At 40.3% G+C, this 42812-nt stretch carries 39 protein-coding genes and 1 pseudogene; 17 read left to right on the forward strand and 23 right to left on the reverse strand.

Going from position 1 to position 42812, the window contains the following annotated elements:
* Window positions 1–230, forward strand: a pseudogene (locus BW142_RS19655) (elongation factor Tu); the annotation flags it as partial.
* A 379-nt stretch (window positions 231–609) separates the two neighbouring features.
* On the opposite strand, the gene BW142_RS19660 reads toward BW142_RS19655, so the two are convergent.
* From BW142_RS19660 to BW142_RS19680, 6 genes are all read right to left on the reverse strand, one after another.
* The gene (locus BW142_RS19660) at window positions 610–1806 is read right to left on the reverse strand and encodes a dipeptidase (RefSeq protein ID WP_076926068.1); all 1197 of its coding nucleotides are present in this window, start codon (window positions 1804–1806) and stop codon (window positions 610–612) included.
* A 64-nt stretch (window positions 1807–1870) separates the two neighbouring features.
* The gene (locus BW142_RS19665) at window positions 1871–2125 is read right to left on the reverse strand and encodes a YheU family protein (RefSeq protein ID WP_007378894.1); all 255 of its coding nucleotides are present in this window, start codon (window positions 2123–2125) and stop codon (window positions 1871–1873) included.
* Window positions 2122–3114 carry a hydrolase gene (locus tag BW142_RS19670; RefSeq protein ID WP_024595257.1) on the reverse strand — a complete coding sequence of 331 codons (993 nt, stop codon included), beginning with the start codon at window positions 3112–3114 and terminating at the stop codon, window positions 2122–2124. The genes BW142_RS19665 and BW142_RS19670 overlap by 4 nt, the downstream gene beginning before the upstream one ends.
* Before the next feature lie 112 nt (window positions 3115–3226).
* Entirely contained in the window at window positions 3227–3373 is a 147-nt protein-coding gene (locus BW142_RS20770) for a hypothetical protein (protein ID WP_004335931.1), read from the reverse strand.
* 617 nt (window positions 3374–3990) lie between these two features.
* The gene (locus BW142_RS19675; RefSeq protein ID WP_076926048.1) at window positions 3991–4413 is read right to left on the reverse strand and encodes a TIGR02444 family protein; all 423 of its coding nucleotides are present in this window, start codon (window positions 4411–4413) and stop codon (window positions 3991–3993) included.
* The gene (locus tag BW142_RS19680; RefSeq protein ID WP_076926049.1) at window positions 4397–6319 is read right to left on the reverse strand and encodes an ATP-binding cassette domain-containing protein; all 1923 of its coding nucleotides are present in this window, start codon (window positions 6317–6319) and stop codon (window positions 4397–4399) included. Before BW142_RS19680 ends, BW142_RS19675 begins: the two co-directional genes overlap by 17 nt.
* A gap of 132 nt (window positions 6320–6451) precedes the next feature.
* Here BW142_RS19680 and BW142_RS19685 point away from each other — a divergent pair, with 132 nt between their 5' ends.
* The gene (locus tag BW142_RS19685; protein WP_007378899.1) at window positions 6452–6655 is read left to right on the forward strand and encodes a YheV family putative zinc ribbon protein; all 204 of its coding nucleotides are present in this window, start codon (window positions 6452–6454) and stop codon (window positions 6653–6655) included.
* Window positions 6656–6687: 32 nt separating this feature from the next.
* Here BW142_RS19685 and BW142_RS19690 read toward each other — a convergent pair whose 3' ends face one another.
* The gene (locus BW142_RS19690; RefSeq protein WP_007378900.1) at window positions 6688–6903 is read right to left on the reverse strand and encodes a SlyX family protein; all 216 of its coding nucleotides are present in this window, start codon (window positions 6901–6903) and stop codon (window positions 6688–6690) included.
* Complete coding sequence (locus tag BW142_RS19695; protein WP_076926050.1) at window positions 6890–7888, reverse strand: hypothetical protein; 999 nt, start codon at window positions 7886–7888, stop codon at window positions 6890–6892. The genes BW142_RS19690 and BW142_RS19695 overlap by 14 nt, the downstream gene beginning before the upstream one ends.
* Window positions 7889–8103: 215 nt before the next feature.
* Here BW142_RS19695 and fkpA point away from each other — a divergent pair, with 215 nt between their 5' ends.
* Window positions 8104–8850, forward strand: coding sequence for an FKBP-type peptidyl-prolyl cis-trans isomerase (fkpA, locus tag BW142_RS19700; protein ID WP_024595253.1), 747 nt, complete (start codon window positions 8104–8106; stop codon window positions 8848–8850).
* Window positions 8851–8915: 65 nt separating this feature from the next.
* Here fkpA and BW142_RS19705 read toward each other — a convergent pair whose 3' ends face one another.
* Window positions 8916–9386 (reverse strand): Rsd/AlgQ family anti-sigma factor, encoded by a 471-nt coding sequence (locus tag BW142_RS19705; RefSeq protein ID WP_007582240.1) that lies wholly within the window; start codon window positions 9384–9386, stop codon window positions 8916–8918.
* Between the two features lie 530 nt (window positions 9387–9916).
* Here BW142_RS19705 and hemE point away from each other — a divergent pair.
* The gene (gene hemE / locus BW142_RS19710; protein ID WP_076926051.1) at window positions 9917–10981 is read left to right on the forward strand and encodes a uroporphyrinogen decarboxylase; all 1065 of its coding nucleotides are present in this window, start codon (window positions 9917–9919) and stop codon (window positions 10979–10981) included.
* A 98-nt stretch (window positions 10982–11079) separates the two neighbouring features.
* On the opposite strand, the gene sthA is transcribed toward hemE, so the two are convergent.
* Both sthA and BW142_RS19720 read right to left on the reverse strand, forming a co-directional pair.
* Window positions 11080–12510, reverse strand: a complete 1431-nt coding sequence (gene sthA, locus BW142_RS19715) for a Si-specific NAD(P)(+) transhydrogenase (protein WP_024600008.1) — start codon at window positions 12508–12510, stop codon at window positions 11080–11082.
* Window positions 12511–12523: 13 nt separating this feature from the next.
* Window positions 12524–13657 (reverse strand): fatty acid desaturase, encoded by a 1134-nt coding sequence (locus BW142_RS19720; protein WP_024589509.1) that lies wholly within the window; start codon window positions 13655–13657, stop codon window positions 12524–12526.
* 126 nt (window positions 13658–13783) lie between these two features.
* Here BW142_RS19720 and fabR point away from each other — a divergent pair, with 126 nt between their 5' ends.
* The 5 genes from fabR to leuD all read left to right on the forward strand — a co-directional run bounded on the left by fabR (window position 13784) and on the right by leuD (window position 19500).
* Window positions 13784–14407 (forward strand): HTH-type transcriptional repressor FabR, encoded by a 624-nt coding sequence (fabR, locus tag BW142_RS19725; RefSeq protein WP_010555448.1) that lies wholly within the window; start codon window positions 13784–13786, stop codon window positions 14405–14407.
* Window positions 14408–14813: 406 nt separating this feature from the next.
* Window positions 14814–16367, forward strand: a complete 1554-nt coding sequence (gene leuA / locus BW142_RS19730) for a 2-isopropylmalate synthase (protein ID WP_008171909.1) — start codon at window positions 14814–14816, stop codon at window positions 16365–16367.
* A complete protein-coding gene (gene leuB, locus BW142_RS19735) occupies window positions 16364–17440 on the forward strand; it encodes a 3-isopropylmalate dehydrogenase (RefSeq protein WP_024600010.1) in 1077 nt (358 codons plus the stop codon). Before leuA ends, leuB begins: the two co-directional genes overlap by 4 nt.
* 60 nt (window positions 17441–17500) lie before the next feature.
* Window positions 17501–18901 carry a 3-isopropylmalate dehydratase large subunit gene (gene leuC / locus BW142_RS19740; protein ID WP_076926052.1) on the forward strand — a complete coding sequence of 467 codons (1401 nt, stop codon included), beginning with the start codon at window positions 17501–17503 and terminating at the stop codon, window positions 18899–18901.
* Entirely contained in the window at window positions 18901–19500 is a 600-nt protein-coding gene (leuD, locus tag BW142_RS19745) for a 3-isopropylmalate dehydratase small subunit (protein WP_076926053.1), read from the forward strand. The genes leuC and leuD overlap by 1 nt, the downstream gene beginning before the upstream one ends.
* Window positions 19501–19532: 32 nt before the next feature.
* Here the strand turns inward: leuD and BW142_RS19750 are convergent, their stop codons facing one another.
* The 3 genes from BW142_RS19750 to BW142_RS19760 form a co-directional block, all read right to left on the reverse strand.
* Window positions 19533–19994 carry a hypothetical protein gene (locus tag BW142_RS19750; protein ID WP_076926054.1) on the reverse strand — a complete coding sequence of 154 codons (462 nt, stop codon included), beginning with the start codon at window positions 19992–19994 and terminating at the stop codon, window positions 19533–19535.
* A 193-nt stretch (window positions 19995–20187) separates the two neighbouring features.
* On the reverse strand, window positions 20188–21687 hold the full coding sequence (locus tag BW142_RS19755; protein ID WP_076926055.1) for a DUF3360 family protein: 1500 nt from the start codon (window positions 21685–21687) through the stop codon (window positions 20188–20190).
* Between the two features lie 420 nt (window positions 21688–22107).
* On the reverse strand, window positions 22108–23733 hold the full coding sequence (locus BW142_RS19760; protein WP_076926056.1) for an endonuclease: 1626 nt from the start codon (window positions 23731–23733) through the stop codon (window positions 22108–22110).
* A gap of 303 nt (window positions 23734–24036) precedes the next feature.
* Between BW142_RS19760 and BW142_RS19765 the strand changes: the two genes are divergently transcribed.
* The 4 genes from BW142_RS19765 to BW142_RS19780 all read left to right on the forward strand — a co-directional run bounded on the left by BW142_RS19765 (window position 24037) and on the right by BW142_RS19780 (window position 29085).
* Window positions 24037–25851 carry an assimilatory sulfite reductase (NADPH) flavoprotein subunit gene (locus BW142_RS19765; RefSeq protein WP_076926057.1) on the forward strand — a complete coding sequence of 605 codons (1815 nt, stop codon included), beginning with the start codon at window positions 24037–24039 and terminating at the stop codon, window positions 25849–25851.
* A 61-nt stretch (window positions 25852–25912) separates the two neighbouring features.
* Window positions 25913–27610, forward strand: a complete 1698-nt coding sequence (gene cysI, locus BW142_RS19770; RefSeq protein ID WP_076926058.1) for an assimilatory sulfite reductase (NADPH) hemoprotein subunit — start codon at window positions 25913–25915, stop codon at window positions 27608–27610.
* A gap of 43 nt (window positions 27611–27653) precedes the next feature.
* On the forward strand, window positions 27654–28394 hold the full coding sequence (locus BW142_RS19775) for a phosphoadenylyl-sulfate reductase (RefSeq protein WP_076926059.1): 741 nt from the start codon (window positions 27654–27656) through the stop codon (window positions 28392–28394).
* 142 nt (window positions 28395–28536) lie between these two features.
* Window positions 28537–29085, forward strand: a complete 549-nt coding sequence (locus tag BW142_RS19780) for a DUF4124 domain-containing protein (protein ID WP_076926060.1) — start codon at window positions 28537–28539, stop codon at window positions 29083–29085.
* Here BW142_RS19780 and BW142_RS19785 read toward each other — a convergent pair whose 3' ends face one another.
* From BW142_RS19785 to BW142_RS19800, 4 genes are all read right to left on the reverse strand, one after another.
* The gene (locus BW142_RS19785; protein WP_076926061.1) at window positions 29086–29340 is read right to left on the reverse strand and encodes a hypothetical protein; all 255 of its coding nucleotides are present in this window, start codon (window positions 29338–29340) and stop codon (window positions 29086–29088) included.
* A 137-nt stretch (window positions 29341–29477) separates the two neighbouring features.
* Complete coding sequence (gene acnA / locus BW142_RS19790; RefSeq protein WP_076926062.1) at window positions 29478–32222, reverse strand: aconitate hydratase AcnA; 2745 nt, start codon at window positions 32220–32222, stop codon at window positions 29478–29480.
* A 205-nt stretch (window positions 32223–32427) separates the two neighbouring features.
* Window positions 32428–32856, reverse strand: coding sequence for a hypothetical protein (locus tag BW142_RS19795; RefSeq protein ID WP_024596965.1), 429 nt, complete (start codon window positions 32854–32856; stop codon window positions 32428–32430).
* A gap of 101 nt (window positions 32857–32957) precedes the next feature.
* Entirely contained in the window at window positions 32958–33341 is a 384-nt protein-coding gene (locus BW142_RS19800; RefSeq protein WP_076926063.1) for an RNA-binding S4 domain-containing protein, read from the reverse strand.
* Between the two features lie 256 nt (window positions 33342–33597).
* Between BW142_RS19800 and BW142_RS19805 the strand changes: the two genes are divergently transcribed.
* Together BW142_RS19805 and BW142_RS19810 are read left to right on the forward strand one after the other, a co-directional pair.
* Window positions 33598–33885 (forward strand): hypothetical protein, encoded by a 288-nt coding sequence (locus BW142_RS19805; protein ID WP_024596967.1) that lies wholly within the window; start codon window positions 33598–33600, stop codon window positions 33883–33885.
* Between the two features lie 55 nt (window positions 33886–33940).
* Complete coding sequence (locus BW142_RS19810; protein WP_076926064.1) at window positions 33941–34606, forward strand: hypothetical protein; 666 nt, start codon at window positions 33941–33943, stop codon at window positions 34604–34606.
* Between the two features lie 9 nt (window positions 34607–34615).
* Here BW142_RS19810 and BW142_RS19815 read toward each other — a convergent pair whose 3' ends face one another.
* From BW142_RS19815 to glnA, 5 genes are all read right to left on the reverse strand, one after another.
* Complete coding sequence (locus BW142_RS19815; protein WP_010554789.1) at window positions 34616–35074, reverse strand: cyclic nucleotide-binding domain-containing protein; 459 nt, start codon at window positions 35072–35074, stop codon at window positions 34616–34618.
* Between the two features lie 29 nt (window positions 35075–35103).
* On the reverse strand, window positions 35104–36489 hold the full coding sequence (gene ntrC / locus BW142_RS19820; RefSeq protein ID WP_024596969.1) for a nitrogen regulation protein NR(I): 1386 nt from the start codon (window positions 36487–36489) through the stop codon (window positions 35104–35106).
* A gap of 14 nt (window positions 36490–36503) precedes the next feature.
* Window positions 36504–37574 carry a nitrogen regulation protein NR(II) gene (gene glnL / locus BW142_RS19825; RefSeq protein WP_076926065.1) on the reverse strand — a complete coding sequence of 357 codons (1071 nt, stop codon included), beginning with the start codon at window positions 37572–37574 and terminating at the stop codon, window positions 36504–36506.
* 82 nt (window positions 37575–37656) lie between these two features.
* Window positions 37657–38178, reverse strand: coding sequence for a DUF4124 domain-containing protein (locus BW142_RS19830; RefSeq protein ID WP_143475966.1), 522 nt, complete (start codon window positions 38176–38178; stop codon window positions 37657–37659).
* A 113-nt stretch (window positions 38179–38291) separates the two neighbouring features.
* Window positions 38292–39698: a glutamate--ammonia ligase gene (glnA, locus tag BW142_RS19835; RefSeq protein WP_010554792.1), complete on the reverse strand. Its 1407-nt coding sequence runs from the start codon at window positions 39696–39698 to the stop codon at window positions 38292–38294.
* 507 nt (window positions 39699–40205) lie between these two features.
* Here glnA and typA point away from each other — a divergent pair.
* A complete protein-coding gene (gene typA, locus BW142_RS19840; RefSeq protein WP_024596972.1) occupies window positions 40206–42029 on the forward strand; it encodes a translational GTPase TypA in 1824 nt (607 codons plus the stop codon).
* 214 nt (window positions 42030–42243) lie between these two features.
* Window positions 42244–42561, forward strand: coding sequence for a hypothetical protein (locus tag BW142_RS19845; RefSeq protein WP_076926067.1), 318 nt, complete (start codon window positions 42244–42246; stop codon window positions 42559–42561).
* The last annotated feature ends 251 nt before the right edge of the window (window positions 42562–42812 follow it).

The raw sequence follows: 42812 nt of genomic DNA on the forward strand, positions 1-42812 counted from the left end.
GTCATACTCCATTCTTCAAAGGTTACCGTCCACAGTTCTACTTCCGTACAACTGACGTAACGGGTGACGTACAGTTACCAGAAGGCGTAGAAATGGTAATGCCTGGTGATAACATCAAGATGACAGTTACTCTAATCGCACCAATCGCGATGGATGAAGGTCTTCGTTTTGCTATCCGTGAAGGTGGTCGTACTGTAGGTGCTGGTGTTGTAGCAACTATCGTAGCGTAATTATTAGCCTAGCTAATTGTTACCAAAAAGCCCGAGCTTAGTCTCGGGTTTTTTAATGTCTAAAATAAAGTGTCATATGAAGGTGGCGCTCTTACTTTAGGCGTAGGTGCGTTGTAGTAACGTTCAAAGCGTAATAATTAACGTTAAAGTTAATTATTATAAAAAGCTCACTTAGGTGGCCTTTTTTAATGCCTATAGAAAAGTGATTAGCTTTGAGTTATAACTTTCTTGTCGTAGCTTGGGTTGAGTTTTACGAATCTCGAGGGAAACGGTTACTGAAAATAACTGAGCTCTTAAATATAAAAAAGCACGGCTAGGCCGCGCTTATATTGAGTTAGCTTTTGGTATTTTAGCCAATTACTAATATATGATAAAAGCTTTAATGCTTTTTAGCATATTCTTCAGCTTGTTTTAAAACTCTCAATAAATTACCGCTTAAAATCTTTTTAATATCTTTGTCGCTGTAATCTCTGTCCATTAAACCTTGAACAAGATTAGGGTAGCTAGATACATCTTTTAAGCCGATAGGTAATGAATCACCAACTCCATCATAATCAGAGCCAATACCTACATAATCAATACCAATTAGCTCAACTACGTGATCAATATGATCAAGCACCTGTTCAAGGCTTGCAAATGGGTATGGATTTTTAGCACGGTACGCAGCATCAAAATCGTTGCTTAACTTAGTGCCTTCTTTTTTAGCAGACTCTTTTGTGCTTTTTAATTGCTTGCCCCAACTGCCTGCTTTAGCAGTAACAAAGCTTGAGCCAAAGTTGATTTGAATAACGCCGCCATTTTCTTTAAGTGCCAATAGCATATCGTCATTCATATTACGCTCAAAGCCTGGTGTGTATTTACGAAGTGATGAATGTGAGGCAATTACCGGCGTTTTAGATAGATCCATAACCTGATAAAACGCATCATCAGAGATGTGTGATACATCGATTAACATACCAATATTATTCATTTCAGTGACAAGCTTTTTACCAAATGGGCTTAAGCCTTTCCATTTACGGCGTATATCGTAAGACGAGTCCGAAATATGGTTGCTTTGCGAGTGCGCTAGCGTGATGTAGCGAATGCCACGCTCGTAAAAATGCTGAAGATTCTTCATATCCCCTTCGATTGGAGAGCCATTTTCCATACCCATTGCGATAGAGAGCTTACCTTGTTTAAATTGCTCCTCTATATCACTGCTTGAGCTAGCAATAGCAAACTTATCGGGCGCGCGCTGGGCTATGGCTTCCATACTATCAATCATTTGATTGGCTAGCTGATAGCTTTTACCTTTACCTTCAAACTCCAAATGCGCAGGAATATAAATCGACATAAACGGTGCGTTTAAACCGCCTTTTACAGCGCGAGGGTAGTCGAAATCGCCATCAGTTGTCGCTTTAGTTACATCAACCCAGTTTTTATGAATTCGGTAAGGTACGTCGATATGGGTATCAATTAAAATAGTGTCTTTAGCGAGCTTAATTGCCTTTTCAGATGCTGTTATTGTTTGTTCTGCTTGGGCTTGGCTAGTTAATGCTAGTGATATGGCTACCACTAGAGTGCTGAGTTTTATCATGTTTTGGCTCTTTGGGTAAAAAGCCATTGTGTACGTTCAACTCAAAAGTTACAAGTACTACGCCTTAATCAAACGACTGTGCTTGATGCTCTTCACTTTGCAGCGCTTTAAATTCGCCCTTCGAAATAATAGTTACAGACTCATGAAGCTCTGAAAAAAACACCATGGCTTCGCCATTTTTAAGCTGTAGCTTAACTTGGTTAACTTTAGATTCGATGCTTGCTTCTACTTCGCCATAATCGGTGCCTTCACGTAAAACATAGCTTTCTATTAGGTTGTAAAGGGTGTCTTTATCGAGTTGTTCAAAAGGAATAATCATAATTGCTCTTTGTTTGCATTGCCTAAAACATGTTGCCCAAAATAGCATGGCACGGCTTTCTCTAACCAAAATATAGGCTTAAATGGGTTTTTACCGCTAATAAAACCAACGTGTCCGCCCTTGTCAGAGATGCGCAGCGTAACATGCTCACTTACATCTTGCCTACTCGGTACGGCTTTAATTGAGAGCATCGGGTCGTCTTTGGCATGAATAATAAGTGTGGGTATAGCGATATCTTTTAAGTACGGCATAGCACTGGCTTTACGATAGTAATCGTGGGCATTTTCAAAGCCATGTAACGGTGCTGTAAGTTGGTTATCGAACTCTAATAAATCATCAATATTCATTAATTGATCGGTAGTTATAGGAATTTGCTGCTTAATTTGCGGTAATTTACGTTGCATCGACTTTTTCATGCGATCGAGCAAATACTTTTGATAAATTTTACCTAAGCTTTTACGAATAACATCACTTGATGATGATAAGTCATAAGGCGCCGATACCACTGCAGCTGCATTGAGTGGGCAGTTTGTATTCTCTTCGCCTAAGTACTTAGCAAGCACATTACCACCAAGCGAAAAGCCCACGGCAACCATCGCTCTATCTGGGTATTGTTGCTTAAGATGATTTATAAAAAAGGCTAAATCGGCGGTGTCACCACTGTGATAAGCACGTGGAAGGCGGTTTACTTCAGTTGAGCAGTTTCTAAAGTGCATAAGCACAACTGCATAACCTTGTTTTTTTAACGCCTTCATCATGCCTTTGGCATAAAAGCTATTTATATTGCCTTCAAGGCCATGCAAAACAACGGCAAGTGGTGCGGTTTCGTTATGTGGAAGTGACCATGCGAGCTCAATAAAGTCACCATCAGGTGTATCAAGTTGCTCAAGTTCGTAGCGAGTGTGGTGAAATGGGCGGAAAAAACGCGGCATTATGGTTTGAACGTGACGATTGGTCATCCACCATGCTGGTTTGAACTGAGAGATCATGTTTGTACTACGCACTTTGTATTAAACGAAAAGCTAGTGTACCAAATTTTTCGCTTCAGAAAATAAAAAGCGCCTAACTAGTAAACTAATAAGGCGCTTTAGTGCGTCGTGCTTAATTTTGTTCGGGAATTTCTGCATCATGTATTTTTTTCAAAAAGAAAAAAGCAAAAAAGATACACAAAGAAACAACGATGGTTAAAAACCCAAAAGACATAAATAAAACTGGATCTGTAAAAAAGTCTCTAAAAAATACGTTCATGAGTTGTTCCCCTCGTTGTTGATGGGTTAATCATAGGCGGTGTTTGCAGGTCGCAACGTGATCGAGATCAAGTTATTTACATAAGCAGATGTAGGAGCGAAGCTAAGTTGATTTAGATCATGCTTTAAGGGCTACTAAGTTATTACCACTGAGAGCTAAGAGAGTTTTTTGCTTGAAATAGTGAGCTGATCTTAATTCATTTTTTTCACTTTATCTAAAAGCGTAGCGCTTTAAACTTTTTTGAGTAAGCCACTTAAAGATTTTTTTGCACAAAGAGAAAAGAATGAGAAGTAAATGAGGGTAGAGCAACAAACTGCTCAATATTTATATCTAAGTAATCTAGTTTGTTTTCCTCTAAAAGCGAAGCGCCTCTTAACCTCTTTGTGAGTAAATTACTTAAAGGTCTTTGCGCAAAAAGAAGAAAAAGAGAAGAAGATTAGGACAGGGTAATAAACTCCTCAGCTAAACAAACCGCTCAATATTTATATCTAAGTAATTTAGTTTATTTTCCTCTAAAAGCGAAGCGCATCTTAAGCTCTTTGTGAATAAATCACTTAAAGGTTTTTTGCACAAAGAAAAGAGAATGAGCAGTGGAAGAGGGCACAAAAAGTAGCAGCCTAAGTGGCTTTCACATATAGCTCAATATTGTTTGGCTCTGTATGTTTGACTAATTCAAACTCATTTACTGCTTCAATCAACATATGTTGCTGTTGTTTTTCAAGCTTCAGCTCAGCGCTTAGCAACTCTTCGCGTATTGTGGCGTAATTACTTATTGTATTCTGATTAGCTTTTAAATAGCTGCGTGCGGCGCGCAGAGGCTGTAATGCGTGAGTATCAAACTCACTAGTTACATTTATTAACTCATTTAACTGTTGGGCATTAACACTTAAATTTAATGAATCTAAATAAAGCAGTAATAAGCATAAATTAACATTTTTTCCTTGCTGGTTTTGTAGTGCCAGCAAGGTTTTTTGTTGCTCAGGCTTTGCGTACAAGGTGTACGCAAACTGCCAAAAATGGTCGCTATTGAGCAAGTTCATTGGCGAATGCCTGCTCTTTTTCTTCCATTTCTTCAAGTGCCATTAGTAGCTCTTCTTCAATGTCGTTAAGTTTAGGCGTAAGCGTTGCTTGCTTAGCTAATAACTCTTTAAGCTTGGCTTTGTTGTCATCGTTGTAGAGTTCGTTGTCGCCAAGGGCTACTTCAACTTCGCTAAGCTCTGCAGTAAATTTATCGAGTTGCTTTTCCAGCTTTTCAATTTGCTTTTTAAGTGGCTGAGTGGCTTTTCTAAATTCCGCCTCTAAGCGCTTTTGCTCCTTACGGTTAACACCTGGGTTTACTTTAGGCTCGTCGTTTTGCTGCGCTTTAACCGCTTCTTTATTGGCATTCAGTAACCACTGATAATACGCATCTAAGTCGTAACCAAATTGCGTTACTTTGCCATCATCTACTAAGTAAAACTCGTCGGCAGTGTTTTTAAGCATATGGCGATCATGCGATACGGTAACCATAGCGCCTTCAAAGCCTTGTAGTGCCATAACCAGTGCATGGCGCATTTCTAAATCAAGGTGGTTAGTTGGCTCATCGAGTAGTAATAAGTTTGGTTTTTGATATACCAACATAGCAAGTACTAAACGTGCTTTTTCGCCGCCCGAAAATGGGGCTACAGGCTCAAGGGCTTTATCGCCAATAAAGGCAAAACCACCTAAAAAGTCTCGTAGTGATTGCTCAGTGGCTTTTGGGTCTAGTCGTTGTATGTGCGTTATTGCACTGGCTTTTAAATCAAGAGATTCCAGCTGATGCTGCGCAAAGTAACCAATATTTAATCCGTGATGCTGAATAACTTCGCCCGCTTGCGGCTCTAAATCACCAGAAAGCAGTTTAATTAATGTTGATTTACCCGCGCCATTTCGACCAAGTAAAGCAATTCGGCTACCTGGTACAAGGTTTAGCTCTATATTATTTAAAATAGTGACGTCACCATAACCCGCTTTGGCTTTATCTATTGTCATTAGTGGGTTTGGTAATGCTTTTGGCTCTGCAAACTCAAAGTTAAATGGCGAGTCGGCATGTGCTGGCGCTAGTTTTTCCATGCGTTCCAGTGCTTTTACACGGCTTTGTGCTTGTTTAGCTTTACTGGCTTTTGCTTTAAAACGCGTTATAAACTGCTCAAGGTGCGCAATTTGATCTTGTTGCTTATCAAACATTGCTTGTTGTTGTAGTAAGCGCTCAGCTTTTTGGCGTTCAAACTGCGAGTAGTTACCTTTGTACACGTTGATAAGTTGCTTATCTACATGCCAAATTTGATCAACCACCGCATCTAAAAACTCACGGTCATGCGATATAAGTACAAGGGTGCCAGTGTAAGCACGTAAAAAACGCTCAAGCCAATAAACAGCATCTAAATCAAGGTGGTTTGTTGGCTCATCGAGTAATAGTAAATCGGCGTCGCGTATCAATGCTTGGGCAAGGTTTAAACGCATGCGCCAACCACCCGAAAAAGAGCTTACAGGGTTTTCTATAAGGTTATTGGCAAAGCCTAAGCCGTGTAATAGCTCACCGGCGGTTGATTCAATGCTGTAGCCTTTAATGTTTTCAAGCTGAATATGTACTTTGGCTTGTGTGTCGCCATCGTTGTTTTGCTCGGCCTCACGCAGTGCTATACGCATTGCGTAGTATTCTGGGTGGCCTTGAAGTACATAATCAATTGCGCTTATTTCAAGGGCGGGGGTTTCTTGTTTTACTGAGGCAATAGACCAATCTTTGGGAATACTGCAATTACCAGCATCGAGTTGCAATTCAGATTTTAGTAAACCAAATAACGTTGATTTTCCACAGCCATTAGCGCCAACAAGGCCTACTTTATGTTCTGGAAATAACGTAGCTGATGCATTTTTTAATAAGGCTTTACCGCCACGAAGTAGTTCTATTTCTGAAATTTGGATCATGAATGCGTTACTTTGCTGTGCCCTTGTTAAGTTGGCGCTATCATAACATAGAACTTAATGCTCTTATCAAGCGTATCAACAAGTGAAGTTATACGATAAAATAGCAGTAGTTCAAACCACAGGAAAAATGTTGTGAGACAAAAGAAGCGTTTTATTGCTGGTGCATCGTGCCCTGACTGCAAAGCCATGGATACTATGATGCTATACAGAGAACATGATGTTGAAAAAGTAGAGTGTGTTGAGTGTGGTCATAAAATGGCGCAACCAGATAACGCTGTTCAGGCGTCTACTCGCCAATTTGAACAAGTAATTGGTGTATTTAAACCGGGCGACTAACCCGGTTTTTTATTGCCTAATTTTTACCGGTTTTAGTAATGCGGTGGAGGCGGCTCAGGTGCTTCAGACATCATAGATGATGATGACTGCGACTCTTTAATTTTTTCTGCTAGCAGCTCAGTTTGGCGTTTCATTTTTGCTAACAGTTGCTGGTGCACTTTTATTTCATCATTTAAGACTTCAATTGTTTCGTCTTGAAAAGCCACTTTGGCTTCAAGTTCCATTAAGCGATGTTCAATTGTGTTCATTATTCTCTCGTATAATAAATCGCTCTGCGATACCGCTGGAGCTTTCGGTTAACAACGACTTACCGTTATCTGTAAATGTCACATCTAGCACCACCGCCGATTTAGGCTTGCTGCCTTCGCGCGGGGTAACCTGCCAAGTTTGAATTTTTTCACCGCTTGGTATTTGCCACAAATCTACGCGTTTATTTGGCGAGCCTGTTGCAAGCAAAGTGCCTTGTTCGTTAAAACGCACAGCAGTAAAAATTTTCTGACGCGCAATATACTTCAGTTTACTCACAAGATCACCTGTAGTCAGCTTCCATACATTTGCTTGTGCCATACTATCGGCCGTAAACGCATAGCGACCTTGTGGATCGAGCGTTACTTGGGTAACACGCGTTGGGTGATTAAAACGATGAATTACTTGCCCTGTACGTGTATCCCAAAAGTAAGCAACATAATCGTTAGAGCCACTCAAAGCAAAGCGTCCGTTAGGTGATAGGTCAACGGTGTTAACTTTATCTTGATGACCTAAAAACTCAATGCGACGTCCGGTTTCTAGGTTTACAAATACGACAACGCCGTCGCTACGGCCGTATAAAACACTACGGCCTTGATTGCTAATAGCAATATCGCGAATACTGGCTTTTTGTATTTTGTAATAACCTTTATTTTTGCCTGTGGCTATATCCCACACAGCAAACGTGGTTTTTTCGGCGGTAACAGCCACGCTGTTATCAAAAGCAATAGCAACGGCGTATACCAAACTGTCTTGATCTTGCTGCTGAAACCATTGGTATTTTAGTACCTGCTGTTGATTATCCCATAGGGCGACCCCATGGTTGATAGAGGAGATCAAACTGTATTTACCATCGTTTGACAGTGTAGATGAAAACGCACCTTGTGCAGCATGTTCGTAACTTGCTACAGCGTGTTGTTTTTTATCGGTACAGGCGATGGCTAAAAAACAGCTAAATACGATTAAAAAAGTACGAAATATCGACATATTACAGGTATTTCCCCTTAACTCTTAGTGACTGAGAGGTTAGACTAGGACGCGTTAAATGCCTAGGTTGTTTGTCTAATCACTGGATATGTTTTTAGTTTAGCTAACAATGTGGAATTTAGTCATTAAACAAGCAGCCTATCATGTGGGCCGTTAATCTTTAACTAGTAATAATACATTAAAATGACAACTGCAAAGTGTGTCGGAGATTTAAAATGAAAAAGACGATTAGATTGTCATTGATTGCAGCGTCAGTTTTAGCGCTTACAGCTTGTAATCAAGAAGCAAAAAAAGAACAAGCTGAAGTTAAATTAGACACTGTTGAACAGCAACAAGCATACGGTATTGGTGCATCTGTAGGTAACTTTTTAAATAAAGACCTAGCAGACAAAACAGAAATTGGTATTGAACTAGACCAAGCACTTTTAATCCGTGGTTTTGAAGATGCACTTGCTGGCAATGCAAAGCTTGACGAAGAAAAAATTCGTGAAGTATTAACTGAATTAGATACATCAGTACGTACTAAGCAAGAAGAAAAAGCAAAAGTAGAGTCTGAAAAAAGCAAAGAAGCGGGTGTTAAATACCTAGCTGACAACGCTAAAAAAGAAGGCGTTACAGTAACTGAGTCTGGCCTGCAGTACGAAGTACTTAGCGAAGGCGATGGCGAAAAGCCAGTAGCAACTGATGTAGTTAAAGTACACTACAAAGGTACTTTATTAGACGGTACTGAGTTTGATAGCTCATATGCACGTAACGAACCGACAACTTTCCCTCTTAACCGCGTAATTGCGGGTTGGACTGAAGGTTTACAACTTATGTCAGTGGGTTCTAAGTACAAGTTCACTATTCCTTCAGAACTTGCTTACGGCGACCGTGACTTAGGTAAGATTCCAGCTAATTCAACACTTGTATTTGAAGTTGAATTACTTGAAATTCAAAATGAAGAAGCACCAGCACAATAATAAGCTTATTGTGTAAATGCAAAAAGGGACCTTAGGTCCCTTTTTTAATGTGCGTAAATAACATATTAGTTTGCGTGATTAGAAAACAAGTTATCAATAAGCTCATCTTCAAGTGCAAAGCGTGCTTCTAATGCTTCGCCAATAACAGATAAGTCATCATCAAAGCCCTTTAACAAGTCTTCTTTGTCTACTTCAGCGTATTTATCATTAAAATCAAGCGCTATGTCGGTTGTACTAGAAATACGCGGGTAAATAGAGTTTGCTAACTCTTGGCTTTGTAAGCCCTTTTTTTCACATGCTTTTGCTATATCGTCATACACTTCAAAATGGCCTGCAGATAGGTAATCCATTAAAAGTTGGCAAAATGATTCAATTAGCTTTGGCTCTGGTAATGCCTGATCTTGTTTTTCGTACGGCGTAAAGCCTGCAATTTTGCAATAAAGTACAATAAGGTCTTGGCGTTCGTTTAGCCATTTATCAATTACTGTGTGGCTACCACCCCATTTCTGTTGAGCTTTTTCTACACGCGTCAGCATAATTATTCTCCTAGGCTGGGTTGGTTTTTAATTAAAAATATAATAACTCACTGTACATCAAGATATATTTAATTTGAGCGTATATCAACAAGTAAAGTAACCCAGTTGTGAGTTGTATCTTTTTATATTAATTAAGATGGGGGAGTTTTATTGCAGGCAAGAAAAAACCACCAGTTACGGTGGTCTAATTTCTTTCAGTGACTTGTTATAACAAGCTTTCTTATTTTTATGAGATGATTTTTATTGTTATTATTTTAAAACTTTTATTTTTATTGTTTTAAGATTTTTATTGTTGTTTTTGTTAACGCGGGACAAACAATAACAAGGTTTTTAGTATGTTGCAAACATATTAATAAAAAGTTTTAAATGTTATTCTTTTTTGCTTATTTTATAGTCAAAATGGATTAAAACACTCCATTATATTGATCTGCCTCTAGCTAAAGCTGTTTTCGTCCCTAAGCAATAGAGGGTCGGGGAATATGGTGGTACAATCTTGCACAATTTATACAAGTCTTAGGATCATTTACGCCATGAGCGAATTAAAAAACGACCGTTATTTACGTGCACTTGCAAAACAACCTGTTGATGTAACTCCGGTATGGATGATGCGCCAAGCAGGACGCTATTTACCAGAGTACCGTGCAACACGTGCACAAGCGGGCGATTTTATGAGCCTGTGCCGTAATGCAGAACTTGCATGTGAAGTAACACTGCAACCATTACGTCGCTACCCGTTAGATGCCGCTATATTATTTAGTGATATTTTAACGATTCCAGATGCGATGGGTTTAGGTCTTTACTTTGAAACTGGCGAAGGCCCTAAGTTTGAACGTCCTATTTCATCACTTGCTGATGTTAAAAAAATTCCAAAGTTAGACCCTACAGACGAGCTTGGCTACGTTATGAACGCAGTAAGCACTATTCGTCGTGAACTTAAGGGTGAAGTACCACTTATTGGTTTTTCTGGTTCACCTTGGACACTAGCAACTTATATGGTTGAAGGCGGTAGCAGCAAAGTATTTGGTAAAATCAAAAAAATGGCGTTTGCAGAGCCGCAAACACTTCATTTATTACTAGATAAGTTAGCAGATTCAGTTATCGATTACTTAAATGCTCAAATTAAAGCTGGCGCGCAATCGCTAATGGTATTTGACTCATGGGGTGGTGTATTAAGCCCGCGCGATTACAATGAGTTTTCACTACAATATATGCATAAAATTGTAGATGGCTTAATTCGTGAATACGATGGTCGTAAAGTACCGGTTACTTTGTTTACTAAAAATGGTGGTCAATGGATTGAAGCTATTGCAGCAACAGGTTGTGATGCAATTGGTCTTGATTGGACTATTAATATTAGCGACGCTAAGCGCCGTGTTGGTGATAAAGTGGCTCTACAAGGTAATATGGACCCATCTATGTTACACGGTACATCAGAGCGTATTCGTCAAGAAGTAGGCACTATTTTAGAAGATTTTGGTACGGGCAATGGCCACGTGTTTAACTTAGGCCACGGTATTACACCAGATGTAGACCCTGAAAATGCTGGCGTATTCATTAATGCAGTACATGAGCTAAGTGCTAAGTACCATAAGTAATAATGGTTTAAAAACTGTTTAAAAGTAAAAAGCCCGCTAATTAACGGGCTTTTTGTTATCTATTTATAAAGGGCTTTAAAAAAACCTTACTTAATAACCTACTTAAATAAGCGATTTAAACCATTTAATGCCGCAACACGGTAGGCTTCAGCCATGGTCGGGTAGTTAAATGTGGTATTTACAAAGTAGTCGATATTATTGCCACCATTTTTTTGTTCCATAATGGCTTGGCCAATGTGAACAATTTCAGATGCACGCTCGCCAAAACAATGTACGCCAAGTACTTCTTTGGTTTCAGTGTGGAATAATATTTTTAAACTACCTACTTCAGTACCAGCAATTTGCGCGCGAGCCAAATGCTTAAACTGAGCACGGCCAACTTCATACGGTACTTTAGCGGCTGTAAGTTCTTGCTCTGTTTTACCTACTGAGCTCATTTCTGGAATGGTATAAATACCGGCCGGAATATCAACAATCAGGCGGTCGTCACAGTTACCACATGCAATTGCATCAGCAGCTATACGACCTTGGTCAAACGCAGCACTAGCAAGGCTTGGGTAGCCAATTACATCACCTACAGCGTAAACGTTATCAACTTCTGTTTGATATGTTTCGTTAACTTTTAATTGGCCACGGCTATCGGCTTTTAAACCAATGGCTTCAAGGTTTAATGTATCTGTATTACCAGTACGGCCATTAGCAAATAAAATACAGTCAGCTTTTACGCGTTTGCCTGATTTTAAATGCATAATAACGCAGTCGTCACGGGTCTCTATTCGGTCAAACTCTTCGTTATGACGAATAACAATACCGCTGTTCCAAAAGTGATAGCTAAGCGCGTCAGATATTTCAGCATCCATAAAAGCAAGTAGTCGGTCGCGTGTATTAACCAAATCAACTTTAGCGCCTAAACCTTTAAATATAGAAGCATACTCACAACCAATTACACCAGCGCCGTATATAAGTACGCGGTGAGGGTCGTGTTTAAGGCCTAGTATTGTATCACTTTCGTAAATACGAGAATGCGTAAAATCGACTTCTGGTGGGCGATAAGGGCGTGAACCCGTTGCTATAACAATCGTTTTAGCCGTTAGTCGCTCGGTTGAGCCGTCATTTCTTTTTACTTCAATCGTGTGCTTATCTACAAAGCTCGCATCACCTTGAAACATATGAATGCGGTTACGGTCGTAAAAGCTACTACGTAAATTAGATTGCTTAGAAATAACCGAACTGGCGTGACGTAAAATATCAGGAAAAGTTAAGCGGCTAGGGCGCTCACCAATATTAAATAACGGGTTTGCTTTGTATTCAATATAGCGGCTAACAGAATGGCGAAGCGCTTTTGAAGGAATTGTTCCCCAATGTACACAACCGCCACCAACAGCTTCTTGGCGTTCAATAACCGCTACTTTTTTGTCGTTTTTTGAAAGGTTCATGGCGGTGCCTTCACCGCCAGGACCCGTGCCAATAATTATTGCATCATATTGGTATGTCACGGGTACTTTTTTTTGTTCTGGTTGTTTGGCCACAGCCACTCCTAAATTAATTAAAAGAGGCTTTTAATAACCTCGCATTAAGTGCTAGCCATGCCTGTTTTTGATTTTCCCAGGCGGCTTCCAACTCATGGTATTGTGCCATTAATGCTGAGCGTTCACACTGCTTTGCCATGTTATTTTTTTTAACTTCTAACACTTGTTTTTGTAGTGAACAATAATTTTGCAGTTTTTTCAGCAGTAAATCGTACTCTTGTTGTAATAATGTAATCTTATCTTGTGCTAAAGGCAATTTTGCAAGACGCGTTTGCGTTTTGCTCATTAGCGTTTCGGCCTTTGCTTTTTCGATACGTTCAACAGGTGTACGCTTCAATTTATTAGCTAAACCAACAGCTGCTAAAGAGCGAATCATCCATTTTGTTGGATCGTAATGAAACCATTTAATACCGTTACGGTAGTCGCTTGCAAAAATATGGTGGAAGTTGTGATACCCCTCACCGTATGTAAATAACGCTAAAAAGCCGTTATCACGTGCCGTATTTTTTTCGGTGTATGGGCGAGAGCCCCAAATATGTGCAACCGAATTTATAAAAAAGGTAAAGTGTTGGCTTAGTACTAAGCGTAGTAAACCTGCAAGGATTAACATACCCCACACATCACCAACCAATAAACCAAGTGCTAGAGGCAAACCTACGTTCATAGCAATAGCTAGTTTTAAGTAGTGCTTATGTTGCCACATAACGACTTTATTTCGTTGTAAATCACGACAATTACTATAGTCGTTGTAGCTATCGCCTTGGTAGTCACGTAACATCCAGCCGATATGGCTATACCAAAAACCATTGGTAGCCGCGTAAGGGTCTTTTATTGGGTCGTCAACTTGACCGTGATGTATACGGTGATCGCTACTCCAATGCAAAGCACTGTTTTGTAGTGCAAAAGCGCCGCCTAGCGCAAAAATAAATTCAACTGCAGGGTGTGCGTTATAGGTCTTATGTGCCCATAATCGATGGTAGCCGGCAGTAATTGATAAGCCCGCATAAAACATGCAGCCTACAAAAGCAATCCAATGCGCGCTGGTAAATCCGTAGCTAATAGCGTACCAAGGTACAAGTGTGGCAGCCGCCAAAAAGGTTAGGCTAAAAAATAGGACGTTTGTCCAAATAATCGGTGGTTTATTCATAATTCTCAATCTCAGCGTACAACTGTAAGCTAAAATAGTATTTCAAACTCTCGTCGTCAAGTATTAGACTGTACAATTGAGCTAATATCACTAAATATTCATATAAAATAATTCAGGGAGCTGTTGATGTCGGGTGTTAGAGCGCAACAGAAACAAAAAACACGACAGGCGTTAATTCAAGCGGCATTTAATCAGCTGAGTGCTGATCATAGTTTTTCGAATTTAAGTTTACGCGAAGTAGCACGAGAAGCCGGTATTGCCCCAACTTCTTTTTATCGTCATTTTAAAGACATGGATGAGCTAGGTTTAACCATGGTAGACGAAGCCGGTTTAACCCTTCGTCAACTAATGCGTCAAGCACGCAGACGAATAGCAAATGATGGCGGCAGTGTTATAAATACCTCAGTGGTTACTTTTATGGAGTTTATTGATAACTCAAGCAACCAATTTAGGTTGTTGCTGCGAGAACGCTCTGGGACTTCTAAAGCATTTAGAGCCGCTGTAGCGCGCGAGGTAAAACATTTTATTTTAGAGCTGGCTCATTATTTAGAAAGTGAAACTAAGTGTAATGCCATGCATGCCTATATTCAGGCGGAATCTATGGTAACGCTCGTATTTAATGCGGGTGCAGAAGCGCTCGATATAGAAGGATTGCAACGCGACGAATTGATTGAGCGCGTTATTTGGCAGCTGCGCTATATTACTCGTGGAGCCGGGCATTACGTAAGAGAAACGAATAAAGAAGCATAGCTTAAAAAAATTGTAAAAAGTTAATATAAGCACGGTATATTGCAGTGCTTATTAATTTAAGCGTCGCTAGTTACGTATTTGTTGTTTTAATTCCCAATATAGACCTATGTTGAATTAAAAAACCTAATTGAATCATTTTTAAATCTATTGTGTAGAATATTTATGCTTGCTTGGTGCGGCTATGAATGTTAAAAATAGGCTTCACTGAACACACACATAAGAAAACAAGATGCATATTATTCGTTTAATTACACTAAAACTTAACCTCTTACTGCTATGGCAAGTAAGCGGGGATTAGTGTGTTTGCATCGAGTTGAACACTAAAAAACCCCGCAATTGCGGGGTTTTTTTTATCTCGCGGCTGGGATTAATTGAAATTTGGGTAACATAGGAATGAGGGGCAGTTATGCAAGAGCAAGATAAAGTATGGATTTTTGATACCACCTTACGTGATGGCGAACAGGCACTTAAAGCAAGCCTTACTGAAGATGATAAAATTCAATTAGCACATACAATTAGCCGCTTGAATGTGGATGTGATGGAAGTGGGTTTTCCAGTTTCGAGCCCCGCTGATTTTCGCTCGGTGCAACGTATTGCAACCGAAGTAAAAGGTCCAATTATTTGTGGTTTAGCACGCTCAGTTGCTAAAGACATTGAAGCCTGTGGCGAAGCACTTCGCACAGCACAGCAAAGCCGTATTCATACTTTTATTGCTACAAGCCCTTTACACCTTGAACATAAATTACGTATGAGCCTAGATGATGCAACGGCCATGGCGGTTAAATCAATTAAATTGGCACGTAACTATACTGATGATGTTGAGTTTTCGTGTGAAGATGCTGGTCGTACGCCACATTGGGATCTATGTAAAATTGTTGAGCAGGCCATTAATGCCGGGGCTTCAACTATTAACTTGCCAGACACCGTTGGTTTTGTAACGCCAGACGAATATGCCGCGATGATCCGCCATTTAATGAATAACGTGCCAAATATTGATAAAGCGCGCTTAAGTGTGCATTGCCATAACGATTTAGGTTTAGCAGTAGCAAACTCGGTAGCCGCAGTGCAAGCCGGGGCGCGCCAAATTGAGTGTACTATTAATGGCATTGGTGAGCGGGCTGGTAACTGCTCGCTTGAAGAAGTGGCGATGATTATGAAAATGCGCCACGACCACTTAAAAGTATACACCGATATTAAAAGTGAAGAAATTTACCGCGCATCTCGTCAAGTGGCTAAAATTTGTAATATGCCAGTACAACCAAATAAAGCGATTGTTGGCGAAAACGCCTTTGCGCATAGTTCTGGCATTCACCAAGACGGTGTATTAAAAGCGCAAAATACTTATGAGATTATGTCGCCAGAAAGCGTTGGTGTGCCAAGCAACCAATTAAATATGACTTCGCGTTCGGGTCGTCATGTTATTGAGCATCGCTTAGAAGAGTTAGGCTATCAAAAATCTGATTACGATATGGATGGCTTATATAAAAGCTTTATCGAATTGGCTGACCAAAAAGGCACAGTATACGATTACGACCTTGAGGCGATGATTTACTTTAATCAAATTAACGACAAAGATGAAAAATACCAATTAGAATTTGTTAACTCAGCCTCTAACTCACAATCGGTAGCAAGCTCTACGATTGGAATGCGAATTGATGGCGAAGCTAAACAAGAAGCCGCGACAGGTAATGGCCCAGTTGAAGCTTCCTTTGCAGCTATTGAGCGCTTAACCGGTATGAGCGTTGAAATGATTGAATATAACTTAGAAGCAACAGGCCAAGGTGCAAGTTCATTAGGCCAAGTAAACATTATTGCTAAATACGATGGTCGCCCTTACCACGGTGCGGGCATTGCAGCGGATGTGGTTGAAGCGTCGGTACGCGCCATGATCCGTGTTTATAACTTAATTTATCGTGCACAAAAAGTGTCTGATTTAAAACAACAAAGGAAAGCAGGATGAGTAAAACAAACTACAGCGTTGCAGTATTAGCTGGCGACGGTATTGGCCCAGAAGTAATGGCGGCAGCAGAGCAAGTACTTGATGCTGTGAGCAATAAGTTTGGTTTTACATTAAACCGTCAGCATCATGCTATTGGTGGCGCAGCCATTGATGAATTTGGTGAAGCCTTACCACCAAAAACACTAAGTGCTTGTGAAAGTGCCGATGCCATTTTATTTGGCTCAGTTGGTGGCCCTAAGTGGGAAAACTTACCACCAAACGAGCAGCCTGAGCGCGCATCGTTATTGCCGCTTCGTAAGCACTTTGGTTTGTTTTGTAATTTACGCCCTGCACAGTTATTACCTGCATTAAGTGCAGCGTCACCACTTCGCGCTGATATTAGCGAAAAAGGTTTTGATATTTTATGTGTGCGTGAGCTAACCGGCGGCATTTATTTTGGTGAAAAAGGCCGCAGTGGTGAAGGCGCTGAAGAGTTTGCATTTGATACGCAAACTTACTCACGAAAAGAAATTGAGCGTATTGCACGCTTTGCTTTTGAAGCAGCAAAACTACGTAGTAACCATGTTACCTCTGTTGATAAAGCCAATGTATTAGCATCAAGCGTATTATGGCGCGAAGTAGTAACCGAAGTTAGTAAAGACTACCCAGAAGTAAGCTTAGATTACATTTACGTAGATAACGCCGCTATGCAATTAGTTAAACAGCCTAGCCAGTTTGACGTACTACTTTGCGATAACTTATTTGGCGATATTTTGTCAGATGAGTGCGCCATGATCACAGGCTCAATGGGCTTATTACCATCGGCAAGCTTGAATCAATCGGGTTTTGGATTGTATGAGCCAGCAGGCGGTTCAGCACCAGATATTGCAGGTAAAGGCGTTGCAAACCCAATAGCACAAATTTTAAGTGCCGCATTAATGCTACGTTACTCGCTAGGGCAAGACGAAGCTGCGCGGACCATTGAAAAAGCTGTAGCAGAAGCCGTAGAAGCAGGCGTTGGCACTCCAGATATATATCCAAATGCAGGTTACAGCACAAGCGATGTGGCAGCAGCTATCGTTTCTCGCATTTAATAACATATTAAAGTTGCAGCACCGTTATGCTGCAACTCAAACAGATTAGGGAATTAGCAAGTGGCCCAAACGTTATACGAAAAAATTTGGCAAGCACATACCGTTGCCAGCATAAACGAGCAAACCGACTTACTTTATATTGACCGCCATTTAGTGCACGAGGTGACTTCTCCGCAGGCTTTTGCAGGTCTACGTGAAAAAAACCGTACTGTACGTTGCCCAGAAAAAACCTTTGCAACGATGGATCATAACGTATCGACTAAAAGCCGATCACTTGATGCCGCAAGCGAAGTATCTAAAAACCAATTAATGGCGCTTGATAAAAACTGTAAAGAGTTTGGTATTGTACTTTACGATTTAAACTCAATTAATCAAGGCATTGTGCACGTAATGGGCCCAGAGCAAGGTATTACTTTGCCAGGCACAACCATTGTATGTGGCGATAGCCATACCTCTACACATGGTGCGTTTGGCGCATTAGCGCATGGTATTGGTACGTCTGAAGTTGAGCACGTATTAGCAACGCAAACGCTACAGCAAAAAAAGGCGAAATCGTTAAAAATTCAAATAAACGGTGTATTGCGTCCAACGGTTACGGCTAAAGATTTAATTATGGCGGTAATTGGCAAGTTAGGTACCGCTGGTGGCACAGGTTATGTAGCAGAGTTTTGTGGTGCAGGCATTGAAGCGCTTTCAATGGAAGCCCGTATGACGCTATGTAATATGAGCATAGAAATGGGTGCAAAAGCGGGTTTAATTGCATCTGACCAAATTACTTATGATTACTTAAAAGGTCGTCCGTTTGCACCAAAAGGCGCTGATTTTGATGCAGCCGTTGAATATTGGGAAACCTTAAAAACAGATAAAGGCGCACACTTTGATTTAGTTGTTGAGCTAAATGCTGACGACATTCAACCGCAAATTACCTGGGGCACAAGCCCAGAGCAAGTAATTGGTGTTGATGAGTGCATACCTGATCCAGATAAAGAGCCAGATTTAATTAAAGCCGATGCTATTCGAAGTGCGCTTAAATACATGGACTTAAAAGCGGGCGATAAATTATCAAGCGCGAAAGTAGACACGGTATTTATTGGCTCATGTACAAATAGCCGCATTGAAGACTTACGCGCTGCTGCAAAAATTGTTGAAGGCAAACATGTTGTTGCTGGTATTGAAGCATTAATTGTACCGGGCTCGGGCTTAGTTAAAAAACAAGCGGAAGACGAAGGCTTAGCTGATATTTTTAAAGCCGCTGGCTTTGAATGGCGCGAACCGGGTTGCTCAATGTGCTTAGCAATGAACGATGACCGCCTAGAAGCAGGCAAGCGCTGTGCATCTACTTCTAACCGTAATTTTGAAGGTCGTCAAGGTCGTGGCGGACGTACACATTTAGTTAGCCCTGCAATGGCGGCAGCCGCTGCAATACATGGTCACTTTGTTGATATTAGAGGAGAAGCATAATGAGCGTATTTTTTAGTGGCTTAATGGCTCCACTTGATAAAAACAATGTAGATACTGACCAAATCATTCCTAAGCAGTTTTTAACATCAACTAGCCGCGAAGGTTTTGATGCTGCTTTGTTTTACGATTGGCGCTACCTAGATAACGACGAACCAAACCCTGACTTTATTTTAAACCGCCCGTGTTACCAAGGTGCGCAAATTTTATTAACGCGCGATAACTTTGGTTGTGGCTCATCTCGCGAGCACGCGCCATGGGCGCTTAAGCAATATGGTTTTGAAGTGATTTTGGCTGAAAGCTTTGCAGATATTTTCTTTAATAACTGTGGCAACAACCAAATGTTAGCCATAGCGTTACCTGCCGACACGCTTGAGCAATTGTTTGTACTTAGCGAGCAGCACGACGATATTAACATTGAAATCGATCTTGAAAATCAAACACTAACAAGCAGTAAGTTTTTACCAATTAGTTTTGATATTAGTAAAGAAGTAAAAGAGCGTTTGTTAAGTGGCTTAGACTTTATTGGGGTAACCGAAACGCTAAACCCACAAATTGATGCATTTGAAAAACAACTAGCAGCTGAGCGCCCTTGGCAGTAATTGCTTAAAAGTAATTAAATAATAAAACGCGGCTAAGTTCGCGTTTTTTTATGAGGGAGTTTCACAGCAGATATCACTGGTTGTATGTACTCATGGCCGTCATCACACCTAGAAATTTCAATTGTTCTACCATTTATATCTAAAGCTTCATTACGAAAATAAAGGGGCTTACCACAAATTTTTTTATATAGAGGCTTTTTAAAATTGCATATTTTACTTGTTCCTCTAGACGCCTGAGCTCCTTTTTTTGTGAAATAGTTAGTTGTGATTGTTCCAATAACATAGCCACCAACAACGGTGCCAACTTGATAAAGGGTTGTTATTTCTTCTGGACTTAATGATAAGGAAGCTCCTTTATAGGGACCTCGCTTAAAGCGTCCTATACCATTTTTTATAATTATATTATTTCTACTAACACTAATTGTAACTAGGCGTTTATTACCTTCAACTCCTGTATTTTTAATATAATTATTTTGATTGTTTAATTTATTCATCCGACCTACTTTCATCCTTAAAAATTTTAGATATACATTACACTATTAATAATGGCGAGTAATCTAGTAGCCAAAGTAATGATCAGTAAAAAAGAGTTTGATCAAAGTTCCTTTAGAGCACTCATTACACGTAAAAAAGCACGGCAATTGCCGTGCTTTTTTGTAGGTAAATATTAGATGTGGTAGCTAAAGGTTAATGTCTAAAGTCAGCCATTAACGCAGGTATACCAGGTAACATGCCTACAATTGCCATTACAGTGGTGAGTAACACAAACATAATAAGTGGGATTACCCAGCGGCTCATTTTAGATAGCTCAGCGCTGCGTTCTTTACAGCCAATAAGCCCTAAATTATCAAGCAGCATAGTAAGCGACCAACCAAAAGCCGGATTAACCAAGGTCGAAGCAAATACCACAATAGCGGCTGATTGCGTTGTTTTGCCTTCGCGTGTCATTTCCATACCAGCTTCAAGTAGCGGAATAAACACACCGACAATAAGCGCAACACAAAGCACAGGTTGCCAAATGGCTAAATCCATAGGGTAACCCCATAAACCAGCAATAATACAAAATACGGCTGTTAAAATGGCGCCCGCCGGAATAGGGCGTTTAGCAATAGCGGCAGGTACAATGTAGGTTCCCCACGATGAGGTAAAGTTAGCACCACCGGCAAGTGAGCCAAATGTTTGTCTAACCGATGCGCTTAGCATGGTATCGTCGATATTCATTTGTACTTTTTCAGTACGTTGCGGATAGCTTATTTTTTGAAATACTTGATGACCTAAAAAATCAGGTGACCACATAGCAACAGCGAGCACTGCAAACGGGAGTACAACAACAAAGCTTTCAAGCGTTGGCAGGCCAAGCATCCAACCTGTGTTTTCGCCCCACCAGTATGCTGGGTTCATATTTGGTAAACCCGGTGCAGTATGAAACTCAAACGGTGCACCTAAAGCAAAAGCAACCACGCCACCAATAAGGCAGCTTAACGGCACGGCTAACCAACGCTTTTTAAAGTGCTCCAATAGCGCATACAATAAAATGGTGGCTAAAATAACAATAAACGCAATGTGCGCCATATCAATGGCTTCCGCCCAAGCAAACAGCTTTTTAACTTGCGAAATAGTACCAATAAAGCCTAAATAAATGAGCAACCCGCCACACACACCTTTACTGGTTAGGCGCGCGAGCATACTTCCTCCTTTGGTTATGGCCAAAATAAAACCAAAGGCACCAATGAGTAAGCCAAACGCCATAGGGTGGCCGCCAGCAGCAACAACAATAGGGATTAGTGGAATAAGTGGGCCATGAGTACCAGCTAAGTTGGCCGTGGGTAAAATAAAGCCTGAAAATAAAATGATAAAAATAGAAACAATGAGTAATTCATAACGTACATTTTCTAAAACAAACGCATCACTTAAACCAAGAGGCGCTGCAAATGTAGCTGCAATAGCACCCACCATAACGACTTTACCAATTGTGCCCGCCATTGCTGGTATGGTGTCTTCAAATTCAAATCGGTAATCTCTAAACGGTAAATTAGGACGCCAGCGCTTAGGCTGCATAATTTGTAATTCGTGTTCGAGATACTCGTCGCGAGTATTAAAGTCAGAGCTGGGTTTATGAAGCTGCTCGTAGCTTTGAGCAACCTTGTGCGTGTTTGATGGTGCATCACCGGGTGGTGTAGTTTGCATGCGTTCTCCTGCAACATTGTTGCTTAATCAAATAAATACGGCTTTTGTTAAAGCAAATGAATATTGAACATGCAGGGTAGATCAGCTTTTAGGCTGCTATGTATAGGCAAAAGGTCGTGCATGGTTGTTTTTAATACAGTTAATCTGACAATCAGCTTTACGTTAAAAATTATAAAACTACACAAAATGATTTAAAGTTATTATAAATCAATGGTTTGATTTTTATTTCAAGGAGTTTGATTACCGTTTATAACGGAAAATAGTGTTAATGGCAGGTTATTATCCTTTAGTCTTAGTGGTTGTTAAATGAGTGTTTTTATTGAAAATACGTTACGTGGTGAGGTAATCTCCCAAAAATATTACACACTAAAAGTTAAGAGCCTTTGCAATTGCAAAGGCTTATGTTTTAACAGCTAACTTTTACCAAATCATTTCTACAAATTCAGGGTGGTCGATATACGGGTTACGATTACCTTGAAACTCAAACGCTGCTTGGTTGCGGTCAAGTTCCATTTGGCTTACAGGATCGCTGTTATGCCAGTTAAGCAGCATGGCTACAACCCAGCTTTCAAACACTTTGTTGCTTGAACCATTAAGCACTGCATTACTTGAGGTCGTTTTAGTTTGCCAAGTGCCTATTACATTTTCGTAGCGCGTTGCCATGTAAAAATAAGCGCGAGCAAAGTCACCTTTAAATTCGTCAATTGGCTCAAACACAGTACCAGAGTAATTTAATGAACTTGCGGCAGAACCTAATTTACTTCCGTTAGTTGATGTAAATGAAGCGCTTGCTACTTCACCAAATGGGAAATTACTACGTTTTGAGTTTACATAACCGTCGGTTGCGTAAATATGATGCACATCTGAGTTCATTGGCTCAATAGTGCCGCCAAACCAGCTTTTAGGGAATGAATGCTCACGGTTGTAACAGCCGCCTTCTCCACTATAGTTACCACATTGATCGCTCACAGCAGTATAATTGTAGCTATCTGAACCGTTTGGTTTTTCGCTATACATATCTAAAATGCTGTTATCGTTTTCAAAGTATTGATCACGTGCTGATGAGTCGTAAAAATTCCAAATAGCCGAGTAACCCTGTGCATTATGATCTTTAATAATATTATAAAGCTCAGTTTTTAGTGTATAACCCGATAACCCTTGAGCAGTAACATAGTAGCCAGTGGGGGTTGGATTAGTCCCGCCGCCATCACCAGAGCCACCGCCTAAAGTAAATGCTGTGCTGTCGGTGTTACTAAAACTTGCACCACTTGCAAGTGTGGTAGAGCCTTGCTTAAGTGCATAACTGCCACTACCTGTTGAACAACACATGCCATCGCCGTAGCTGTCGCTAATAACTAGTGCGTATGTACCATCAGTTAGGCATATTTGTTCATCATATTGTGTGTTTGATGCGTAACCACTGCCGTTAGCGATTGCGCTACCTTGATTGTTATTTACGGCCCAGCTAGTTTCGCTGCCGTAATTATCGGTATTAAGCGTTAGGGTAAGGCTATTGTCGGTACAACTTGTTGATGCGCTGCCATCAGCGTTTGGTAAAAAGTTATCTACGTATACGGTTTCGCTGCCATCAAATCCACTTACATCGTAAAACCTAAGTCCAACACTAATTGTTTTATCACTGCTTGCTGTATAGCTATGGCTAACTGTTTGCCATTGGTTAGTTTGTGCCTGATTTGAATAGCCTTGGTAGCCGTCTACATATAAGCGCGCCTTAATTTTACCTTCGGTATGGTATACATCAGCCGAAAAGTTATAGGTTTTACCTGCTTCTACAGTAACTTGTTGTAATAAATCGGTGTTACTTTGCGACCCTGTAGTTACATTTACAGCAGCAGAGCTACTGCCACTTTTAACTGTGCTGGTGGATCGTGAAAGGCTAATTCCGCCATCTATTGTTGTCCATGCATCAGGTGTATTACCTGACCATTGCTCAAAGCCGCCATTAGTTACATTGGCCATTACAGGTAATGAGCCCAGTAACAAAGCGGTACTAATTAATTTGTTTTTATATTTCCCGTGTAACATGATTGTTCCTATTTTTACTTTGAAAGTAAAATATACCCTACATTAGTTTGGTTACAAAATTGTTAATTTAAAATGCAGTAAAAGGCAATAATTACTCTTTAAACTGTTTTTGAAGGTATTTTTATAAATTAATAACTAAATGGAATATCAAAGCAGATTCTATTCTTTTTTTATCTATGCATAGCCCGTTATCCTGCATACTTAGAAAACCTCAACAGATACACTCTGGATGAGGTAAAACTCATTTTTAACAATACACAAAGTGTGTTGTGTTTAATTTTCAGGGTTATGGGGAATCGATTCATGTTGTTAGGTCAACTAAATGCTGCGGCAAGCCCGCTATCGCAAGATCAAGTACAAAAGCTGCAAGGTTTAGTGGCTGAGCTTAATCCAATTCAACAAGCATGGGTAAGTGGTTACTTAGCCGCTAATGCTAACTCAGCTGCATTAGGTGCTCCTACTGCTGGCGTACCGGCTGCAGGAGATGCTGCAGCGCTAACTATTTTATATGGTTCGCAAACGGGTAACGCAAAAGGCGTAGCAAGCAAAATGAAAGAGCAGGCTGAGTCGCGCGGCTTAGCGGTTAAATTGGTTAGCATGTCAGATTACAAACCAACAGCCCTGAAAAAAGAAAAGTTTTTAACCATCGTTGTATCTACTTACGGTGAAGGTGAGCCACCAGAAGACGCAGAAACACTCTATGAATTTTTAGCAACTAAAAAAGCACCAAAACTAGACGATGTAAAAATAGCCGTTATTGGTTTAGGTGATTCTAGCTATGAGTTTTTCTGCCAAACAGCAAAAGACTTTGAAGAGCGTTTAAATAAACTAGGTGCACAGACCATATATCAACGTGCTGATTTAGATGTAGATTATGAAGAAGAAGCTGCAACATGGATTGCGGGCGCAATTGACGCATTCGAACCTGATTTAAAAGCGCAACAAGAGGCCGCTGGTGGTCAAGTTGTATCAATGCCATTTGGCGCACCAACTTCTGCAGCAAGCCAATATACAAAACAAAATCCATTTGAAGCAGAGCTATTAACTGTTCAAAAAATTACCGGTCGCGACTCAACTAAAGATGTACGCCATGTTGAAATTTCGCTTGAAGGTTCTGACATTACTTACACGCCAGGTGATTCATTAGGTGTGTACTTTTTAAATGACGATGTATTAGTTGATGAAGTACTTACACTTACTCAAATAGATGCAACAAGCATTGTAAAAGTAGGTGATGAAGAGCTAAGCGTACGCGATGCACTTATTGAAAAACTAGAGCTGACTCAGTCATACCCTGGTTTTGTAGAAAAATATGCAACTGCTACGGGCACGCCAGAGCTACTTAAACTAGTTGAAGATAAAACTGCAATGCGCGCATACATTGAGCCTCGTCAAATATATGATGTGATTCGCCAAAATCCAGCAAAAATTGATGCGCAAACATTAGTAGATTGCCTACGTAAACTACAAGCTCGTTTGTACTCAATTGCATCTAGCCAAGCTGAGGTTGAAGACGAAGTACACTTAACACTAGGTCTAGTGCAGTTTGATGCATTTGATAGCGAGCATTTAGGTGGCTGTACTGGTTACTTAACTCGTCGTGCAGAAGAAGGTTGTAAAGTTAAAGTATTTAGCGAACACAACGACAATTTCCGCCTACCAACTAACGATGATACACCGGTGATTATGGTTGGTCCTGGTACGGGTATAGCGCCGTTCCGTGCATTTTTACAAGAGCGTGATTCGCGTGAAGCACAAGGCAAAAACTGGTTGTTCTTTGGTAACCCACATTTCACTCAAGACTTTTTATACCAAGTAGAAATACAGGGTTATTTAAAATCGGGTTTACTTAACAAAGTAGATGTAGCATTTAGCCGCGACCAAGCCGAAAAAGTATACGTACAAGACAAATTACGCAGTAACAGTAAAGACGTGTTTGAATGGTTAGAAGCTGGCGCTCACTTTTATATTTGTGGCGATGCAAATCGTATGGCAAAAGATGTACACAACGCCTTGCTTGATATCGTTAAAGAAAACACAGGTAAGAGTAACGAAGACGCAGAGCAATACTTAAAAGATTTGCGTAGCGCAAACCGCTATCAGAAAGACGTGTATTAATCACGTTTCTTATTTTATTTAACAGCTAACAGCCGTCACTGTAACAAATTTAGGATTTAAAATGAGCGAACAAGATAAAAACGTAAAACTTTCTGATAACGAACGTTTGAAAAGAGAAAGTAACTTTTTACGTGGCACCATAGAAAAAGATTTAAAAGATGAAATTACTGGTGGTTTTACTGCTGACAACTTTCAGCTAATTCGTTTTCATGGCATGTACCAACAAGATGACCGCGATATACGTGGTGAGCGTGCTAAGCAAAAGCTAGAGCCGCTACATAATGTAATGTTACGTGCACGTATGCCTGGCGGTATTATTAAGCCAGAGCAGTGGCTAGCAATCGATAAGTTTGCAGATGACAAAACAAGCTACGGCAGTATTCGTTTAACAACGCGTCAAACGTTTCAGTTTCATGGTGTATTAAAGCCTAATATTAAAGGCATGCACCAAATGCTTGATAGCGTAGGTATAGACTCTATTGCTACAGCGGGTGACGTTAACCGTAATGTGCTTTGTACTACTAACCCAGTTGAGTCTGAGTTACATCAAGAAGCTTACGACTGGGCTGCAAAAATTTCTGAGCATTTATTACCAAAAACGAAAGCGTATGCCGAAATTTGGTTAAATGGCGAAAAAGCAGAAACCACAGAAGAGCCAATTTTAGGGTCTAATTACTTACCGCGTAAATTTAAAACAACGGTAACTATTCCACCTAACAACGAAGTTGATGTGCATGCGAATGACTTAAACTTTGTGGCAATTGCTGATAACGGCAAGCTTGTTGGTTTTAACGTATTAGTGGGCGGTGGCCTTGCCATGACGCACGGTGATACCGCAACTTATCCGCGTAAGGCTGATGACTTTGGCTTTATTACGCTAGAAGATACCTTAAAAATTGCAGAGCATGTTGTATCTGTGCAGCGCGATTGGGGTAATCGTTCAAACCGTAAAAATGCAAAAACTAAATACACACTAGACCGTGTAGGTGTTGATGTATTTAAAGCAGAAGTAGAAAAACGCTCAGGCGTTACGTTTGCACCAAGCCGTCCGTTTGAGTTTACTCATCGAGGGGATCGCATTGGTTGGGTTGAAGGCATTGATGGTAAGCATCACTTAACGCTATTTATTCAAAGTGGTCGTATTTTAGACTACCCAGGCAAACCGCTTAAAACAGGGTGTCGTAAAATCGCTGAAGTTCACCAAGGTGACATGCGTATGACGGCAAACCAAAACTTAATTATTGCTGGCGTACCTGCAGATCAAAAAGCCGTGATTGAAGAGATTGCACGTAGCCATGGCTTAATTGATGACAAAGATTCGCAGCAACGTAAAAACTCTATGGCGTGTGTTTCACTGCCAACGTGCCCACTTGCAATGGCCGAAGCAGAGCGTTACTTACCAAGCCTAGTTGAAAAAACTGAAGCATTACTTGCTAAGCACGGTATACCAGATGACAGCATTATTATGCGCGTTGTTGGTTGCCCGAACGGCTGTGGCCGCGCAATGCTAGCCGAAGCTGGTTTAGTGGGTAAAGGCCCAGGTAAGTACAACGTTTACTTAGGTGGTAATTTAGAGGGGACACGTATTCCTAAATTGTACCTTGAGAACGTAGGCGAAGACGTTTACCTAGAAGCATTCGATAAGCTAATTGGCCAATGGGCAAGCGAGCGCAATGATGGTGAGTGTTTTGGTGACTTTGTTATACGCAAAGGCATTGTTGCTGAAGTAAAAGTATCAGTAACCGATTTTCACGCTTAATTAAATACCAGCGCTTTGGCGCTGGTGAGGTTTGGAATTTACCATGAGTGAATTTAAAAACATTTTACAGCTAGATAAACAAAGCCAGACGGCTATGTTAGCTGATGCTAATGGTTTACTAGCGAATATGAGCGCAGAACAGCGTGTTGCATGGGCGCTTGATAACTTGCCTAATACGGCTTTTTTATCATCTAGCTTTGGTATTCAAGCGGCAGTAATGCTGCATTTAATGACCTCACAACGTCCAGATATTCCCGTTGTATTAACCGATACAGGTTACTTATTTCCAGAAACTTATCAGTTTATTGAGCAAATGAGTGAGCGTTTATCACTTAACTTAAAGGTGTATAGAGCGCCGCTTAGCCCAGCATGGCAAGAGGCTAAATTTGGTAAACTATGGGAGCAAGGCGAAGGCGGCATTAAGCAATATAATCAGCTTAATAAAGTAGAGCCGATGACCCGTGCGTTAAAAGAAATAGAAGCAGGCACGTGGTTTAGTGGTCTGCGCCGCGATCAATCATCTACACGTGCTGATAAACAGTTTGTAGAAATTAGCCGTGGTACCGTTAAAGTGTACCCAATTATTGAATGGTCTAACCGCGACGTGTATCAGTATCTTACTAAGCACGATTTACCTTACCACCCATTATGGGAGCAAGGTTATGTGTCGATGGGTGACGTACATACAACACGTAAGTTAGAACCAGGAATGACTGAGGAAGAAACCCGCTTTTTTGGTTTAAACCGAGAATGTGGACTACACATGGATGGTGACGGTATTTAACGCCACTACGGTGTAGTTAAATTGCAAATAAAAACGCAGCTTCGGCTGCGTTTTTATTTTTTATTAGGGTACAAAAAATTGCCTAATTAAGTATTTTTTATTAGACTCAAGGCATTAAAGGATTAATTAAAGCAGGAACGCTATGAAATACTTTACCTACTTAGCTATATCAATCATGGCTATTGCAGTCATCTCTTTGTTTTATTTAAAAAAGCCCGATGGTCAAACATGGCTTTCTGCATCATCAATTAGCAGTGAATCTCAGCAAATTAAAGAAAAAATGGTCGTGCTATCTAGCAATACTTTGGACCAAGCAGTGCAGGGCGTTAAGCAAGCTGGCGATAAAATTGCGAGCAGTATTTCTGATGAACCAATGCCTGAAAGTACCACCTCAAGCAGCAAAATTTTTAAGTGGCAAGATGAAACAGGTCAATGGCACTTTTCTGATACACCTAACCCGCATGCAAAAAGTATTGAAGTAAAACTCGATCCTAAAGACATTACTGTTATTGCTGCAGAAGACACGTCTATTTTAAATACCTCTCCAAGTACAAATACAATGTCGGCTGCACCAGAGGGGAACAGTATTTTGAACCCAGACTCTGTTAAAAAGCTATTTAATGACGCCGAAAATGTAAAAGACAAACTAGAAAAACGTAATAAAGAAATTAATAATTTAAGTGCACTTTAATTATTTAGAGTGCGTGCTTTTATGGTTTTTTAAATAACGTTTTTCGGCTTCCATTAGCAGTATGGTTAAATATATTTTAGTAGGAAGTGACAATAGCACGCCTACAGCAATGCATGCCGCCGCTAAAATTATTCCTTTAATACCATGATTAACAGTGAAATAACTCGACACAATTAAAGTGTGGCCAGTAACAATAAGGCACAACCCAAGCACTATTGATGTTTTAAGTAGCCTAACTATCATTGTTTGCGACATAGTTACCTCACTAAGAGTTACCTTAGTGTAGGCATGCTTTAAATGCTTAGCATTGATTTAAGACAACAAACAGCACACATAAAAAAGCCCAGCTTATTACTAAACTGGGCTTTTAAATGTATTAACTACTGTCTTTGTTAGTCGAGCATATTACGCAGTACATATTGTAAAATACCGCCGTGTTTGTAGTAATCCCACTCTTTAGGGGTATCAATACGTACATCTGCACTTAAGGTGACTTTTTTACCTTCGGCATTTGTAGCAATAACGGTTACTTCATCGGTTTTATCGTACAGGCCATCAATATCAAATTGTTCTTGCCCTGTTAACCCATGTGACTCGTAGCTTTCACCTTCTTTAAATTGCAGCGGTAATACACCCATACCGATTAAGTTAGAGCGATGAATTCGCTCGTAGCTTTGTGCTACAACCGCTTTAACGCCTAGTAAAAGTGAGCCTTTGGCCGCCCAGTCACGAGATGAACCTGTACCGTATTCTTTACCCGCTAAAATAATGAGAGGCGTATTATTTTTTTGGTACTCCATAGCTGCATCGTAAATGCTTGCTAAATCGTTTTCTGGTTGTGTACGTGTTACACCGCCCTCAGTTCCCGGGGCAAGTAAGTTTTTAAGACGCACATTAGCAAACGTGCCGCGCATCATTACTTCGTGATTACCACGGCGTGAGCCATACGAGTTAAATTGCGACTTTTCTACACCTTTCTCTTGCAAGTACAAACCTGCTGGCGCTTCTGCTTTAATAGCACCTGCTGGAGAAATATGGTCAGTTGTTACTGAATCCCCAAGCTTAGCTAAACAACGTGCGCCCTCAATCGTTGGAATACCCGGAGGCTCTACTTTCATACCATCAAAAAATGGTGCTTTTTTAATGTAGGTAGATGCGTCATCCCAATCATAAAGTTCGCCATCAGGTATTTGAATTTGCTGCCAGCGGCTATCGCCTTCGTAAACGTTAGCGTAGCTTTTTTCAAACATTTCTTTAGTTACTGTTTCTTTAACTAGGTCGCTCACTTCTTTAACGCTTGGCCAGATGTTTTTAAGGTAAATATCGTTACCATTAGCATCTTGCGCAAGGGGTTCGTTGTATACGTCAATGTCGGTTCTGCCTGCAATGGCATAGGCTACAACAAGTGGAGGTGAGGCTAAAAAGTTCATTTTCACATCTTGGTGAATACGACCTTCAAAGTTACGGTTACCCGATAAAATAGAGCTAACCACTAATTTATGCTTTTGAATCGCATCTGATATTTCAGTCGCTAGTGGACCTGAGTTGCCAATACACGTAGTACAGCCATAGCCTACCAAGTTAAATCCTAGGCTTTCTAGGTCGTCCATCAAGCCTGCTTTTTCTAGGTAGTCGGTAACTACTTTAGAGCCTGGTGCAAGGGATGTTTTAACCCAAGGTTTTACATTAATGCCTAATTGCTTCGCTTTTTTAGCGACTAAGCCTGCGGCTAAAATAACACTTGGATTAGAGGTATTGGTACAGCTGGTAATTGCGGCAATAACACACGCGCCATCATTTAGCTCAAACTCTTGGCCTTTAAATTTAACTTTAGCGGCACCCATAAACTGTGCTTCGTCTACTGGCTCATCTGGATTTGTTGTTGGGCCTTCACTTTCAATACGAGCTTGCTCTTCATCGCTTTTATCGCGACGAGCCATACGCTCATCTTGAAAGCCTTTTAAATGCTCGCCAATTACTTCACCCGCTTTATTTAGGGCAATTCTATCTTGTGGACGTTTAGGGCCTGCAAGGCTTGGTACAACATCGTCTAATTTAAGTTCGAGTGTATCGGTGTAGCTCGCTTCGTCGCCATCGTTACGCCATAAACCTTGGTGTTTAGCATAATCTTCAATTACCTTTAGGTGTTTTTCGTCGCGGTTTGTTAAGCGAAGGTAGTTAATGGTTTCATCATCAATCGGGAAAATACCACACGTAGCGCCGTATTCTGGTGCCATATTCGCTATGGTTGCTCTATCGGCAAGTGGTAGGTCGGCAAGGCCGTCACCATAAAACTCTACAAATTTACCCACTACACCATGGTTACGCAGTATTTCGGTTACTGTTAGTACTAAATCGGTTGCGGTTGTACCTTCAGGTAATCTGCCGCTAAGCTTCATACCGACTACTTGTGGAATCAATAAACTAATTGGCTGACCAAGCATAGCCGCTTCGGCTTCAATGCCGCCTACGCCCCAACCAAGTACACCTAAGCCATTAATCATGGTTGTATGAGAGTCAGTACCTACGAGGGTGTCTGGGTAAGCGAATTTTTTGCCATCGCGCTCTTCATTAAAAACAACACGGGCTAAATACTCTAAATTCACTTGGTGAACAATACCGGTTGCTGGTGGCACTACTTTTAAATTATCAAAAGCGGTTTGTCCCCAGCGTAAAAATTCGTAACGTTCTTTATTTCGGTCATATTCAAGCTTGGCATTTAAATCAAATGCACCATCATTACCATAACCATCTACTTGTACCGAATGGTCAATAACAAGTTCAGCTGGCGATAACGGATTTATTTTTGCAGGATCGCCACCTAGTTTTTCCATTGCGTCACGCATCGCGGCTAAATCAACAATAGCGGGTACACCGGTGAAATCTTGCATAACTACGCGAGCTGGAGTAAAGGCAACTTCAGATGCAGGTTTTGCTTGAGGATCCCAATTAAGGAGGGCTTGAATGTCTTGTTCTTTAATATTTGCGCCGTCTTCGTTACGAAGAAGGTTTTCAAGTAATACTTTTAAGGAGAAGGGCAATCGTTTCGCTTTGTCGCCAAGTCCTTTTAGAGAATGAATATGATATTGCTCACCGTTTATTGTGAGCTGATGTTGGGTATCGAAACTATTATTCATTATTTGCCCCTTTATGAATTATAAAAATATTTTGAAGAGTGACCTCTGTAGTACTTGAGTTGCAAAGTGCATACCAATGTAAAAAGCCGTCTTTAGAGAACGAATTTTATACAATTATTATACTAGAGATGATGCTGAAAAATTTAATTTCAAGAGATGATTTGAAAGACGAGGTAAGGTCAAAAGTTATTTTGACCTTTATTAATTACTGTAACCAGCCTTGTTGCTTAGCTTTAATACTTAAATAAAGTAGAGCAATGGCAATTATGATTACAAAAACAGGCATAAATACAGCACTTGCGCCAAGCAGCTCAATACTGTTTATAACTACAAAGTTATAGTACTGCTGTAGTAAAATAGCACCGAGCGACAGTGCAAAAGTAGGTATTGCAAGAGAGTTTTTAGTAAGTAGAAACAGACAACCCAAAGTGCTTCCAAATACAGCTATAGCAAAGGCAATAGTTGACCAAATAGGAACGTTAGAGTAGGCAGCTTGTTGATCTAGCGGTAGTTTACCTATCATTTCGGGTGTCATCATCATGTGCATTGCAAATGCAATAACGCCAAGTAAGTTCCATACAAGTGCCGCCCATACAGCGGGTTTAAACCAGGTGGCTGGTGTGTTTTGTGACATATTATTACCTTGTTTTTATTATTATTAGATAGGTAATTAAAGAGCAAAAAGGCCAACTATACAAGGTGGCCTTTTTATATAAAAAGAGGTTTTTTAAATACTTAACCAAATGAAATAGGACGACGACCTGTTTTATCGTCAACTTTAGGCTTTTTAGTGCGCTTGCGCTTAGCTTTAGCTGGCTGATTTATTGGTTGTGGTGCAGCTTGCTTTGATTCTGCTTGAGGTTGTGCCGCAGGTTTTTCTGCAGGAACTGCATCTTCACTTAACGCAAGTTGAAAAAACTCACCATCGAATTCTAGTACATCGCCACTGTATAATTTTTTCCGCTTTATTGTACAAATTTCATGGTTAACACCCACATAGCCTTCAGTGATTAGGTTTTTAGCTTGGCCGCCACCTTCAACTAAGTTTAATACTTTTAATAATTTACAAAGCTCAATCGGCTCTTCTTCTAACTCTATTTCTATATATTCTTCGTTCATATTTGCTCTCGGTGGGGTAACGCACAGGCTTTAGTATAAAGGCTTACAGCGACTTTTGCACCAAAGCAAGTAACTTTAGATAGCTGTAATACACAATTAGTTATGAAAGTTTTTAGGTATTTTATCTGTCTTTAAAAAAACTGAAGCAATTAAAAGTTAAGCTTCGTTGCAATCTTTTTTACGTATGGCTCGCTAATTGCTAAAACTCTGGCGGATTAATCAATGTGTAATGAATACATATAAAACGGAGTAGAAAATGGGCGTAAGATTAGCAATGAAAAAAGAGCTAATGGGCTTAGATAATTCAGATATGTTGACCGCAGATGATGTTAGGTCACATCTTACTAATCAAGTAAAAGAGCAAAAGGAAAATGCTGAACGTGGTTTTTCTGTGATTTCAAAATTTAACGATCACCATAGTCGTTTAGTGAGTGGCGATATGAAAAAAAAATCGGTACTTGAATTTCAACGCCATCGTTTATTTAAAGAAGTTTTATACACCCGTAAAAGTGTTGATGCGTGGTTAGATAGCCAAACAAATTAAATTGCTATAAATAGTTACCTTTAATAGACTACAATTGTAATTTAAAAGGGTAACTATGAAAAATGGAATTTTAATATGTGTGTTGGCATTACTATTAGCTGCGTGCCAACAACCTACCGTGTATGTATTTAGTGAAAACTTGCAAGATGAACAGCGCAACCAGCTCGATGCTGCGCTAAAAGCACAATCGCTCTCTTATGAATATGTAGAGCTGGCAATCCCACCTGACTTTGGTGAAGCCACATTACTCTTATCAAGTGATAAGATTTATTCTAAAGAAACTGAGCAACTTGCGGCTATAATGCAGGGGCTAGGTTACGAGCCACAAGTTAACTATACAACGCGTTCAAATCATTTTTATGGTGATGGCAACATAGGTTTTTATTTAAAAAATGTAGTGGCGGGTACAACCTTTGTTATGCCTAAAAGGTTACGAACAACTCAATGCAGCGAAGACAAGTACAATGATTTACTTGTCACATTTACAGATAAATATGCTGACTTTACCTTACCCAGTGGCGCTGTTGTAAGGTTAGGTTGGGAGTTTTTATACGGTTACGTTGTCATTTATTACAAAAATTATTCGCAAACATACAGCCACTCGCAACCACTTGTAAATACCCCCTTTGGTGCCAAGCCTTCAGATACTTACACTTTTACTGCGCACGTTAATAAGCCCAGTTGGCTTGATTGCTCATTGCAAATTGTTTATATGGATTGAGTGATAGAGTTAACCGTGAGTTTCTATATGTTCACTAAGTTTTGCAATACGCAAACTCATACCTTCTATAATTCGGTCTTTAATTTTTTCACGGATAACATTAGGTAAGCGGGTGAGTGCTTCAGGGGTAATAGCAAGAACTATACTGTCGGTTTTGGCGCGTGCGCTAGTGCTGCGCTCTCGGTTATTTATAAAAGCGCCTTCACCTATAAATTCACCGGGCTCTATAGTACCAAGTTCTAGCAAATGATTATGTTTAAATACTAATAGCGCGCCGCTAAGTACAATATATAAGCGCTTGTCGTTATCGTATTGCTTAAATAAAAACTGATGCTGGCTTACTAAATATAACAGGCCGAACGACTCTAATAAGACTTGGCGCTCGCTGAGTGTAAATTCCTTAAAAAAGTGCAGCCTGTTTATAATTTCCATTTGTTTGAATAATGGAATATGTTCGATTAGCTTCATCAATAACCAAATGTGTTAAAAGCGTTTAATCAGCTAATATTGCGCTCTTTTAATTTTCGGGTCAACGTGTTGCGTCCCCAACCAATTTTTATAGCAGCATCTTGCTTATGACCAGAACAATTAGCCAGTGCTGTTTTAATTAAGCGAGTTTCTAGCTGGGCTTGAATGTCAGGCCAAATATTTTCTTTACCTTGTTTAAGCTCTTGATTAAGCCATTGCTGAAACGCATCTAGCCAATCACCTTCTTCTTGGGTTGGCGAAGCATCCAGAATCTCCGGTGGTAAGTCTTGCTCGCTTACAAGCTCACCTGGCGCCATAACTGTTAGCCAGCGACACGTGTTTTCTAATTGGCGTACATTGCCTGGCCAATTAAATAAACGTAATTGCTCAGTCGCTTTAGGGCTCAGCACTTTGCTTTCGACTTGAAGCTCTTTAGCGCTTTTATGTAAAAAGTGTTGCGATAAGCTTTCTATATCTTCAGTGCGCTCTCGAAGAGCGGGTAAACGTAGGCGCACAACATTAAGACGATGAAATAAATCATCCCTAAACTTGCCCTGTTTAACTAAATCTTCAAGGTTTTGGTGAGTAGCCGCAATAATACGGACATCTACTTTTATACTTTGATGGCCACCAACGCGATAAAATTCACCATCGGCAAGTACGCGCAATAAACGTGTTTGCACATCAAGTGGCATATCACCAATTTCATCTAAAAACAGTGTGCCGCCATTGGCTTGCTCAAAACGACCTTTACGTACGCTATCTGCGCCCGTAAATGCGCCTTTTTCGTGGCCAAATAACTCTGACTCAACAAGCTCTTTTGGAATGGCTGCCATGTTAAGTGCAATAAATTGATTTTCTTTACGTGGACTATGATTGTGCAGCGCACTGGCGACAAGCTCTTTACCGGTACCCGATTCACCATTTATTAATACGCTCATGCTAGAAGCCGATAGTTTACCTATCGCTCTAAACACTTCTTGCATTGCGGGCGCTTCACCAATTATGTGAGCACTTTTTGGTGGGGCTTGCTTTCGTTTAGTTTTTTTAGTGGAGTTTGCTCTGCATGCGCTTTCGACGAGGGCTACTGCTTCGTTTAAATCAAACGGCTTAGCTAGGTATTCAAAAGCACCTTTTTGGAATGCATTAACTGCTGAGTCTAAATCAGAATGGGCGGTCATTATAATAACCGGCAACCCAGGGTTTTGCTCTGCGATAAGTTCAAGCAACGCCATACCATCCATGCCAGGCATTCTAACGTCAGAAACTAAAACAGTAGGTTGGCTAAACTTTAGTGCGCTTAGTACATCTTGCGCATTAGCAAAGCTCTCCGTGTTAAACCCTGAACGGGTTAGTGCCTTTTCAAGTACAAAGCGAATTGAGGCATCATCATCTACAAGCCAAACTGTTTTCATGCAAACTCCAAACATTAATCTGCAAAGGGCAGATAGATATTAAATTCAGTATGTCCAGGCCAGCTATCGCATTCTATATAGCCATCATGTTGATCTATCAGCGTTTGCGCTATTGAGAGTCCTAATCCAGAGCCACCTTCTTTATTGGTGATCATAGGGTAGAACAGTGTTTCGCGTACACTGGGATCAATTCCTGGTCCGTTATCAGATATTTGGATCAACAAGGCTTTTTTAGGTGCTTTACCTGGGCGACGATGCTGATGATTAATGCGGGTTTTTATTGTTATTTCACCGCCATCTACAAGCGCCTGTTGGGCATTTCGTACAATGTTTAATACTACTTGCTGAACCTTGCCTTGATCAATGTATACATCAGGAATACTTGGGTCGTAATCTTTAACTAAGCTAATGTTAGAACAATTATCTAACGTACTTAGCCTTGCAACTGATTCAAGTGATTGATGTATGTTGCCATACGATTTTTGTGGAAGTTGATTGGGCCCCAAAAGCCTATCTACTAATTCACGTAATCGGTCGGCTTGCTCAATGATGAGCTCAGCACATTGATCTCTTTCTTGTTGATCAACCTCATACTGCAATAACTGCGCCGCTCCGCGAATCCCACCTAAAGGATTTTTAATTTCGTGCGCTAAGCCTCTAATTAGGTTTCGGGCAGCTTGGTATTGATGCATTTGATTAGACGCTTGGTCGTGCTTAATTTCGTCATCGGTTTGGCGCCACTCAAATAAAATATAAAGCGAGCCATTAAACTTAATTTGTCGTGTACTTACGGCTACTTTCGCATGGCGAGAATCGCTAAAAACCACGTCAGCTCTATGCTGCTGGCAATCTACACCTTCAACTAGTGAGTATTGTTTTATACGCTCTAAATCGATTGAATGGTAGTTAAAAAGGCTATCAAAAGGTTGATCTAATAGGCGTTTATTACCAAGGCCAAGCAGTTCACTGGTACTGTTATTGGCATATATTACAATAAAGTTTTTATCAAGTAATATGATAGCGGTTGTTTGATTTTGCCAAATGGCATCGAGTAGCTCAGGGCTAAAGTTTTTATTATTAATCATAGCTGCACCATTTTAGTGCGTTGATGTTTGCAAGCAAGTTATACGGTAAAATACACTGCTGCACGATTAGTAATACCCCAATTTAGTTACTTAGGCTTAGCCCTTTTCGGTGCATAAAAAACATACAGGGCTCGCTTGTAGCAATAACTTGGTTTTTACTATTAAAAAGCTTTAATTGTAGTGTGTGCTGACCACGTTCTACATCCCTTATTGCAAAGGTTGAGCTGTCACTGGCAGGGCCGTGTGCTTTACCATCAATAAAAAGTTGTATAGTAAAACCAGTTTCAAAGCGTGGTTTTATTCGGCTAGTAACATAAACAGTGCCGGTATTTTCACGAATAGTCTGGTTATGATCAGGGGAGGAAATAGCAATACTAAAAGCCGCTTTTTGAGGCTGGGGTTGCTCGTCAAAAATGTCAGTATTTGTTGCAGGCATATTAAGATCTTGGCTGGTGAGCTTGACCTCTTTAGCACCTTTATGAGGGGTGTCTGAGAACACTAATACGCCATTTTTATCTTTCCAAGCGTATATTTTTGTTTCACCGGCATAACTATAATTACTTAATCCTAAAGTAATTAATAGTAATAAAATCTTGTTATTCACTCTGCAGCCCTGCATTTTTATCGGTAACTTAACTTTAGTGGAGATTGACTAATTTTACCATTAAAAAAGCCCGCAAAGCGGGCTTGAGAACACACATATTTTTTACAGCTTAATTAACAGCTGTAGTACATTTCAAACTCAACTGGGTGAGTTGTCATGTTAAGCTTTTCAACTTCTTTAGACTTAAGTTCGATGTAAGCATCGATTAAGTCGTCAGTGAATACGCCACCTTGAGTTAAGAATTCACGGTCTGCGCTAAGTGCAGATAGTGCTTCGTCAAGTGATGCTGCAACAGTTGGAATTTCTGCTGCTTCTTCAGCTGGTAAGTCGTATAAATCTTTATCCATAGCATCGCCAGGGTGGATCTTGTTTTTGATACCATCAAGGCCAGCCATAAGCATTGCTGAGAAAGCAAGGTATGGGTTAGCTGTTGGATCCGGGAAGCGTACTTCAATACGACGACCTTTTTCAGATGGAACCACTGGGATACGGATTGATGCAGAGCGGTTACGTGCAGAGTATGCAAGCATAACTGGTGCTTCAAAACCTGGTACTAAACGTTTGTACGAGTTAGTAGATGCGTTTGCAAAAGCGTTAATTGCTTTAGCATGCTTAATGATACCGCCAATGTAGTAAAGTGCATCTTCAGAAAGACCGCCGTACTTATCGCCAGCAAAAAGGTTAACACCGTCTTTAGCTAAAGACTGGTGACAATGCATACCAGAACCGTTATCACCAACAACTGGCTTAGGCATAAACGTTGCTGTTTTACCATATAAGTGAGCCATGTTATGGATAACATATTTCATTTCTTGGATTTCATCCGCTTTTAATACCATTGTATTAAAGCGAGTAGCGATTTCGTTTTGACCTGCTGTTGCTACTTCGTGGTGATGTGCTTCTACTACTTGGCCCATTTCTTCTAGAACTAGACACGTAGCTGAACGCCAATCTTGGAAGTCATCAACAGGAGCAACTGGGAAGTAACCGCCTTTAACACCTGGACGGTGACCAGTGTTGCCATCTGCATATTCTTTATCTGAGTTCCAAGCAGCTTGCTTAGAATCAATTTTGTACATAGAACCAGACATATCTGATTTGTATTTAACATCGTCAAATACGAAGAACTCTGGCTCAGGGCCAAATAAAACAGTGTCTGCAATGCCTGTAGAACGCATGTAATCTTCAGCGCGCTTAGCAACAGAACGCGGGTCGCGCTCATAACCTTGTAATGTAGAAGGCTCTACTACGTCACAACGTAAAATTAATGTAGCTTCTTCAGTGAAAGGGTCTAGTTTGATTGACTCAGGAACTGGCATTAATACCATGTCTGATTCGTTTATGCCTTTCCAGCCTGCAATTGAAGAGCCGTCGAACATTTTACCGTCTTCAAAAAAGTCTTCATCAACTTGGTGATGAGGAATAGAAACATGCTGTTCTTTACCCTTAGTGTCAGTAAAGCGTAAATCAATGAACTTAACGTCATTTTCTTTAATAAAATCTAAAACCGATTGTGACATGTGTCCTCCAACTATTGGGTTTTGTTATTGCTGCATAATTGCTTTGATATTTACTAAGCTGTTTTTGTGCCATTATTGTAACTGGCTGTTTATAAATTAAAAAAATATCATTGCATCAAAATGGAATATATAAACGCACTGTTTTGGTGCGTAAATATTCCATTTCGGTGCAAAATTTACAGAGCGTAATTTGTTGTTAATTTAATCAGCTGGAATTAGCATAACCTAAATGCAAAAGAGTAACAAAAAGATCGGAAAAATAGTCAAAAAGAGGGTTTTTTGAAAAATAATTGAAATTTAATTCATATAATTGTCATATAAAAAACAGATACTTAGTAAAAGTATTGAGAAAGTTTTAAAATATGTATTGGATAAACTTTCATCCATGTCATTAATGAGGGATAATATGCGCCCTTTTAAATCCTATGCTGGGACATCTCGCGAAAGCGTGGATGAGTGCGTAGATCTTGCAGGATCATTGAGAATTTAATTTCTCTGAGTAAATATATGAGCATCGAAAAGTTAAGAAATATAGCGATTATCGCGCACGTTGACCACGGTAAAACAACTCTGGTTGACAAACTACTTGAGCAATCAGGTACATTAGAAACACGCGGCGGTAACGAAGAGCGCGTGATGGACTCAAACGACATTGAGAAAGAACGTGGTATTACCATTTTGGCTAAAAACACAGCCATTTCTTGGAACGACTACCATATCAATATCGTAGATACCCCGGGACACGCCGATTTCGGTGGTGAAGTTGAACGCGTACTTTCGATGGCTGACTCAGTATTATTACTTGTTGATGCTCAAGAAGGTCCAATGCCACAAACGCGTTTCGTTACGCAAAAGGCATTCGCGCAAGGCTTAAAGCCAATCGTAGTTATCAATAAAATTGATAAGCCAGGTTCACGTCCTGATTGGGTTATGGATCAAATCTTTGATTTATTCGACAACCTTGGCGCAACTGACGAACAGTTAGACTTTAAAGTAATCTACGCTTCAGCTATCAACGGCTGGGCAACGCTAGATTTAGACGAGCCATCTGAAAACATGGAACCTATGTTCAAGATGATAGTTGAAGAAGTATCACCACCGGATGCAGATCCTGAAGGTGACTTCCAAATGCAAATTTCTCAACTAGATTACAACTCTTATGTTGGTGTAGTTGGTATTGGTCGTATTAAACGTGGTTCTGTTGCTCCTAACCAACAAGTTACTATTATCAGTGCTGATGGCACTACACGTAATGGTAAAATTGGCGCAGTACAAAGCTACCTAGGTCTTGAACGTATCGAAACTGATAGAGCTTACGCTGGTAACATCGTAACTGTAACAGGTATTGGTGAGCTTAAGATTTCTGACACAGTTTGTTTCCCAGGAAACGTTGAAGCATTACCACCACTAAGTGTTGATGAGCCAACTGTAACAATGACATTCTCTGTAAATAACTCACCTTTCTGTGGTAAAGAAGGTAAGTTTGTAACGTCACGTAACATCCGTGAGCGTTTAGACAAAGAATTAGTACACAACGTAGCACTTCGCGTTGAAGATACTGCAAGCCCAGATAGCTTCCGTGTTTCTGGTCGTGGTGAATTACACCTAGGTATCTTAATCGAAAACATGCGTCGTGAAGGTTACGAGCTTTCAGTTTCTCGTCCAGAAGTTATCTTACGTACTGTTGATGGCGTTCTAGAAGAACCGTTTGAAACAGTTACTATTGACTGTCAGGACGAGCATCAGGGTTCTGTTATGGAACAAGTTGGCCTACGTAAAGGTGAGCTTACTAACATGACTCCAGATGGCAAAGGCCGTATGCGTTTAGATTTCATGATCCCTAGCCGTGGCTTAATTGGTTTCCAAACTGATTTCATGACGCTTACTTCGGGTTCTGGTCTTATGTACCATACGTTCGATCATTACGGTCCTCACAAAGGTGGCGACATCGGTGTTCGTAAGAACGGCGTAATGATTGCAAACGCAACGGGTAAAGCACTTACTAACGCATTATTCAACTTACAAGAACGCGGCCGTTTATTCATCGGTCACGGTGTTGAAGTATACGAAGGTATGGTTATCGGTATTCATAACCGTGATAACGACCTTACAGTTAACGCCCTTAAAGGCAAGCAGTTAACTAACGTACGTGCATCTGGTACTGATGAAGCGCAAACGCTTTCTCCACACCTTAACTACTCACTTGAGCAAGCGCTTGAGTTCATCGATGATGACGAGCTAGTTGAAGTTACTCCACTAAACATTCGTATCCGTAAGCGTCATCTTACAGAAAACGAACGTAAACGTGCGGGTCGTGCACCTAAGTCATAATCTATTAATTTAGAATAATGATTTTAAAAGCCGCTGTATTGAAAAACACAGCGGCTTTTTTGTGAATAATAGTTAGCGAGAGAAGAGCTGTAAGCTCTCAGGTTAGAAGAACATCGGGGTTGGTTCGATACCGTTAAACAGTTTTTAATATTGAACCTAAAAAAGGTATTAAGTTATTATCAAAGCTATATTTAATATGTGAGAGTAAGCTAGTGTGAATACCGAAAATGAAATGAAGGCAAAACTAGAGATAGAACATATTGCTGAACTGCAAAAATATAAAGATGAATTTGAAACGTTAGGAAAAAATGATTGGGGCTTGAAAGATCTCATATCAATTTTTTTACCGTTTGTTTTGTTATCAATTGCTAATAGCTTCTATGATATTGAAACTGAATTATTTCAAATAATATGTTTTATTTTCCTTGCTTCAGCTGTGGTGCAGGGAATGATTAGGGAGCAAACCAAAAAAACAAATCGCAGAATTGATTTGCTTCTTAAAATTATTAAACATGAGCAAAAGGGTGGCTGAAATTAGCTTTATATTAGGGCGCAGCGCTCTTTGTCTAAGCAAAAACGTGCTTGAGAATTAGATAATCGATATTGCAAAGTCTCTGTTTTTGTTGGTAGGATATTTTTCGTTGGGTTTCGCTTCGCTCAACCCAACCTTGTATCTCTTCTTGATGAGTGTTTAGCTAGCACTTGTCACATCGGGAAGACAGTGAGCTCGTACCCAACCAGAGTGTGAAAATGCTGTGACGTAGATTGAGCCCTGACTTCCTA

Source organism: Pseudoalteromonas sp. EB27 (assembly GCF_001974875.1).
GTDB lineage: Bacteria > Pseudomonadota > Gammaproteobacteria > Enterobacterales > Alteromonadaceae > Pseudoalteromonas.

Excerpts from the sequence above, each read along its gene's own strand:
- BW142_RS19675 (WP_076926048.1), bottom strand. The coding sequence starts at position 4,413 with ATGAACTTGCTCAATAGCGACCATTTTTGGCAGTTTGCGTACACCTTG.
- hemE (WP_076926051.1), top strand. The coding sequence starts at position 9,917 with ATGAGCGAATTAAAAAACGACCGTTATTTACGTGCACTTGCAAAACAA.
- ntrC (WP_024596969.1), bottom strand. The coding sequence starts at position 36,489 with ATGAAAACAGTTTGGCTTGTAGATGATGATGCCTCAATTCGCTTTGTA.
- fabR (WP_010555448.1), top strand. The coding sequence starts at position 13,784 with ATGTCGGGTGTTAGAGCGCAACAGAAACAAAAAACACGACAGGCGTTA.
- BW142_RS19690 (WP_007378900.1), bottom strand. The coding sequence starts at position 6,903 with ATGAACACAATTGAACATCGCTTAATGGAACTTGAAGCCAAAGTGGCT.
- typA (WP_024596972.1), top strand. The coding sequence starts at position 40,206 with ATGAGCATCGAAAAGTTAAGAAATATAGCGATTATCGCGCACGTTGAC.
- BW142_RS19720 (WP_024589509.1), bottom strand. The coding sequence starts at position 13,657 with ATGAATAAACCACCGATTATTTGGACAAACGTCCTATTTTTTAGCCTA.
- BW142_RS19785 (WP_076926061.1), bottom strand. The coding sequence starts at position 29,340 with ATGTCGCAAACAATGATAGTTAGGCTACTTAAAACATCAATAGTGCTT.
- BW142_RS19705 (WP_007582240.1), bottom strand. The coding sequence starts at position 9,386 with ATGCTGACGCGTGTAGAAAAAGCTCAACAGAAATGGGGTGGTAGCCAC.
- glnA (WP_010554792.1), bottom strand. The coding sequence starts at position 39,698 with ATGTCACAATCGGTTTTAGATTTTATTAAAGAAAATGACGTTAAGTTC.
- acnA (WP_076926062.1), bottom strand. The coding sequence starts at position 32,222 with ATGAATAATAGTTTCGATACCCAACATCAGCTCACAATAAACGGTGAG.
- BW142_RS19795 (WP_024596965.1), bottom strand. The coding sequence starts at position 32,856 with ATGTCACAAAACACACCAGCCACCTGGTTTAAACCCGCTGTATGGGCG.
- BW142_RS19665 (WP_007378894.1), bottom strand. The coding sequence starts at position 2,125 with ATGATTATTCCTTTTGAACAACTCGATAAAGACACCCTTTACAACCTA.
- BW142_RS19670 (WP_024595257.1), bottom strand. The coding sequence starts at position 3,114 with ATGATCTCTCAGTTCAAACCAGCATGGTGGATGACCAATCGTCACGTT.
- BW142_RS19755 (WP_076926055.1), bottom strand. The coding sequence starts at position 21,687 with ATGCAAACTACACCACCCGGTGATGCACCATCAAACACGCACAAGGTT.
- BW142_RS20770 (WP_004335931.1), bottom strand. The coding sequence starts at position 3,373 with ATGAACGTATTTTTTAGAGACTTTTTTACAGATCCAGTTTTATTTATG.
- BW142_RS19800 (WP_076926063.1), bottom strand. The coding sequence starts at position 33,341 with ATGAACGAAGAATATATAGAAATAGAGTTAGAAGAAGAGCCGATTGAG.
- BW142_RS19680 (WP_076926049.1), bottom strand. The coding sequence starts at position 6,319 with ATGATCCAAATTTCAGAAATAGAACTACTTCGTGGCGGTAAAGCCTTA.
- BW142_RS19765 (WP_076926057.1), top strand. The coding sequence starts at position 24,037 with ATGTTGTTAGGTCAACTAAATGCTGCGGCAAGCCCGCTATCGCAAGAT.
- leuA (WP_008171909.1), top strand. The coding sequence starts at position 14,814 with ATGCAAGAGCAAGATAAAGTATGGATTTTTGATACCACCTTACGTGAT.
- leuB (WP_024600010.1), top strand. The coding sequence starts at position 16,364 with ATGAGTAAAACAAACTACAGCGTTGCAGTATTAGCTGGCGACGGTATT.
- BW142_RS19805 (WP_024596967.1), top strand. The coding sequence starts at position 33,598 with ATGGGCGTAAGATTAGCAATGAAAAAAGAGCTAATGGGCTTAGATAAT.
- BW142_RS19780 (WP_076926060.1), top strand. The coding sequence starts at position 28,537 with ATGAAATACTTTACCTACTTAGCTATATCAATCATGGCTATTGCAGTC.
- BW142_RS19760 (WP_076926056.1), bottom strand. The coding sequence starts at position 23,733 with ATGTTACACGGGAAATATAAAAACAAATTAATTAGTACCGCTTTGTTA.
- BW142_RS19810 (WP_076926064.1), top strand. The coding sequence starts at position 33,941 with ATGAAAAATGGAATTTTAATATGTGTGTTGGCATTACTATTAGCTGCG.
- BW142_RS19660 (WP_076926068.1), bottom strand. The coding sequence starts at position 1,806 with ATGATAAAACTCAGCACTCTAGTGGTAGCCATATCACTAGCATTAACT.
- fkpA (WP_024595253.1), top strand. The coding sequence starts at position 8,104 with ATGAAAAAGACGATTAGATTGTCATTGATTGCAGCGTCAGTTTTAGCG.
- BW142_RS19815 (WP_010554789.1), bottom strand. The coding sequence starts at position 35,074 with ATGAAGCTAATCGAACATATTCCATTATTCAAACAAATGGAAATTATA.
- BW142_RS19695 (WP_076926050.1), bottom strand. The coding sequence starts at position 7,888 with ATGTCGATATTTCGTACTTTTTTAATCGTATTTAGCTGTTTTTTAGCC.
- BW142_RS19775 (WP_076926059.1), top strand. The coding sequence starts at position 27,654 with ATGAGTGAATTTAAAAACATTTTACAGCTAGATAAACAAAGCCAGACG.
- cysI (WP_076926058.1), top strand. The coding sequence starts at position 25,913 with ATGAGCGAACAAGATAAAAACGTAAAACTTTCTGATAACGAACGTTTG.
- glnL (WP_076926065.1), bottom strand. The coding sequence starts at position 37,574 with ATGATTAATAATAAAAACTTTAGCCCTGAGCTACTCGATGCCATTTGG.
- BW142_RS19750 (WP_076926054.1), bottom strand. The coding sequence starts at position 19,994 with ATGAATAAATTAAACAATCAAAATAATTATATTAAAAATACAGGAGTT.
- leuD (WP_076926053.1), top strand. The coding sequence starts at position 18,901 with ATGAGCGTATTTTTTAGTGGCTTAATGGCTCCACTTGATAAAAACAAT.